Source organism: Tsukamurella sp. PLM1 (assembly GCF_023168325.1).
Classification (GTDB): domain Bacteria; phylum Actinomycetota; class Actinomycetes; order Mycobacteriales; family Mycobacteriaceae; genus Tsukamurella.
The window spans coordinates 2,104,203-2,160,130 of the sequence record NZ_AP025688.1 but is presented as its reverse complement, the minus strand read 5'-3'; the positions used below and the strand labels follow the sequence as shown (position 1 = coordinate 2,160,130).

Genomic DNA, 55,928 nt, shown 5'->3' with positions numbered 1-55,928 from the left:
ATCGGTCACCGCGTCGTAATCCGCGTGGAAGGCCTCGTACAGCTCTCGCCCCGTGAACGTATCCATGCCTCCATGGTGCTCCCGTTCCGCACCGAGTGCGACCGAATCCGGGGCGTCCCGGACATTCGGAACAGTTCCCGCGAACGTGTCCGCGCCCCGCCGGAGCGGAGCGCGACGGCGCACCGTCTGGCACGCTGACGATGTGCCCCAGTCGATCGAGCCCGCCCGCCTCCGCAAGCTGCGCGACATCACGCCGGTCAGCCGGTTCGGTGTGGGCGGTACCGACCTCGATCCCGTGCCGCGTGGGCGACGAGGTGCTGTACGTCTTCGGCGACACCTTCGAGGGCCTCACGATCGGCGCCGGCGACTGGCGCTCCCCCGTCGGCCTGTTCGGCGACCGTGCCGGCGTGATGACCCGGCCGGCGGGCCCCGATCCGACACGCGCGCGGCAACTGCTCGATTACTCGCACGACACCGGCCGATTCACCACCATCCTGCCCACCACCTGCATCGAGGTCGACGGCACGCTCTACCTGCACACGATGACCATGCAGAGCCTCGACACCGTGGTGCAGACGGGCCTGTGGCGCAGTGACGACGGTGCCGCCACGTGGCAGGAGGTGGCGCAGTACAATGCCGGTCACGCCGACGGCGCCTGGTGCATGTGGGCGCTGTGTCCGGCCCCGGACGGCTACACCTACAACGTCTCCACCGGCGGCCTCACCCGCGACAAGGGGCTGCGGTTGCACCGCATGCGCACCGCTACCCTCGGCACCCTCCGCGACGGACTGAACGTCGAGTGGGAGCCCTGGGGCTGGCGGCCGGACACGGGGTGGGCGTGGGGCAACGCACCGACGGATCTGGCGTTGGGACAGGGCTACGGCGAGCTCAGCCTGTCGCTCGTCGAAGACACGTGGGTGCTGACCTACTTCGACGCCGCGGGGTACCGGATCGCCGCACGCTTCGCCGACCGGATCGACGGTGTCTGGTCGGACCCCGTCACGCTGCTGCAGGGCAGTTCCTGGCAGGACGAGGACCACGCGGCCGGGCGGGTGGCCCAGCTCTACGGCGGCTACCTGGTGCCCGGCTCGACGCTCGCGTCCGCCCGGCTGGTGGTCTCGCAGTGGAACACCGCGGTCGGCCACCCGTACAAGTCGATGATGTTCACCGGCGCGCTGCGTCGCCCGTGACTGTCACCCCTGTTCGGCCAGGCGCTCCTCGATGAACCGGACCGTCTGCTCGATCAGTGGTCGCAGCGCCTCCTGCACTTCGTCGTCGGAGAGCGGACGGCCGAGGATGACGGTGCCGAGCTGCGGGATCATGAACGGCGCGGCCTGGAGGCCGATCGCGACGTAGAGCGCGATCGCGGCGCGCAGGTCATCGGTGCCACCCGTCACCGCGCGCAGCCGCTCCACCTTGCGCCGGTAGAACTCGCGCCGGCCCTCGCTGAACGGGGGGACCTCCCTGATCGGCGTCGTAGTGCAGCGATTCCCACATGAGCAGGCGCACGAGCTCGGGGTCGCGGCGATGGTGGTCGTAGGCCGCCATGACGTGCTCGGTGAGGGTCTGCCCCTCGAGGAACGGGCTGTGCTCGACGTGCTCGGTGAGCGCCTTCGCCATGACGATCTCGAACAGCCCCTCCTTGCTCCCGAAGTAGCCGTAGATCCGCTCCTTGTTGACGCCGGCCTCGGCGGCGATCCTGGCGACGCGCGCACCGTCGAAACCGCGGCGGGTGAACTCGGTGCGGGCGGCGGCGATGAGCGCCTCACTGGTGGGCGTCGATTCGTATCCGGCGGCTTCGGTCACGCACGACAGACTACCGCCAACCGTTCGGTTGACGGTCCAACCGTTCGGTTGGTAGCGTCGCGGCATGACGACGACCCGCTCCGACACCGATCGTCCCGCCCTGGTCCGCACCGGTGCGCTCACCGCCCTCGGCGCTCTGCCGGTCGTCGGACAGCTCTACGTGGTGCTGCCACTGGGCGCTGCGATCGAGGCGCTGCCCGGCGCCGCCGGATCCACGACGACTCTCGCCAGCACCGTGTTCGCCGTGGCCTACGCGCTGGGCATCCTCACGCTCGGCCCTCTGGCCGACAGCCTGGGGGCCCGTCGCCTCATGGTCGCGAGCGCCGGCGCGACCGCGGTCGTCACGGCCCTCACCGCGTTCGCGCCGTCGGCGTCGTGGTTCCTCCTTGGCCGCGCCGCGCAGGGCCTCGCTGCCGCGGCGTTCACCCCGGCCACGCTCGCCTACATCGCCCGGACGGCACCGCCCTCGGCACGCGTGCCGCTCAACACGGCCGCGATCGGCGCGGGCCTCGCGTCCGCGGTCGTGAGCCAGGTAGCGGCGCAGCTCATCGCGCCGGTGGCCGGCATCGCCGGCGTCCTCCTGGCCTTCGCGGGCGCCGCGGCGGCCGTGGCCCTCGCCGTCCGGACACTGCTCCCGGGGGACGCGGTACCGCACGGCGAGCGACCGTCGCCCGCCGCCGTGCATCGCGCTATTCCCGGCCTGCTCGCCCGGCCCCGGCTGGTGCTGCTCTACTGCACCGGCCTCACGTTCCTCAGCGTTCTGGTGGCGCTGTACACCGCCCTCGGCGCCGACGACCGATGGTCGCCCAGCACCCTGTTGGTGCTGCGCGCGAGCTCGCTCCCGGCGGTGGTCGTCGCGGGCGTGCTCACGCTGCGCCTGGGTGGCGTGGCGGCCCGCACCCGAATCCTCTCCGCCGTCGCTCTCGCGGTGGCCGGGGCGGTGTTGTGCGCGGCGGGCGCGACGGTCGCCGTCGGTGCGGGCCTGTTCCTCCTCGTCGGTGCGGTCGCACTCGCCGCCCCGTCCGTCGTGGCGGAAGTGACCAGGCTCGGCGCACCGGCGATCGGCGCCGCGGCCTCGCTGTACACCGTGGCCATCTTCGGCGGCGCGAGCCTGGGCGCGCCGCTGGACGCGCTGCTGGGCGGCGGGCTGACCGTCGTCGCGCTCGGGGGCGCCGCGGTCCTCGCGTTCGGCGGCCTGACCGCCGCGATCGCCACCCGCACCTGACCAGAACATGTTCTAATCCGGGTATGGAGGACGCCTTCGCCCCCGCCCGCCTCGGCCCCGTCGACCTGCGCAACCGGATCGTCAAGGCCGCGACGTTCGAAGGGCGCACGCCCGACGCCCTCGTGACCGACGACCTGATCGACTTCCACACCGAGTTCGCCCGGGGCGGCGTCGGCATGACCACCGTGGCGTACTGCGCGGTCGCGCCGGAGGGCGCACGGAGCGCCGCCAACTGTGGATGCGACCCGAGGCGTTGCCCGGCCTGCGCCGCCTCACCGACGCCGTCCACGCCGAGGGCGCCGCGATCTCCGCCCAGCTCGGTCACGCGGGCCCCGTCGCGGACGGCGCCCAGCACCGGCGGCCGGTCACGCCCAGCCGGATGATCAGCCCGCTGGCGCTGCGGCCGACCCTCCGTCCGGACGCCGTGCACATCGGCACGCTGGTGCGGGCGCATGCCGACGCCGCCCTTCTCGCGGAGGACGCAGGCTTCGATGCGGTCGAGCTGCATTTCGGGCACAACTACCTGATCAGCGCCTTCCTCAGCCCGCTCCTCAATCGCCGGCGCGACGCGTACGGCGGCGCGCTCGCGGGCCGCGCGCGACTGGCCCGCGAGGTCGCCGAGGCGGTCTACGACGCGGTCGGCGGCAGGCTCGCCGTCACCGCCAAGCTCAACATGACCGACGGGGTTCCGGGCGGCCTCCGACCCGACGACGCCCTGCGCACCACCCGCTGGCTCGAGGCCGACGGGACACTCGACGCGCTCGAACTCACCGCGGGCAGCTCCCTGCTCAACCCGATGTACCTGTTCCACGGCACGCCGCCGCGGCGCGAGTTCGCCGCCGCCTTCCCCACCTCGGCACTGCGGGCCGGCCTCCGCGCGGCCGGGCCGATGTTCCTGCGCGAGTACCCCTATCGCCCCACGTACCTGCTCGGCCTGGCCCGACGGTTCCGGGCGGCGCTGACGATGCCGCTCATCCTGCTGGGCGGGGTCGCGGAACGCGACGCCGTCGACCGCGCCATGGCCGAGGGGTTCGACTTCGTCGCCGTCGGGCGCGGACTGCTCCGCACGCCCGATCTCGTCCACCGGATGCAACAGCGCCCCGATGAGGCCGATCGCTGCACCCACTGCAACCTCTGCATGCCCACGATCTACACGCGCACACGCTGCCCCGTGCGGGACGCCGAGGAAACCGCCGGGTGACGCTCAGGCGATTCCCGGGACCTCGGTGGCGGCGAAATCGGCGAGGGCCTCGGTGATGATCTGCGGCACGTCGCCGGTCACGTTCACCGTCACCCCGAACTCGTCGTCGTCGAGGGGCTCGAGGATCGCGAGCTGTGAGGCGAGCATGCCCGCCTTCATGAAATGCCCCTCGCGGCCCTGCATGCGACGTTCGAGCAGTTCCTCGTTGCCGGTGAGGAACACGAAGTAGACGCTGGCACCGGCCGCGCGGATCCGGTCCCGGTACACCCGCTTGAGCGCCGAGCACGCGACCACGGTGGGCCGCCCGGCGATCATCTCGTCGCGCAGGTAGGCACCGATCGTGCCCAGCCAGGCCACCGGTCCTCGTCCGTGAGCGGTTGCCCCGCACTCATCTTCGCCCGGTTGGCCTCGCTGTGGAAGTCGTCGCCGTCGGCGAAGCTCCGCCCCAGGTGGGCGGCCAGCTCGGCCCCGACGGTGGACTTCCCGGAGCCGGACACTCCCATCACGCAAATCTGGATAGTGGACACTCTTCGAGTACACCACGAAGGCGCCGACGCCCGAGTGCAAAGCCGAGGAGGTCGCATGACGATGATCGTGCTGGCCGTCGTCGTGCTGGTCGTGGGCGCCGCGGTGCTGGTGTGCGCCGCCGAGCTCGTCGCCCGCGAACGCCTGCGTGCGTACCTGGTGCGCATGTGTGCCGGCGTGCTCGGCACCGACCCCGCCGTTACGATCGATCACCGCAGTCCGGTCCTGGTCCAACTGGCGCGGCGGCGCCTCTCGCGGATGGACCTCGACACCGGCCGCGAGGGCGTCGGACCGCACGCCATTCTGGTGAGCGGACACGCGCTGGGAGTGGCGCCCGTCCCGGACGGCCTGCACGTCGACGCGCTCGCGGCGACCGCGACGCTGCGCCTGTCGTGGATCCGGCACGCCGTCGACGCGGCACAGGCCGGCGCGGACACGGGCGGCATGACCGTCCGGTCCGTCGGCCTGCTGCCCAAGAAGCGTTCCGTGGTGATGACGGTGGGCCTGCCGGTCGCGTTCGGCCTCGGCGTCGACATCCGGGTGGTGATCGCCGTCAGCCTCAAGCACGGGCGCCTCGCGTTCCGCGCGACCGACCTGTCGATGCCGGTCAGCGTCGTCCCGGTGCCGCTGCCGATCGCGTGGGCGATCGACTCCTGGATCGCCCAACTGCGCCCGCAGGTCATCCCCGAGGCGCTCGACGCGCTGACGATCCGGGCCCTTCGCTGGGAGAAGAAGGCCGTCACCCTCGACCTCACGGCCGAGGAGACGACGGTGCCGCTCACCGCATGAGGGACAATCTTCTCCATGCCCGACCCCAGCACCCCGATCTCCCCGGATGACCTCGCCGCGTTCCACCGCGTGCTCGAGGCCGCCGCGCAGCTCGACGACGGCGATCCGCAGTCGATCGAGGTGCAGCGCGCAGTCGGCCACATGTTCAAGCTGCTCAAGCGCGAGCGGCGCAAGTCCGCCCGCGCCAAGGTCAAGGCCGCCGACCGGGACGTGCTCGAGCGCACCGCCACCGGCAACGCCGAGCGCATCGACGACGAGACCGCCGGCATCCTGCTGACCACGCCCACCGCCGGGGACTCCGCGGGCGAACTCCTCCGCCCGCAGGGCTGCTACATCTGCAAGCAGCCCTACACCCGGATCGATGCGTTCTACCACCAGCTCTGCCCCGACTGCGCCGCGTTCAGCCACGCCAAGCGGGACGCGACGACCGACCTCACCGGCCGCCGCGCGCTGCTCACCGGCGGCCGCGCCAAGATCGGGATGTACATCGCGCTCCGGCTACTGCGGGACGGTGCCGATCTCACCATCACCACCCGCTTCCCCACGGACGCCGCCCGCCGCTTCGCCGAGCTCGCCGACAGCGCGGAGTGGCTGGACCGCCTACACATCGTGGGCATCGACCTGCGCGACCCGTCCCAGGTCAGCGCCCTCGCCGACGCGGTCGCCGCCCGCGGCCCGCTGGACATCATCATCAACAACGCCGCGCAGACGGTGCGCCGCTCCCCGGCGCGTACTCGGCCCTCGTCGACGCCGAGTCCGGCGACGTGCCGCCCGAGCTCGCGAGCCGGATCATCCGGTTCGGCCGCGCCAGCTCCGCGCACCCAGCCGCGCTCACGGAGGCGCTCGACGGGCACACCGGCGGCGTCTCCGGCGACCTCGCGGCCCTGGATCCGGCGGCGCTCACCGCGCTCGCACTGCGCGGCGGATCGTCGTCCGCGGCCCGCATCGAGGACGGCACCGCCATCGACGCCGGCGGCCTCCTCCCGGACCTCGTGCACACCAACTCCTGGGTGCAGACCGTCGAGGAGGTCGAGCCCCTGGAACTGCTCGAGGTGCAGCTGTGCAACTCCGTGGCGCCGTTCATCCTCATCTCGAAGCTGCGGCCCGCGCTGGCCGCCTCGCCCGCGCGCCGCAAGTACGTGGTGAACGTCTCCGCGATGGAGGGCCAGTTCGGCCGCGGCTACAAGGGCCCCGGTCACCCGCACACCAACATGGCGAAGGCCGCCCTGAACATGCTCACCCGCACCTCCAGCGCGGAGATGCTGGAGCAGGACGGCATCCTGATGACCGCCGTCGACACCGGCTGGATCACCGACGAGCGGCCGCACCACACCAAGATGCGCCTCGCCGACGAGGGCTTCCGGGCCCCGCTCGATCTGGTCGACGGTGCCGCCCGCGTCTACGACCCGATCGTCCAGGGCGAGAACGGTGTCGACCTCTACGGCTGCTTCCTCAAGGACTACAAGTCCTCGCCGTGGTGATGGGCGGCCCGCCGCCGTGGTGATGGGCGGCCCGCCGCCGTCGTGATGGGCGGATAGGGTTGTCCTCGTGGCGGAAACGAAGGTCCTGTTCGACTGCGACACCGGCGTCGACGACTCGCTGGCCCTGCTCTACCTGCTGAGCAAGCCGGAGGTGAACCTGCTCGGCATCGTCTCGACCGCCGGGAACGTGCCCGGGCCACAGGTCGTGGAGAACAACCTCGGCTGGCTGGAACTGCTGGGCCGCACCGATATCCCCGTCTTCGCGGGTTCGGACGCGCCGCTGTCCACGCCGCTCATGACCACGGAGGAGACGCACGGGCCGTTCGGCGTCGGCTACGCGGAGCTGCCGACGCCGGGCAGCGCACCGTCGGACGTGCCGGGGCCGCAGGCCTGGTCCGACCTGACCCGGGCCCATCCCGGCGAGGTCGTCGCGCTGGTCACCGGCCCGAGCACCAATCTGGCGCTGGCGCTGCGCGATGATCCGGGCATCCTCACCCGGCTGCGCCGCCTCGTCATCATGGGCGGCGTGTTCTGGCACCCCGGCAACACGACGCCCACCTCCGAGTGGAACGTGGCCGTCGATCCCGAATCGCTGTGGGAGGTGCTGCGCGCCTACGGCGAACTCGACGGCACCGGCACCCCGCTGCCGATCCTCTGCCCGCTCGACCTCACCGAGACCATCGAACTGACGCCGGATCACGTCCTGCGCCTCGCGGACGCCGCCGGCAGCAGCCCGGCCGAATGCCTCGCCCCGGAGGACGCCGACGGTACGCGGTCGGCCGCGAGCAATCCCGTGGTCCGGGCGCTGTCCGACGCGGTGCGGTTCTACTTCGAGTTCCACCGCGATCACGACCAGGGCTACATCGCCCACATGCACGACCCGTTCGCCGCAGCCGTCGCGCTCGATCCCACCATCGCCGAGACCCGCTCGTACCCGGTGGATGTGGAACTCACCGGTTCGCTCACCCGGGGGACGACGATCGCCGACGTGCACGGCGCGTGGAACCGTCCCGAGACCGCTCAGATCGCGGTCGCCACTGACCAGGCGGCCTTCTTCGACGACCTGCTCGATTCGATCGCGAGGCTCGCGCGTGGCCGCGACTGAAGGCCAGGTCACGGCGTTCCTCGCCGTCGCCGCGGAGACCCTGGACACGATCGACGCCGTGCTGGGCGATCTCGACGACGACACCGTCAACCTGGCCACGCCCGGCGGGAACTCGGTCTTCGCGCTGGTCACCCACACGGCCGGTGCGCTGGGCTTCTGGGGCGGCTCGCTCATGGCCGGCGAGGACATCCCCCGCGACCGGTCGGCCGAGTTCCGCGCGCGCGGCACCGTCGACGCCGCACACGCGATCGTCGCGCGCCTGCGCACCGACCTGCCGCGGTGGGCGGCCATGGCCGCCACCGGGATCCGCAATCCCGGCGCCACCGGGACCACCCGACGCGATGCCGCGGCCGCGACGCCCGAGTGGGTGCTCACTCACATGCTGCGGGAGCTCACCCAGCACACCGGGCACATGGAGATCTGCCGCGACATCGTGAAGGAAGCCGGGCGCAGCGGGCAGAATTGACGCCATGATGATCCCCAGGGCGATCGCCGAGGGCGTGCGCGCCGGCACCGTCACCACGCAGTACCGCCGCTGGGACGTCCCGCGGGTGAAGGTCGGCGGCACGCAGGTGACGCCGGCGGGCGTCCTCCGATTCACGCGGGTGACCCGGGTCCCGGACATCGACCGGATCAGCGACCGCGCCGCGCGGGCCGCGGGTATGAAGGACGCGGCCGCGCTGCGGCGCGCTGACGCCGCGCGACCCCGACGCCCCGCGCCGCGAGCGCTCCGCGAAGGGCGGCGAACACGTCTACCGCATCCACCTCGAGTGGGCGGGCGAGGACCCGCGCCTCACCCTGCGGGAGGAGCTGCCCGACGGTGCCGAACTCGCCACAATCGCGCAGCGCCTGGCCCGCCTCGACGCGCGGCCGTCGGGACCGTGGACCCGCGACATCCTCGTCTGGATCCGCGACCACCCGCGCGTCGTGTCCAAGGAGCTCGCGGCGGAACGCGGCGTGGAGCTACTGCCGATGAAGGTCGACATCCGCAAGCTCAAGGGCATGGGCCTGACCATCAGCCACGACGTCGGATACGAGCTCTCGCCCCGCGGCGCCGCGTACCTGGACTGGCTCGATTCCGATTCGCCGTAACGCCCCGTCCTCGCCGCGACGGCGATCATCCACGGCCTGACCCTGGTCACCCGGAACACCAGGCATTTCGAGCGCACAAGCGTGACGCTGGTGAACCCGTGGGAGTTCGAGGGCTGATCCCTGTCAGGCCGGCTGCTCCTCGCCCGCCTTCTCCGCGGCGGTCTCGGCCGCCGTCTTGGCCCACCGGTAGTCGGCCTTGCCCGCGGGGGTGCGCTTGACCTGATCGACGAAGACGATGGTGCGCGGCACCTTGTAGCCCGCGAGCTCGGCGCGCGCGAACGTCTGGATGTCCTCGATCGTCGGCTTCTCCCGCCCCTCGGACACCTCCACCACCGCGGCCACGCGCTGCCCGTACCGGGCGTCGGGCACCGGTACGACCAGGGCGTCGGCGATCGCCGGATGCCCGTGCAGGGTCGCCTCGACCTCCTCGGCGTACACCTTCTCGCCGCCCGTGTTGATGCACTGGCTGCCGCGACCCAGGAACACGATGCCGCCGTCCTCGTGCGGATACCCCATGTCGCCCAACACCGAGATGCGCCGGCCGTCGGCCGGGGTGGGGAATGTCCGGGCGGTCTTCTCCGGATCGTTGTAGTAGCCCAGCGGGACGTTGCCGACCCGGGCGATGTACCCCACCTGACCGACCTCGGTGATCTGCTCGAAGGACTCGTCGACCACCATCATCTTGTCGGTGGGCGGCGCGTGCAGGTTGCCGTTCTCGTCGAGTGCCATCACCCCGTCGTTACCGGACTCCGAGGCACCGAAGTTGTCCCGCAGGATCAGCTCGGGCTTGATCGCGGCCATCCGGTCGCGCACGTGCTTCGACCAGATCGCGCCACCGGAGGTGATGGAGAACAGCGTCGAAAAGTCGGCCGTGTCCTTCTGCTTCTCCATCTCCTCGACCAGCGGGATGCCCATCGCGTCGCCCACGATGAGGATCGTCTGCGTGCCGTCCCGCTCGATGTTCCGCACGATCTCGGCGGGCTTGAAATCGCGCTCCAGAATGATCCGCGAGCCGAGCACGAAGAAGGTGAACAGCGAGTAGGCGGCGGCGCCGTGCATGAGCGGGGCGGCCACGAGGAACGCCAGCGAGGGGAACTGCTTGGCGCCCTCCCCCACCTCCTCGAGGTTCTGCCGCGGTTCGCCGCCGTACGGCACGCCGGCCGAGAGCGGCTTGCGGAAGAAGTCGTCGTGCTGCCACACCACGCCCTTCGGGTACCCGGTGGTGCCGCCGGTGTAGATGATGTAGTGCTCCTCGCCGGTGCGCGGCTCGAAATCCGTTCCGCGGGCCGGCTCTCGGCGTCGTCGAAGGGTACGAGCGCGACGTCGGGGGCACCGTCGACGGCGGCGGCGAGCGCGGGGTCGATCTCCCCGACCACGAACACCGTGCGCAGTTCGGGGAGCTCGCCGATCAGCGTGGCGAGCGTGCGCTGGTGCTCCGGCAGCTCGACGATGATGCCGCGCGCGTCCGAGTTGCTGAAGATGTACTGCAGCTCGGGCGCGGTGTACCGGTAGTTCACGTTCACGGGAACGGCGCGGATCTTGATCAGCCCGAGCAGCGACTGCACGTGCTCGACGCTGTTCTTGAGGAACAGCGCCACGTGGTCGTACGCCCCGATCCCGTTCGCGGCGAACATGTGTGCCACCCGGTTGGCTTGCGCGTCCATCTCCGCGTACGAGGTCTGCTCGCCCTCGAAGCTCAAGAGGATCCGTTCCGGAACCGCGTCGACGACCGCCTCGAAGACATCGGCGAGGTTGAACTTCATGCACGACTCCTGTCCCTGACCTGCGCGGCCGTCCGGCTCGGCAGAACGTGTTCTAGTTGTAACAGGTTCTAGCACGCCGCGGGGCGGAATCGGACGTGTTTCCCGTCCGAGTCTGGCCGAATAACGTTCATGACGCGGCGAATCCTGGTCGGAGGATCGTTCGCACGCCACAGTTGTCGCCCATGACCACTTCGATCACGCGCCCCCAGTCCGACGCCCAACTCGACGCGAGGTTCGGCCCCGTCTACGCCCGGATCGCCGAGGGTGCGCTCGCTCGCGAGCGGGACCGGGTGCTCGTCCACGAGCCGATCGCCGAGCTCACGGCGGCGGGCTTCACCGCACTGCGCGTCCCGGTCGAGCTGGGCGGCTCGGGCGTCACGCTGCGCCAGTTCTTCCGCCAGCTGATCAACCTGGCCGCGGCGGACTCGAACATCCCGCAGGCCCTGCGCGTGCATGCCAACTTCGTCGAGGACCAGCGGCTCGCGGACACCCCGGCCGGCGACGCGTGGCTGCGCTCGGCCGTGGACGGCGTCGTCGTGGGGAACGCGATCACCGAGCCGGGCGCGGGATCCGTCGGCGGTTACGCCACGAGACTCACCGCGAACCCCGCCGGCGGGTACCTGCTGAACGGCACCAAGTTCTACTCCACCGGCACCCTCTACGCCGACCAGATCCTCGTGGCCGCCGATCTCGACGGTGAGCGCGTGGGGATCCTGGTGGACGCGGACGCGCCGGGAGTCGAGAAGGTCGACGACTGGAACGGCTTCGGGCAGCGCCTCACCGCCAGCGGGACCACGGTGTTCACAGACGTCGCGGTGCCCGCGGACCGCCTGCTGGGCCCCGGCTACGGCAACCCCGGCGCCACCTACGCGACCTCGTACCTGCAGCTGGTGCAGCTCGCGGGCCTCGCCGGCATCGCGCAGCGCGCCACGGACGACACGATCGCCTGGGTGCGGGCCCGCACCCGCACCTTCTCGCACGCCGCCGCCGACCTGCAGCGCCACGACCCGCTCGTGCAACAGGTGATCGGCCGCCTCTCGGCGGCCGCGTGGGCCGCGAAGCATGCTGTGCTCGCCGTCGCCGACGTGCTCGATCAGGCCCTGGCGGACCGTCGGCTGCACGAGGACCTGCTGCCGGAGGCCGAGCTGGCCGCCGCGCACGCCCAGCTCACCGTCATCGACCTCGTCCTCACCGCGACGAACGACCTGTTCGAGGTCGGCGGCGCCTCCATCGTCGACGCCGACACCCGGCTCGACCGGCACTGGCGCAACGCCCGCACCCTCGCCGTGCACAACCCCGCGATCCAGAAGGCCCGCGCCGTCGGCGACCTGTTGCTCAACGGTGCCGAGCTCCCCTACGCGTGGAACGCGGGTTCCCGCACCCCGTCCCCGTCCGCCTGACCCACCTGAAGGAGAAGACTATGTCCCAGGCACGTATCGCCGTCATCGGCGCGGGAGTGGTGGGAGCCACCGCCGCGCTCGTCCTCGCCCGCAACGGGCATGCCGTCGACCTCTACAGCGACCGCACCGCGCGGCAGCTGCGCGACGACGTCCCCGCCACCGGTACCGCCGTCCTGTTCGGGCACTCCCGCGACGTCGACCACACCCTCGTCGAGGAGCTCTACCCGGACGCGCCGCTCTCGACCGGCATGAACACCCGCCTCAACACCGGCGCGCCGGGTTCCCTCGAGCAGGTCCTCGCGTTCGACCCCGACTTCACCTACACCGCCGCCGGAATCGACGTGCGGCTGCGCGCGTACGACCGGATCCGGCTGTTCGAGCAGGCCGGCGGCGCCTTCCACGTCGCGACGGTGACCCCCGACGACCTGGACGCGATCGCCGCCGCGCACGACCTCACGCTGGTCTCCACCGGCAAGGGCGGCCTCGCCGGACTGTTCCCCGTCGATGAGTCGCGCACCGTCTACCGCGCCCCGCAGCGCGAACTGCTCGCGGCGGCCTTCACCGGACTCGGGCACGGGGACGACGTGTTCACCGCACGCGGCACGGGCGCCGGCAAGCACAACGTGTTCAACCTGCACACCGATCAGGGCGAGATCTGGATCGGCCCGTACTGGCACAAGGACGCGGGCGCGTCGTGGAGCGTGCTCGGGTTCGCCAAGCCCGACGGTGCCTGGGTCGAGCGATTCGACTCCGTGACCGACGCGCAGAGCGCGCTCGACGTGGTGGTGGGCATCTACCGCGACTACTTCCCCGACGACCTGCCCGACATCGAGAAGCTGCGCGTGATCGAGCAGGACCCGAAGTCCTGGCTCCGCGGCGCCGTGACCCCGACCGTGCGCCGGGCGTCGGCTACACCCGCGGCGGGCATCCGGTCGCCGCGCTCGGCGACACCTCGATCGCCTTCGATCCGATCGCCGGACAGGGCGCGCAGACCGGACTGATCCAGGTCGCCGCCCTGGTGGAGGCCATCGAAGCCCGCGGCTCGGATTTCACGGCCGAGTGGATCACCGACCAGTTCGACCGGCACTGGGAGGAGCGCGGCCGCGCCGCGGCCGAGGTCACGCGCCTGTTCCTGGGCGATCCTGACTACGCGTTCGCCGCGGGCCCGCTGTTCGCGGGCGCGGTCGCCGACGACGCGGTGGGCGCGGCGCTGTTCGGCCTGCTGTCGGTGCCGGATCCGATCCTCGAACTCCGCACCGAGGCCGACGTGCAGCGGTTCATCGACGAGGCCGGGGCGGCGCTCGTCCGGAACTGACGGCAGCGGCACCGTCGGGCCACCTGACCGATAGCCGTGCGAACGGCTGAGGACGCGGGTAGCGTCCCGCGGAATGGACATCCTGCGGACCAAACCCCTCGCCAGGATCAAGGCCGACGGCGCCGCCGAGGGCGGCCTGCGCCGCGACCTGGGCCTGAAGGACCTCGTCGGATTCGGCGTCGGCATCGTGATCGGGACCGGCATCTTCACTCTCACCGGCATCCAGGCCAAGGTGAACGCCGGTCCCGGTATCGCGGTCTCGTTCGTGGTCGCTGGCGTCGTCAGCCTGTTCGCGGCCCTCTGCTACGCCGAACTCGCGGCGGCCGTGCCCACAGCGGGAAGCGCCTACACGTACGCCTACGCCACGATCGGCGAGATCTTCGCGTGGATCATCGGCTGGGACCTGTTGCTGGAGTTCGGGCTGGGCGCGGCGGTGGTCTCGCGCAGTTGGTCCGGGTACCTCGCGGACCTGTTCGGGCTGCCGCCGGAGCTGTTCACCGAGGAGGCGCCGGTGAACGTCGGCGCGATCGCAATCATCGTCGTCCTCGGCGTGATCGCCATCGTCGGGATCCGGGAGTCGGCACGAGCGACCAACATCCTGGTCGTGGTCAAGGTCGCGATCTCGGTCTTCGTGGTGGTGATCGGCGCGTTCTTCGTCACCCGCTCCAACCTCGTGCCGTTCATCCCCGAATCGACCCCGGCGGAGGCCGGGCTCCGCCCTCGACCGGCCCCTGATCGAGACCTTCCTCGGCGGCGCACCGTCGCACTTCGGCGTCGCGGGGATCCTCACGGCCGCGGCGGTGGTGTTCTTCGCGTACACGGGATTCGAGGCGGTGGCCAACCTCGGCGAGGAGTCCAAGCGGCCCGAGCGCGACATGCCCCGGGCACTGATCGGCACACTGCTCGCCTGCACACTGCTGTACGTCCTGGTCTCGGTCGTGCTCACCGGGATGGTGAAGTACACCGACATCGACTCCAGTGCACCCCTGTCCAAGGCGTTCGAGGTCGTCGGCGCGGGCTGGGCCGGGAACCTCGTCGCCGTCGCGGCGGTCGCGGGCCTCACCTCGGTCATCCTGGTGGAGCTGGTGACGATGGGCCGCATCGGCTACGCGATGGGCCGCGACGGGCTGATCCCACCGGCCGTCGCGAAGGTCTCGCCGAAGTACGGGACGCCGGCCCGGTTCACGGTGATCGTGGTGGTGGTCTGCGCACTCATGGGCGGGTTCATCCCGATCGAGAAGCTCGCGGAGATGGTGAGCATCGGGGCCCTGTTCGCCTTCCTGCTCGTCTCGCTCGCCGTGCCGATCCTGCGGCGGACGAAGCCCGACCTGGCGCGCCCGTTCCGCGTGCCGTTCTCGCCACTGATCCCGATCCTTTCGGGTCTGGCCTGCGTGTACCTGATGGCCAACCTGGCCGTCGCCACCTGGCTCCGCTTCCTGCTCTGGTTCGCCGTCGGGGTCGCCGTCTACCTCGTGTACGGTCGGCGGCATTCGGTGGTCGGCCGCGAGACGGGAACACAGTCGTGACGATGCGGATCGGGTTGGTCGGTGCGGGCCCGTGGGCGCGCACGACCCACGCCGTCGCGCTCACCGGTCACCCCGGCGTGGACTTCGTGGGCGGCTGGGCGCGGCGGCCGGAGGCGGCCGCGGCCCTGTTCCCGCACACGTTCGCGACGCCCCAGGAGTTGTTCGACGCGGTGGACACGGTGGCGTTCGCAGTGCCGCCGGACGTGCAGGCGCCGCTCGCGACCGAGGCCGCCCGCGCCGGGAAGCACCTCATCCTGGACAAGCCGATCGCCCTGGATCTCGGGGAGGCGACGGCGCTCGCGGATGCCGTCGCCGCAGCGGGCGTCCGGTCGATCGTCGCGTTCACCCGCCGGTTCGCCCCCGAAACGCGGGAGTTCCTGGCCCGGGCGCGGGGGCTCACGCCGGTCGCGGTCGAGGCTCAGTGGCTCTCCGGCGCCGCGCTGAGCGGTGACTTCGCCGCGTCCGCCTGGCGGCATTCCGAGGGCGCGCTCCTCGATGTGGGTCCGCATGTCCTCGACCTCGTGGACGCGGCGGCGGGCACCGTCGAATCCGTGGCGGCCGCGGCGTACGACCCGGGTTCGGACACCTGGACGGCCCAGCTGCGGCACGCCGACGGTGCCGCCTCGAGCGTCTCGCTGTCGCTTCGCACCCCGGTCCGGCCGACGGTGATGCGATTCGTGGCCCACTCCGCGGCCGGGACCGCGGTGCTGGAGGGCCGCGAGACCCCGTCGACGGAATGCTTCCGGGTGCTGCTCGACGAGTTCCTCGACGCCGTTGCCTCCGGATCGGACCACCCGCTCGGGGTCCGGCGCGGCCTGCACGTCCAGCGCCTGATCGCGCAGATCGAGACAGTGCCCCGGCGACTCGGGGTGAGCGCCGCCCGCGGTCCCGGGGTGCCGAGCGCCGGGCCGTGGACCTGCCCGAGCTCGTCCGGTGGCGCTCCGCTCGCGGATCGTCGGGCTACCCTGAGGTATGAGCAGTCCCGATCCGGTCGACGCGGAGATCGTCGAGTCCACCGCCGCCGCACCGTCGGCCCCGGCACCGTCGTTCGCGGACGTGACGGGCTACACCGAGTCCGGCGTGCCCACCTTCGATCACGTCCGCGACAAGATCGAACGGCGCACCACCACGGCCCTCGGGGCCGAGGAGCTCGCGCACGAGACACCCGCCGGACAGGACGCCGAGCGCGCCTTCGCCGAGCGCGAGAAGGCGGCGAAGGCGAAACTCGACGAGATCCGCAAGTCCCTCGGCGGGTAGCTCCGGGCGGGCGCAGTCAGGCGAGGTTGCCGGACAGGTACTCCGCGTACGCGGGGAGGTCGAGCTGGCCGTGGCCGGACAGGCCGATGACGAGCACCTCGTCGGAGTGCTCGCGCGCGTAGTCGGCGGCCGCGGCGATGGCGTGAGTCGATTCCGGCGCGGGGACGATGCCCTGGGTGCGCGCGAACTGCACGCCCGCGGCGAAGGCGTCGTTCTGGCCGATCGCGATGCCGTCGACGAGCCCGAGCTCCACCGTGTGGCTGAGCGCCGGCGACATGCCGTGGTAGCGGAGGCCGCCGGCGTGGATCGGGTCGGGAACGAAGTCCATGCCGAGCGTGTGCATCTTCAGCAGCGGGGTCAGGCCGGCGACGTCGCCGTGATCATAGCGGTACTCGCCCCGCGTGATGGACGGGCACGCCACGGGCTCGGCGGCCACGATCCGCGGGTGCTGGCGGCCGTGGATCTTCTCCCGCAGGAACGGGAAGGCCAGGCCTGCGAGGTTGGAACCGCCTCCGGCGCAGCCGAACACGACGTCGGCGCCCTTCTCGTGCCGGGCCAGCTGTTCGACTGCCTCGAGGCCGATCACCGACTGGTGCAACACCACGTGGTTGAGCACGCTGCCCAGTGCATAGCGGGCCGCCGGGTCCTTCGCCGCGACCTCGACGGCCTCGGAGACGGCCATGCCCAGGCTCCCGGTGGTGTCCGGATCCTTGGCGAGCATCGCGCGGCCCGATTCCGTCAGGTCCGACGGGCTCGGGTGGACGGTGCCGCCGTACGTCTGCATGAGGTAGCCGCGGTAGGGCTTTGAGTCGTAGGAGGCGCGCACCTGCCACACCTCGACGTCGATGCCGAACTGAGCCCCGGCGAACGAGAGGGCACTGCCCCACTGTCCGGCGCCGGTCTCGGTGGTGAGCTTCTTCACGCCGTCGACCGCATTGTAGTAGGCCTGCGCCACAGCGGAATTCGTCTTGTGCGAGCCGACGGGGCTGACGCCCTCGTACTTGACGTAGATGCGGCAGGAAGTGCCGAGCGCCGCCTCGAACTTCCGGGCACGGATCAGCGGGGACGGCCGCCACATGGCCAGGATCTCGCGGACGGGCCGGGGGATCTCGTGGTAGGTCTCGGTGGACGCCTCCTGCGCGATCAGGCCGCTCGCGAACAGCGGCGCCAGATCCTCCGGCTGCACCGGCTCCCTGGTGCCCGGGTGCAGGTGGGACGGGATCGGGGTGTCGAGCTCAGCTGCGAGGTTGTACCAGTGGGTGGGAACGTCGACGGTCGTGATGTCGTCGTGCGCTGCGGCGTCCGAGAGTGTCATGGATCACAGACTAGAACGCCGGGGATCCGCCGCCTCGGCACAGGTCCGTCTTGCCGAGGGCGCTCCCGACCGCCGGACGCGCAGCCCGCGAATCCGGCCGCGCGATGCGCACTCTCGGCGTTCGCCGACGCACAATGAGTCATTCTGCTGAAATGATGCACACGCGGGACCGGTCCAGCAGCGTCGGCCCCACCGAGGAGGTCCGATCATGGCCAGGTTCTCGATACGGGGTCTGTACGACGAGGTCGAGCGGAGGATCACACCGCCGGTGGAGACGATCGTCCATTCCGACGAGTTCGCCGCCACCATGAAGGTCGTCGGACGGACACGCTCCGCCATCGGCAGCCGGATCGACGCCGTGGGCGCCGCCGTCCTGCACGCGGTGAACCTCCCGGCGGGCTCCGACATCCGCAAGCTGCGCCGCCAGGTCGGCGATCTGGACTACGAGATCCGCCGCCTGCGAAGGAACTCACTGAGCGGAACCATAGCGACCGCGCACCCGGCGGGGAGGACTGACGTGGGCGTGACCGACGGTCCGCGGGGCGCACTCGACCGGGTCCGCCAGGAGATCGAGCGCAACGCTCTGCGCGCCCGCAACGGCATCAAGATGGCGGCGGGCCTGACCGCGCCACGCATCGGCGCGTCCCCGCGCGACGAGGTGTGGCGGGACGGCCGCGCGCGGCTGTTCCGCTACCGCAACGACGAGGTCCGGCACCGGCCGCCGCTGCTCATCGTCTTCAGCCTGGTGAGCCGCAGCTACATCCTCGACCTCACCCCGGGCAACAGCTTCATCGAGCACCTCCTCGGCGCGGGATTCGACGTCTATCTCCTCGACTGGGGCGTGCCCGACGAACGCGACTCGGCGAACGGCCTGGAGTACTACGCGGACGCCGCGATCCCCGCGGCGATCCGCGAGACCTGCCGCAGGTCGGGCACCGACGAGGTGAACCTGCTCGGCTACTGCTTCGGCGGGAACCTGACGCTGTTGCACGCCGCGCACCACCCCGACTCCCCGATCCGCAGCCATACGGTCGTCGCGTGCCCGGTCGACTACAGCGAGATGCCCTTCAAGTCGGTGCTGACCAGCAGCCCGGACGATCTCGAACGCGCGCTCGGCGACGACGGCAACGTCCCCGCCGACGTCGTGTACGGGGCGTTCCGGTCGCTCAAACCGGTCGCCGAACTGACCGGCTACGTCGATCTGCTCGAACGGATGTGGAGCGACGAGTACGTCGCCGCCTACCAGGCCATGAACGGTTGGGGCACCGACCACGTCCCGCTTCCGGGCGGCGTCGCGCGCCAGATGGGCACGATGCTCAGCGGGAACAACGGTTTCATGACCGACCGGCTGTACCTCGGCGGCGACCGGGTGCACCTGTCGGACATCAGGACCCCGTTCCTCGCGGTGGTCGGCGAGAAGGACCACATCGTGCCCATCGCCGCGGCGAGCCCCGTCATGGACCTGGTCGGCGCCGATGACAAGACCGAACTGCGTCTGAAGGGCGGGCACATCGGTCTCGTCGTCGGGCGCACCGCCGCGAAGACCACCATTCCGACCATCATCGAGTTCCTGATCGACAAGAGCGAGGCCGTCCGATGATCGACACCATCATCCGCGCAGTCACCCCCGGCGACGAGGCCGCGCTCGCGGCGATGTTCGCGGGCCTGTCGGAACGAGATCTCACCGTCATCCGGGAGGACTTGACGGGCCCCACCGCCGGCATCGCCGACGGGCCGGGCTCCGGTGGGTCGCGACCGCGGAGGACGGAACCGTCGACGGATACGCAGCGCTGACCCGCTTACCCGGGTGGTCCGACCACGTCGGCGAGCTCCGGCTCGTCGTCGGGGCCGCCCGGCGCGGTAGCGGTATCGGCCGACGCCTGGTCCAAGAGGCGCTGCGCGCCGGGATCGCGGCGGGTCTGACCAAGGTGGTGATCGAGCTCGCGACCGACGAGGAGCGCGTCCTCACGATGTTCAGCGAGCTCGGTTTCACCGGCGAGGCGCTCCTGCGCGACCACATCCGCGGCCGCGACGGCGAGCTGCGCGACCTGATCGTCCTGGCCCACCACGCCCTTGAGTCCGCAGAGGCCATCGGCCTCGTCGGCGTCGCCGACGACCTCCCTGACCACCCGCATCCCTCAGCACACGTCCCGAAGGAGAACGATGACGAACCCCTGGACCTGTTCCGACTCGACGGTCGGGTGGCGGTGGTCACCGGCGCGTCGAGCGGCCTCGGCGTCGGCTTCGCGCGCGCCCTCGCGAGCGCCGGCGCCGACGTCGTGCTGGCCGCCCGGCGCACGGACAAGCTCGCGGACACCGCGCGGCTCGTCGAGGACGTCGGCCGCCGCGCACTCCCGGTGGCCTGCGACGTGGCAGATCCCGACGCGTGCACCGCCGTCGCGGACGCCGCGATGGCCGAGTTCGGCCGCGTGGACGTGCTGGTGAACAACGCCGGCGTCGCCACCGCGGTACCCGCGCTCCGGGAGAACCCGGATGAGTTCCGTCGGGTCGTCGACGTGAACCTGAACGGCACGTACTGGATGGCGCAGGCCGCGGCGCGGGTGATGGAACCGGGCAGCTCGATCATCAACATCGCCAGCGTCCTGGGCCTGACCAGTGTCCTCATGCCCCAGGCCGCGTACTCGGCGTCGAAGGCGGCGGTCGTCGGCCTCACTCGCGACCTCGCGCAGCAGTGGGGCGCGCGCCGCGGCATCCGCGTCAACGCTCTCGCTCCGGGGTACTTCTCCTCCGAGATGACCGACGAGTTCGAGGACGGCGTGCTCGAGAAGTTCGTCCTGCCCCGTACCGTGCTGGGCCGGCTCGGCGCCGAGGGCGAACTCGACCCCGCGCTGCTCTTCCTGGCGAGCGACGCGTCCACCTACGTCACCGGCGTCACCCTGCCGGTCGACGGCGGAATGCTGACGAACTGAGGCGAGATGACCACGATCGACGCGGTACCGGCCCCCGGACCGGCTCTCCTCACCACCGACTACGCCCGTGCGCTCGGGGAGGGCGGGGCGCTCGCCTGGACGTGGCCCGTGCTGCTTCGTGCCCCCGGCGGGGACGGTCGGCCGGTCCTCGTCCTCCCCGGGCTCGGCACCTCGGACCTGAGCACCACCACCCTGCGGCGCACCCTGCGGCGCCTCGGGTACCGGGTCCACGGATGGCGGCTCGGGACGAACATCGGGCCGTCGGAGAAGATCCTGCGCGGCATGCCCGAGCGGCTGCGCTCCATCGCCGAGGCTGAGGGCCGTCACGCTCATCGGGTGGAGCCTGGGCGGCATCTACGCCCGCCGCCTTGCCCGCGAGCACCCCGATCTCGTACGCCAGGTGTTCACGCTGGGCAGTCCGTTCCGGCTCACGAATCATCGACAGAGCAACGCCCGCCTCGTCTACGAGTTGTTCGGGCGGTGGCACGCGGAGGAACTGGGGCTCCCCCTCGAACCCGACGGTGCGCCGCTGCCCGTTCCCGCGGTGGCGATCTACAGCCGCCTCGACGGGATCGTTCCGTGGCGCCTGTGCCGGGACCCGGCACCGTCGGCGGAGAACATCGAGGTGTTGGGCTCGCACCTGGGCATGGGCGCCAACCTCGCGGTGCTGTGGGCCCTGGCCGATCGGCTCGCGGCCCCGCCCGGCGGCGCGCCGTTCCGGCCACCGCCGGCGCTGCGGTTCGCCTTCCCCGTCCGGCCGCGTCGGGGTCGTGACGCCCTCCGGCGGAACGGAACCCGGCCGCGCCACGCGCGAGCGCCGAGGCGGTGATCGCGCGGGCCGCGGAGATGTTCCTCGCCGGCGAGCGGATCGAGATGAACGAGCTGGCGGCGTACGCGGGGGTCAACCGCAACACCCTGTTCCGGTGGTTCGGCGGCCGGGACCGGATCATGGGCGAGGTCGTCTGGTCCATCACCGCGCCGGCCTTCGACCACGTCGTGCGCACCGCCGCGGGCGAAGGCGCCGTGCGGATCGCGAACGTCCTGGGCGACTTCTCGTCCGTCGCGAACCGCGGGTCCGCGTTCGCGCCCTTCGTCCGCCGCGAGCCCGAACGGGCCTTCCGTGTGATGACCACACGAGCGGGCGGGGTGCAGCACCGGATCGTCGAGCGGATCGTCGCCGTGATCGACGCCGAGGTCGCCGCGGGCCGCTACACCCCCGGACTGCCCGTCGACCTGCTCGCGTACGTCCTCCTGCGGACCGCCGAGGCGTTCGTCTACTCCCCGATCATCACCGGCGAGGAGCCCGACTCCGAGAAGGTCCGCCTGTCCTGCGCCGCGCTGCTCGGCGTCGCGTCGCACTTCCTGCCGGCCGCTGTCGTCGACGGGGCGTGACCCGCGCTCAGGTCCCGACGAGCGCGGCCGCCGCGAAGTCCCGGCGTGCGCGAAGGCGGCGAGCACCACGTCCTCGCCGGCCCCGATGCGGCCGTCCTCGCAGGCCGTGGCGAAGGTGTGCGGGACGCCCACCGCGAACAGGTTGCCGCACTCGTCGAAGGTGTCCGGGTGTCGCTCGGGCGGGAGCTCGAGGGCCTCGCGCCAGTTCCGCAGGAAGGTGCGGTTGGGCTGATTGGTGACGAGGTGCCCGACGTCGGGCCCGCGCAGCCCACCCGCCGCCGCGGCGGCGAGCGCGACCTCCGGGACGAGCCTGTTGCCGCGGGCGAGGACCTTGGCGATCTTGGCCTCGGTGAAGCCGACGTGCAGCTGCCCCTCGCCCGCCTCCCAGTACTTGCGCGGCGGCTCGACCGCCGCGGTCATGTCGCCGGCGTACTCGCTGTGCTGCGCGCACACCACCTCGCGGACCTCGAGCCCGCCCGCCTCCGGGTCGGCGACGACGAGGGCGGCCGCGGCACCGTCGCCGGGTATGGCGGCCTGAGGCAGGTTCCGTACCCGGTCCTGGGTGAAGACGTTCCCGGCCGCGTTCGTCGCCGTGAGCAGCAGCGCCGAGCGGACGGTGCCCGCGGTGAACATGGTGCGGGCGAGGTGCAGCATCAGCAGGAACGCGGCGCAGCCGCCGTTGTGGATGTCGAGTACCAGCGACGGCCGGGTGCCGAGCCGGCGCACGACGTCGCCGCCGCAGCCGACGACCGGCAGGTCGGGCAGCTGGGAGTGGCTGAGCACCACGTCGGCCTGCAGCGCCTCGTCGCCGACCTGCTCCCGGAGGCGGTCGATCGCGGCGCACATGAGGTCGACGTTGGACTCCCCCGCCGCCGCGTGGTGCCGGAAGGCGGGCGGCGCGAACATCGGGTTCGAGGTGAGTGTGCGGCTGTCGGCGTCGGCGAACTGGCGGAAGTACGCGGCGGGAACCCGGTTCTCGGGGAGGTGCGAGGCGAGCCCCACGATCCGCGGCGTCGCGGCGGGGGCGCTCGACGTCATCCATTCGGGCTTGACCGGCTCACCGTGCGCGTGCCGGTACTCGGCGATCGCCTTGAGGTTCTCGAGCTCCATCTGGTGCCCCGCTCGAAGGTGTCCCACAGGTCGCCGACCCACACCGGGCGGCCGGGCGGCGCCGTCTCGGGGTACGGGTTCTCGTCGTAGAAGGGGTGGTGGCAGTTGACCCAGAGCACCACCGAACCGGGCCGGTTCAGCACCAGCTGCGCGTCGACGACCCGCATCAGGTAGATCATCCAGAGGTGTTTCCCCTGGTCCCAGGCGCAGTGGTAGTCGACGGTCCGTGCGTCCGGGTGCGCGACGGTGCGGGTGTAGATCTCGGTGTCGGCACCGAGCATGTCCCGCGCCACCCAGAGGCCTGCCTCGTCGGTCTCCCGGAAGCCGCGCAGGCTGTACGTCCACTCCTCCAGGGAGCGGGTGTCGGCGAGCCAGGCGTACAACTCGTCGGGCGGGGCGTCCACGTACGACTGCACGGGGCAGAAGTCGCCGTAGATCTGCTGGTGCGGGTACACCGAGCGCATGCGGTCGACGAGGATCGGCTGCGCGACCGGGCGCGGGTGACTCTCGATCCGGATGGTTCCCTCGATATCGATGATGGGGATCACGAATGCTCCTTCGCGGTGTCGGGCAGCAGGGCGGCGAACGGCGGTACCTCGAGCGGGTCGGTCGCGATCTCCAGACACGACGGTCCGCCGGCGGCCCGGCCACGAGCTCGGCGAAGGCGGACCGCGCACCGTCGGGCGTGGTGGCCGAGCGGACGGGCAGGTCCGGGAACATGGCGGCGAGGCCGGCGGCGATGTGGCTGGGACGGAACCGGTTGATGCTGGGCAGATCCGGGAAGAACGCGTCCTCCCGCGCGACGCACATGCCGTGCGCGTCGTTGTTGAGCACCACGAGCACGACGGGTGCCCCGGCCTCGATGGCGGTGTGGATCTCCATGCCGTGCATGAAGAAGGCGCCGTCGCCGGCGAGGATCACCGTGGGCCTGCCGGTGGCGATCGCCGCGCCGACGCCCGCCGCGATGCCGTGGCCCATACCGCCCATCCCCAGGGCGACCAGGAAGCGCTCGCCGGTGCCGAGGGGCAGGCGGTGCACCGCGGCGGCCCCGGCGTTGCCGGCGTCCGCGAAGACGAGGGCGTCGGCGGGGATGGCGGCGGCTAGCGCATCGACGGCGTCCGCGCAGGTCATCAGCCCGGAGTCGTTCCTCGGCACGGTGATCGGAACAGGTGCGGCGTCCGTCCAGGGCACGCGGACGCGGGAGCCGAGGGCGGCCGTCAGGGACCGGGTGTACGCGGCGAGGTCGCGGGCGGGCTCGTGGATCGTGACCTCGCGCAACGGCTGCTCGACCGCGACGTGCACCGTGCAGGTGACGTCCATCGCCTCGTCGAGCCCGGTGCGGTCCATGAGATCGAGGTCGGTGCCGATCGCGAGTACGAGGTCGGCCTCGGCGGCGACCTGCGGGACGGACGGGTGCCCCATCACACCCGCGACGCCCACGACGGCGGTCGGCGGCGCGGCGTCCCGGCCGTTGGGCCCGACGGCGATCACGGCACCCGTGGCGGAGGCCAGTTCCGCGACCGGCCCGGCGAGCCGGGCCGGGAAGCCGCCTCGCCGAGCAGGATGAGCGGCCTGCGGGCCGCGCGGACGAGTCGGATCACCTCGTCCGACGGTGCCTCCGGCCGTCCCGGCACGGGCGGGCGCCCCACTCGCCCCGGACAGTCGGCGACCTGGACGTCCTTCGGCACCGGGCGCCGCCGGTAGCCCCTGCTCCAGTGCGGCGAAGGCACCGTCGAGCGCTGGAGCGAGGTCCCGCGGCCCGGAGACCTTGGCGGCGAAGCCCGTCACCCCGCGCAGGACGGCGAGCACATCGACTGTGCGGGGCGCTGCGCACATGTCCTGGAACGCGCCGCGCCCTCGGCGACGGTCGGCGGGCTGCCGATCAGGGCGAGGACCGGCACCCGCGACTGGTAGGCCTCCGCGAGGGCCGGCACGCAGTTCATGGCGGCGCCACCCGAGGTCGCGATGAGGCAGGCGGGCCGTCCCGTCATCCTCGTCGAACCGTCCGCCATCGCCCCGGCTCCGAACTCGTGTTTAGCGATGGTCACCACCAGCCGCCGGTGCGCCGGAGCCCGGAGCAACGCGGCGAACAGGTCCTCCGAATTGGCACCATGAATGCCATATGCGTGACGAAACCCGAACGCATACAAAGCATTTACAATGTTGTCAGCGACCCTTGAAGGCACAAGCCTCACACTAGGCCGGTGTGATCTACATCACAACCGAGCAGGCGAACGCCGTCCACTTACCCCTCTTGAGCCAGCAGGCGGCGCGCGAAGGCGTCGGCCGCGGCGAGGTCCGTCGCACTGGGACGCCCCTTGTTCATGCCGCCGACCAGTCCGAACGGACCCATCGTGTCGAGCCCACGACAGTGGAAGACTTCCGGCACCACCTGAAATCCCGCGTCCGTCAGCAGGCCGGCCAGGTCCCGCGTGTACCGACGCAGCGGCGTCTCGGGCAGACCGCTCGTGGCGTAGACGAACGCGGTGCCGCGCGGCTTCGCCGTCAGGCCGCGAACGAGGCGGACGAGGTCGGGTTCGAAGGCCATCCAGTAGACGCCCGAGCCGAAACCGACCACGTCGGCCGCGTCGATCCGGTCCGGCGTCACCTCTGAGGGGGTGAGCACCGAGGCGTTCAGGACGTCACCGATCCGATCGGCCACCTTCCGCGTGTTGCCGTGATGCTTGGACGCGCAGATCACCAGTGCCGACATGTCCCCATCGTGACACGGAAGCGTCGTCGCCGCTCCCGACCCGTCGCTGCGGAGCTCAGCGACCGTCGAAGGCGTCCAGGATGCGCTGCGCGGCGAGAGCGGGGTGAGCGAGCCGTCCTGTACGGACGCTTCGACGCCGGACCGAACGGACCGGACACCGTCGGAGTGCTCGACCCGCCCGAGGATCGCGTCCCGGACCATCGTCCAGGTCCAGTCGACTTGCTGCTGCCGGCGGCGGCGATCGAACTCCCCCGCCTCCTGCAGCGTGCTGCGGTGCCGGAGGACGGCGTCCCAGAACTCGGGAATGCCGGTGCCCTCGACGGCGCTCTGCGTGAGCACCGGCGGGCGCCACAGGGAGCCGCGCGGGTGGATCAGGCGCAGCGCGCTCGACAGCTCGCGGGCCGCGACGCGGGCCTCGACGACGTGGTCCCCGTCGGCCTTGTTGACCGCCACCACGTCGGCGAGCTCGAGCACGCCCTTCTTGATGCCCTGCAGCTGGTCGCCGGTGCGAGCCAGCGTGAGGAAGGTGAACGTGTCCACCATGTTCGCGACGGTGACCTCGGACTGTCCCACGCCGACGGTCTCGACCAGGATCACGTCGAAGCCGGCGGCCTCCATGAGCACCATGGTCTCGCGGGTGGCCTTCGCGACGCCGCCGAGCGTGCCCGAGGTGGGCGACGGCCGGATGTACGCGCGCGGGTTCACGGCGAGAGTGCCCATGCGCGTCTTGTCGCCCAGGATGGATCCGCCGCTCCGCGTGGACGACGGGTCCACGGCGAGCACGGCGACCTTGTGCCCCAACGAGATCAGGTGGTTGCCCAGGGCCTCGATGGTGGTCGACTTCCACCCCGGGCACGCCGGTGATCCCCACGCGGGTGGCGATCGGCGCGTCCGGTCCCGGCGTCACCTCGAGCAGCAGCTCCTGCGCGAGGGCCTGATGGTCGGGGCGCCGGGACTCGACGAGGGTGATGGCGCGCGCCAGCACGGCGCGCTTGTCGGCCCGGACCCCGTCCGCGAGTTCGGCGACGGTGATCACGCCAGCTGGTACCCCAGCTTGTTCCCCAGCTCGTGCAGCAGGTTCACCGCCGCGTCGGCGATGACGGTGCCGGGCGGGTAGATCGCCGAGGCGCCGGCCGCGTACAGCTCGTCGAAGTCGCCCGGCGGGATGACGCCGCCCACCACGATCGTGATGTCGGGGCGGCCGACCTCCGCGAGCGCGTCGCGCAGCGCGGGCACCAGCGTGAGGTGCCCCGCGGCGAGCGACGAGACACCGACGACGTGCACGTCGTTGTCGGCGGCCTGCTGCGCGACCTCCTCCGGGGTGGAGAACAGCGGGCCAACGTCGACGTCGAAGCCGAGGTCGGCGAACGCGGTGGCGATCACCTTCTGGCCGCGGTCGTGGCCGTCCTGGCCCATCTTGGCGATGAGCACGCGGGACGGCGGCCGTCGGCCTCCTCGAACTTCTCGACCAGCTCGGTGGCCGTCTGGATGTTGCCGGCCGCGCCGGCCTCGTCGCGGTACACGCCACTGAGCGTACGGATCTCGGCCTGATGGCGGCCGTAGACCTGCTCGAGTGCGTCCGAGATCTCGCCGACGGTGGCCTTCGCCCGCGCCGCGTCGATCGCCAGCGCCAGGAGGTTGTTCTCCATACCGCCCTCAGCGGAGCCCGCGGCGCGCGTCAGGTTCGCCAGGGCGGCCTTGACTGCCTCGGGGTCGCGCTCGGCCCGCAGCTGCTCGAGCTTCGCGAGCTGCTCGGCGCGGACCTTCGTGTTGTCCACCTTGAGCAGCTCGATCGCCGTGTCCTCGGCCACCTGGTACTTGTTGACGCCGATCACGGGCTGGCGGCCCGAGTCGATGCGGGCCTGGGTGCGGGCCGCGGCCTCCTCGATGCGCAGCTTCGGGATGCCCTCGCTGATGGCCTTCGCCATGCCGCCGGCCTCCTGCACCTCCCGGATGTGGGCCCGGGCGCGCTCGGCCAGCTCGTGGGTGAGCGTCTCGACGTAGTACGAGCCGCCCCACGGGTCGATCGGCCGGGTGGTGCCGGACTCCTGCTGCAGCACCAGCTGCGTGTTGCGGGCGATGCGGGCGGAGAAGTCCGTCGGCAGCGCGATCGCCTCGTCGAGGGCGTTGGTGTGCAGCGACTGGGTGTGCCCCTGCGTGGCCGCCATCGCCTCGACACAGGTGCGCGCCACGTTGTTGAACACGTCCTGCGCGGTAAGCGACCAACCCGAGGTCTGCGAGTGCGTGCGCAGCGACAGCGACTTGCTGTTCTTGGCGTCGAACTCGGCGACCAGTTCGCTCCACAGCAGGCGCGCGGCGCGGAGCTTGGCGACCTCCATGAAGAAGTTCATGCCGATGCCCCAGAAGAACGACAGGCGGGGCGCGAACTTGTCCACGTCGAGGCCCGCCTCGATGCCGGCCTTGATGTACTCGACACCGTCGGCCAGCGTGTACGCGAGCTCCAGATCGGCCGTCGCCCCGGCCTCCTGGATGTGGTAGCCGGAGATGGAGATCGAGTTGAACTTCGGCATCATCTGCGAGGTGTACCCGAAGATGTCCGAGATGATCCGCATCGAGGGCGCGGGCGGATAGATGTAAGTGTTCCGCACCATGAACTCTTTGAGGATGTCGTTCTGGATGGTGCCCGCGAGCTTCTCCGGGCCCACGCCCTGCTCCTCGGCCGCCACCACGTAGAGCGCGAGGATCGGCAGCACCGCGCCGTTCATCGTCATCGAGACGGAGACCCCGCCCAGGTCGATGCCGTCGAACAGCTGCCGCATGTCGAGGATCGAGTCGATCGCCACGCCGGCCATGCCCACGTCGCCGGTGACGCGCGGGTGGTCGGAGTCGTACCCGCGGTGAGTCGCGAGGTCGAAGGCGACCGAAAGGCCCTTCTGGCCGGCGGCGAGGTTGCGCCGGTAGAAGGCGTTGGACTCGGCGGCGGTGGAGAAGCCGGCGTACTGCCGGATCGTCCACGGCTGGTTGACGTACATCGTCGGATACGGGCCGCGGATGAACGGCACCGCGCCCGGGTACGAGTCGACGGGGTAACCGGCCTCGGCGACGGCGTCGCGGTCCGCGCGGGTGTAGACCGGCTTGACGTCGATGCCCTCCGGGGTGGTCCAGGTGAGCTGGTCCGGGGTGTAGGCGTACGCGGCCGCCGAGGCGTCGACGAAGGCGTCCACGTCCGCGCTCGACGGCGCGGCGGCGGGCAGCTCCTCGAAGGGGACGTCGGCGAAACTGCCGATGGTGGTGTCGGTCATCTCATGCCCCCAGCCGGGTCAGCAGATCGTCGAGCGCGGCGGCCGCATCGATCTTCGCGTGCAGGTAGATGTCGATGAGGCCGTCGTCGACGGTGCCCGGCGCACCCGCGAGCAGGACCAGGTTCCCCTCATCGCGCAGGCTCCGGGCCGGCCTCACCCTCCTCGGCGTAGCCGGCGTCGGCACCCGCGAGCGCCGCGATCCGCGCGCCCGGCGAGCCGTCGAGCGTGGCGGCGCCGGCGGCCTGCTCGGCCGCGTCCAGCACCGTCTCGATGCCGCCGGAGGCGAGCAGGTTCGTCAGGAAGGTCGACCGGCCGTTGTGCTGCGCGACGGTGCCGATGGTCACCATCCGGATCCGTGGGCGGACGCCGTGCTCGCGCAGGAAGGCGTCGGAGCGGGCGCGCAGGGCCTCGAAGGGCGCGGCGTACGACCGTACGACGGGGCCGTTCGTCGCCGCCGTCGGTGCGATGGCCGGCTCCGCGAGGTTCGGGAACTCGTTGACGCCGGTCAGCTTGCGCGCGCGCGTGCCACCGCCGAATCCCGACGGTCCGCGGCCTCGCCGAGGCGGGCACCGATGGTCTCGTCGGCGACGCCGCGGGCGAATCCGCCGGCGCGCTCGGTCGCCTGCAGCTGCCCCCAGGCGGCGCGGGCCAGGTCGTCGGTGAGCGATTCCACGTGCCACGAGCCGGCGCCGGGGTCGACGACCCGGCCGAGGTTCGACTCCTCCAGCAGCAGCAACTGCGTGTTGCGGGCGATGCGCCGCGAGAAAGCGGCCGAATAGCCCTCGACACCGCCCGGCAGGGCCGCGTCGTAGCCGAGCGTGGTGACGTAGTCGGCGCCACCGACGCCCGCACCGAACGCGGCGACGGTGGTCCGGAGCAGGTTCACCCACGGATCGCGCTGGGTGGTGGCCGCGAGCGACGTCACGACGTGCACGGGCGCATTGCCGGCCTCGGGAGCCCCTAGGTGCTGTGCGACCCGCGCCCAGACCGAGCGCCACGCGCGCACCTTCGCGAGCGTGAGGAACTGGTCGTCCGTGGCGGCCAGCCGGATCGTGAGCTGGTTCAGCGCGGCGGCGACGCCGAGACCGGCGGTGGTCAGGGCGCGCACGTGGTCGAGCGCAGCGGCCGCGGCGAGACCCAGCTCCTGGGCGGCGGTCGCGCCGGCGTTGTGCAGGTCGGCACCGTCGACGACGACGGCCCGGACGTCCTCGCGCCGGGCGTCGGCCGCGCGGGACAGATCAGTCGCCTCGTCGACGGAGATGTCCGCGCGTCCAACGACCTGTGAGGTCAACGGCGCCGCGCCGAGGCTGACGCGCACGAGGTCGGGGCGGTACGCGTCGGACTCCGCCGCCCGGCCGAGCGCGGCGTACACCTGGGCGGCGGCGTCGGCGACGTCCGAGCCGGCCGTCAGCAGGATCGGCGCCATGTCCGGGTACACGCCGTCGAGCAGCGGCGCGGGATCGGGACGGGTGATCCACAGCGCGCTCGCGCCGGACTCCAGCGCGCCGAGCACGTCGGCCGAGTCCGCATCGGCGTCGAAGCGCTCCGCGACCTTCCAGCCCAGACGGACGTCCGGGGTGGCGTTGCCGCCGCGGACGTAGGGGAAGACGCCGGGCAACGGTGCCTCCGGAAGCTCGTCGCGTTGCGAGTACAGCGGCGCGATCTGGACCCCGTCGTCCTCGGTCGGCGTGGTGAGTGCGGCGATCGGATCCTCGGGCGGCGTTCCGCCGCGCGACTTCGCGAGCACGGCACCGACGGACCCGCGCCATGCTTCGTAGGGACTGTCCGCCACGAGACCTCCTCACCTGTGTCCCAGCACACGCCGGGTCGATGAGAACCCACGTTAACCGATGGATATATCTACGCCCCAGTAGGGTCACGGCACTCCGCGCGGCCACCGCGTATGTTGGCTCGACGTGAGCGACAACGAATCCCGGCTCCGGCCCGGCGACCGCGGCCTGGTGATCCGCGCGGCCGTGGGGTGCGGCGTCGTCCTGGCGCTCGTGGCGCTCGGCATGCTGCTCCCGACGCCCGCCGTGTCGACGGTGCGCGCGTGGGCCGACGCCACGGGCTCCTGGTTCGTGGTGCTGTTCGTGCTCACGCACATCGCGGTGACGGTGTTCCCCATCCCTCGGACTGTGTTCACCGTGTCGTCCGGGGTGCTGTTCGGCCCGATCGGCATCCTGCTGTGCATGGTGTCGTCGACGGCCGCGGCGGTGATCGCGTTCGTCGTGGTCCGTGAGATCGACCGCCGGCATCCGTCGGTACTCATCGCGCGGGTTCGCGAGCACCGCGCCTACTTTCCCGTCGCGGCGCGGCTGCGGGCCCGCGGGTGGCTGGCGGTGGGGTCACTGCGGTTGATCGCGGCGGCGCCCTTCTCCTCGTCAACTACGCCTCGGCGCTCTCCCCGGTGCCGTTGTGGCCGTACTTCGGAGCGACGGTGGCGGGCCTCGCACCCGGCACCATCGCCGTGGTGCTGCTCGGCGACGCCCTGACAGGCGACTCCTCGCCCTGGCTCGTGGTGGTCAGCGGCGCGCTCATGGCGATCGGGATCACGGGCCTATTCATCGACGCCCGCGTGCCCGCAAGCCATCAGGCTTGACAAGCTGGAAAGCAAGCCCTCTGGCTTGCGGATGGTGTGCGCGGCTACACTCCGCCGACGATCGCGGCTGTCACCGGCCGAGCAGCGCCGGGATGTCGACGACGCCGCCGAGCACGTGGTCTGCGCCGGCATCGGCGAGCACGTGCCGGGCGGCCTTGCCGGTGAGGACGCCCACGGACACGGCGCCCGCATTGTTCGCGGCCTGCACGTCGACGGCCGTGTCACCCGCGGCGAGCACGCGGCGGACGTCGTGGACGCCGGTGCGCTCCATCGCGCGGTGGATCATGTACGGCGCCGGGCGACCCGCGGCCACGTCGGAGGTGGTGACCACCGCGTCGACGGCCGCGTCGGCACCGTCGCCGATCTTCCAGCCGAGCGCGGCGAGCAGCGGGAGGGCCACGGCATCGTCGAACCCAGTGGTGAGGGCCACCTTGATCCCCCGCTCCCGGAGCTCGGCGAGCGCGGCGGGTACGCCGGCGATCGCTGTGGGCGGGGTCGCGGCGTAGGCGTGAAGCAGGCGCTCACGGAAACGGGCGAAGCCCGCCTCGACGCGCTCGGCCGTCGGCGCAACGCCGCCGAGGCGCAACAGGTTGGTGATCGCCTCCACCTTGTCGGTCCCCATCCAGGTCTGCAGGTCCGCCTGGGCGACCGACGCACCGGCGTCCTCGACGGCACCGCGGAGAGCCTCGTAGACGGCGCCGCCGTCGTCGATCGTGGTGCCGGCCATGTCCAGCGCGACGAGTTCGATGGTGCGGGCCGGTGCAGTCATGCGTCTCTCCTGACGGGTACGGATCGCAGCGCGGGCGGATTCGCCGAGGGCGCCGCGAAGAGTCGGTTCTCCACGATCACGGTGGTGAGGCCGGGCGCGTAGCGATCCTCGGCGTATTCGACGACGTCGCCGGCGGCGTCGGTGGTGGTACGCCGCACCCGCAGCAACGGCGCCCCCTCGGCCAGGCCCAGCCGGTCGGCCTCGTCAGCGGTGGCGGCGACGGCGTCGAGCTGGTGCGTGGAGGCATAGAGGTCGGCGCCGTGATCCAGCAGGAACCGATTCACCGACCCGGAGTCCGGATCGAACTCCATGAGACGGCATCCCAGCGACCACACGAAGTACATCGTCTCGAGCAGCGCGGGCGCGCCGTCGAGCGTGCGCAGCCGATGAAGTTCGAGCACCGGCTCGCCCTCGGCCACCTGGAGGCGTTCGGCGATCTCGGCGCTCGCCGGCACCCGCGCCTGGAGCACGGTCCGCTGCCCCGGTTCGCGTCCGTGCTCGCGTGCCCAACCCGTGAAGGACCCGAGCGCGCTGGCCGCGTGGCTCGGCACGTTACGGCGCACCAGCGGCGATCGGCCCCGCCCACCGACGATCAGCCCTTCCGCCCGCAACGAGGCCAGCGCCTGGCGGACCGGACCTCGGGACGTGCCGAACTCCTCGCACAGCGCGGCCTCGCTCGGCGCCTGCTCGCCCTCCGGCCAGCGGCCGGACTCGATCCGGGCGCGGAACTCGTCCGCGAGGCGTCGATGAAGAGGAGCAGCAGCCACATTCTTGATCATACAAGTGAATCCCCGCCGAGCCACGACACACTCTGAACACCAGATGAACAGCACGTTTACCTGGATGCACATCTCCCAACTTGTATAGACATCGGACTTCCGGCCTTGCCAACGGCATGGCCGTGCCGCCACGCTTCATGCCATGAACAACGCAACGGACGTCCTCGTCGTCGGCGCCGGAGTCGTCGGCCTCGCGCACGCCGTCGAGGCCCTCGAACGGGGCCTGACGGTGACCGTCGTCGAGCGCGACGGCCGGGCCGTGGGCGCGTCGATCCGCAACTTCGGGCACGCGTGCGTGACCGGGCAGTCGGGCGATCTCGCCGAGCTCGCGCACCTCGCCCGCGAACGCTGGCTCGACCTGGACGGCCGCGCCGGCCTCGGCGCCCGCGCGACCGGGGGCCTCGCGGTCGCGCGCCACGCCACCGAGCTCGCCGTCCTCGAGGAACTCGCCGCGGCGCGACCCGACGATGTCGTCCTCCGCACCGCCGGCCAGGTGCGCGCCGAACTCCCGGCGGCGGCGCCGACGACGTGGTGGGCGGCGCCGCCCTCCTGAAGGACCTGCGCGTGGACCCGCGGGTGACCGTCGCGCGGCTCGCCGCCTGGGTCGGCGCACAGCCGGGCGGCACCGTCGTCTTCGGCACCGCCTACCTCGGCTTCGACGGGAACCGCGCCCACACCAGCCGCGGCCCGATCGACGCCCAGCGCGTGATCGTCTGCGTCGGGCACGATCTCGACCACCTGTACCCCGCCCTCGCCGAGGAGCACGAAGTGCAGCGATGCGCGCTGCAGATGGCCCGTACCGCGGACCCCGGCGCCGTTGTGACGCCCGCGGTGCTCACCGCCACCTCACTCCTGCGCTACCCCGCCTTCGCCGAGACCACCGCCGCGGCCGCGCTCCGCACCCGGATGGAAGAAGACCGGCCCGACCTGCTCGACATCGACGCGAACGTCATGTTCACCCAGCGTCCCGACGGCACGCTGCTGATCGGCGACTCGCACCACACAGGGCGCACCGTCGACCCGTTCCTCGACGAGGCCGTCACCGAGACCCTGCGCGCCGAAACCGCCCGGGTCCTGGGCGTCGACGGGCTGCGGATCATCGAGCGCTGGCAGGGCGTCTACGCCTCGAGTCCCCTGCGTCCGTACCTCGTCGCCGATCCGGAGGAGCGCCTCAGCGTGCGCGTCGTGACCTCCGGCGTCGGCATGACCATCGCCCACGGCCTCGCCCGCCGGCACTTCCCGTCCTGACCCGTCCACCACCCCGTCACACCCCTCCACCCCCTCCGCTCCACCGACAACGAAGGGCAATCCCCCATGCGCGTCTCCCGTTCCCTGACCGCCGTCGCGGTCGCCGCCGCGATGTACTCCGTCGCCGCGTGCGGCGGCACCGGCGGCGGCACCGCCTCGGCGGATACCGTCACCGTCTACAGCGCCGACGGCCTCGGCGACTGGTACAAGGCAGAGTTCGAGAGCTTCACCCGGGCCACCGGCATCAAGGTGGCGCTGGTCGAGGCCGGATCGGGCGAGGTCGTCTCCCGCGCCCAGAAGGAGAAGGCGAACCCGCAGGTCGATGTGCTCGTCACGCTGCCGCCCTTCATCCAGCAGGCACAGCAGCAGGGCTCGCTGGCGAAGTCGCAGATCGACACGTCCGCCGTGCCCGCCGAGCTGAAGGCCGCCGACGGCTCGTACGTGGCCGTCGTCAACAACTACTTCGCGATGATCCGCAACACGGCGGCGCAGCCGAAGCCCGCCGACTGGACCGAGTTCACCGGCCCCGCCTACAAGCAGAAGATCCAGTACTCCACGCCGGGCAAGGCCGGCGACGGCACCGCGCTGCTGCTGCTCCTGCAGCACGTGATGGGCAAGGAGGCCGCCCTGAAGTACCTCGCCGAGGTCCAGCCCAACAACGTCGGCCCGTCGACCTCCACCGGCAAGCTGGGCCCCAAGACCTCGAAGGGCGAGCTCACCGTCGCGAACTCCGACGTCCAGATGGCGCTCGCCGCGATCGCTGCCGACAAGGTCGCCTACGAGGTCTTCTACCCGACCTGGAACGGTAAGCGCACCACCGTCGCGCTGCCGTACTACATGGGACTCGCCGACAAGGCGCCGCACGCGGCCAACGGCACGAAGCTGATGGAGCACCTGCTCTCGAACGACGTCCAGCAGAACGTGCCCGCCCGCGCCTGGGGCGCGCCGGTCCGCTCCGATGTCACCGCGTCCGGCCCCGAGGCCGACGCGTTCCGCAAGGCCCTCGACGGCGTCGAGATCTGGTACCCGAACTGGGACGAGGTCCTCACCGGTCTGGATGCCGACATCAAGGCCTACGAGAAGGCCACGGGACAGTGAGCGGGCAGGACCGGCGCGCCGAGCGCACCGTCGTCTCCCCGAAGGGCCTCGACGACGACGCCGTGGACCGGACGGTGCGCCGCCGCGTCGCGGTGGGTCTGGAGAACGTGAGCGTCACGTACGGCGACACCGTTGCGCTGCGGGACTGCAGCTTCGAGGTGGCCCGCGGCGAGACCGTTGCGCTGCTCGGACCGTCGGGCTCGGGCAAGTCGACCGCGCTCAAGGCGATCGCCGGGTTCGAGCAGGTCTCCTCGGGCACCGTCACCATCGACGGGCGCGACGTGACTCGCCTGTCCCCCGCCAAGCGCGGGATCGGCATCGTCGTGCAGAGCTATGCGCTGTTCCCGCACATGAGCGTCGCGAGGAACGTGGCGTTCGGCCTGCGCTCGCGCGGCGCCGACCGGGCCACGATCGCGCCGCGCGTCGCCGAGGTGCTCGGCATGGTGGGCATGACCGAGTACGTGGACCGGCTGCCGCGGCAGCTGTCCGGCGGCCAGCAGCAGCGCGTCGCGATCGCCCGCGCGCTGGCGACCCGCCCCGGCGTGGTGCTGCTCGACGAGCCGCTCTCGGCGCTCGACGCCGGGATGCGCAAGGACATGCTCGGCGAGCTGCAGCGGCTGCGCTCCGAGCTGCCCGACGTGGCGATGGTGTACGTGACGCACGACCAGAGCGAGGCCCTCGCCACGGCGGACCGCGTCGCGATCATGCGGGACGCGAAGCTCGAGGCGCTCGGCCGCACCGACGATCTGTTCCACCGCCCGCCCACCGAGTTCACGGCCACCTTCCTCGGCGGCGCGGACGTCCTCCCGGCCGGATCGCTCGCGTCATCCCGCCCAGTGCCCGACGGTGACCACGGCCTCGCCGTGCGGCCGTGGGCCTGGCGGTTCACGCGGACGGCACCGTCGAACGGGCTGCGCGTGACGGTCGAACAGGAGCAGTGGCGCGGCGCCGTCCGGCACGTGACCGCGCGCGCCGTCGACACCGGCGAGCGGATCGGCGTCGACGTGCCGGTCCTCGTGGACCCGCCGCTCAAGGCGGAGACGCTGTGGATCGAGGTCGACCCGGCCGACGTCATGGTGGTGCCGCGATGACCGCCGTCGTCGATACCCCGCCCGCGCCGCCCGCGCCGCAGGAACCGTCGGCCGGTCCCGGTTTCGCAGCCCCGGGCTGGGTGTGGGTGCTCCCGCCCGTCGCGTTCATCCTGGTGGCGGTCGTGTACCCGCTCACCGGCATCGTGGCCCGCACGTTCACGGACAAGGCCGAGCGGCCCGCCGGGCTCGCGACCTGGCGGGAGACCCTCACCGACGGTGCCGTGCTGAGGGCCCTGGGCACCACCGTCCAGGTCGCGGCCCTGTCCACGCTCGGTTGCCTGATCGCTGGGACGTTCCTCGCCCGGTGCTCGCGTTCGTGCCGTTCCGCGGGTCGGGGGCGGTGGTGCGGCTGATCGAGGTCGTGGTGTCGTTCCCCAGCTTCCTGATCCCCCTCGCCCTGGGCGTGCTGCTCGGCCCGGTGGGCGTGGCCCAGGCGTTGGGCGTACCGACGGGATCCTTCACCAGCTCGCTGTGGGGCGTCGTGCTGGCCGAGATCGCGTTCTACACGCCGTTCGTGGTGCGGCCGATGCTCGCCGCGTTCGGCCAGTTCCCGACGGTGCAGATCGACGTCGCGTCGTCGCTCGGCGCGGGTCCGCTGCGGATCATCGGCCGGGTGATCCTGCCGGCGGCGCTGCCGTCGCTCGCGGCGGCGGGTTCGCTCACCTTCCTGCTCACGCTCAACGAGTTCGGCATCGTGCTGTTCACCGGCGCCAAGGACGTGATCACGCTCCCGATGCTGATCTACACCCGCTCCATCGTCGGGCAGGACTTCGCCTCGGCGGCCGTCCTGGCCACGATGCAGTTGCTCATCTCGATCGGCGTGTACGTCCTGTACCGCCTCCTCATGCGGAAGGAGCCCGGTGATGCTGGTACGCAATCCGGTGGCGCGAGTCGTCGTGCAGGCGGTGTTCGTCGTCGTCCTGCTGGGCCTCGTGGTGACCCCCATCGCGGTCACGGTGATCACCGCGTTCAGCGCGAGCTGGACCTCCGTGCTGCCGTCCGCGCTCACGACCGATCACGTGGCAGGTGTGTTCACGCCGGAGAACGCCGCGAGCATCAGCGTCTCGGTCCAGACCGCGGTCCTCGCGTCGGCGCTCGCCGTGGTCGCGGGCACCTGGGCCGCGCTGGCGGTCCCGGGGCTGCCGCGCCGGGTCCGCGGCCCGGCGGACGCGTTCTTCCACCTTCCGGTCGCCGTGCCGTCCGTGGTGGTGGGCCTCGGCGTGCTGGTGGCGTTCTCGGCGCCGCCGCTGGTCCTCGGCGGGACGCCCGCGATCGTGATCCTGGTGCAGGCGGTCCTCGTGTTCGCGTTCGCCTACTCGATGGTGTCGGCGGCGGTCTCGCAGCTGGACCCGATGCTGGACAAGGTGGGCGGCTCGCTCGGCGCGTCGTCCCTGCGACTGTTGCTGACGGTGCGCCTGCCGCTGCTGCTGCCGTCCATCGCCGCGGCCGCGGGCCTGTCTGTGGCGCTGTGCATGGGCGAGTTGGGCGCCACGATCATGGTCTACCCCGCGTCGTGGCGGACGCTGCCGGTCACGGTGTTCACGCAGTCCGACCGCGGGGATCTGTTCGGGGCGGCCGCCAACACGATGTTCCTCGTGCTGGTCACCGTGGTCATCCTCGGCGTGCTGTCCGCATTCCGGCGGCGCGCCCGCTAGCGACGGCGAGCAGCGTCTCGACCACATCGCGCGGTGCGGCGTCCTTGCGCCGCACCGCGCGCAGGCGCCGATGCAGGTCGATTCCGTCGGTGGGGACCTCCACCAGTCGGCCGTCGTGCAGTTCGGCGGCGACGGCGAGCTCGCTGAGCACCGCCGCCCGGTCCCCCGCGGCGACCATGATCTTCACCGCGGCGTTGGTCCCCAGCGCCACCGAGTCCGCGGGCGGCCGCAGGCCCGCCCTGGCCAGTGCCCCCTCGAACGCGTCCCGGGTGCCGGCGCCGGGCTCGCGGGTCACGAGCGGCAGGGCGGCGAGCTCCTCCGCCGTCACGGGCCGGTCCTCGCGCCTGCGGGTCAGACGGTGCCCCGGGGCCACGACCAGCAGCATCCGGTCGGTCCGGACGGTGCGCGCGGCGAGGTCGGACGGCACCGTCGGGCCCTCCACGAAGCCCAGGTCCGCGACGTGGCCACGGACCTCCGCGAACACTGCGGCGGTGTTGCCGACGGACAGGTGCACCGGCTCGTCAGTGTGGTCGCGCAGCCGCGCCAGCCACGCCGGCATGAGGTACTCGGCGATGGTCTGGCTGCAGGCGATCCGCACCGTGTGATCGCTGCGCAGCGCGTCCGCGCCGGTCTGCAGCGCCGACATCGCGTTCACCACCGTCCGCGCCCATTCGGTGACGGCGGCGCCCTCGGGCGTGAGCTCGGCTCCTCGCGTGCGGCGGTCGAGCAGGTCCAGTCGCAGCTGGCGCTCGAGGTGGCGCATCCGTGAGCTGGCGCTGGGCTGGGAGATCCGGCACCCCGCGCGGCAGCGGAGATCGATCCGAGGTCGGCCACCGCCACCAGCAGCCGCAGCGATTCCACCGACGGAGTTCCCATAGTTCGAGTCTATGGGTAGATAGCGCAGCTGTGGCTAGTTCCGCGCGCTCGGCCGCGCGATGGTGGTTGTCATGAGCACAGCCACCGCACCGTCGAAGCCCCGCACCGCGCCATCGCGCCTGCGCCGCGCCGTCCCGGGCGCGGCCCTGGCCCTCGCGGTCGCGGCGGTCGCCACCGTCGTGGGGCGCGCGATCCCGATCCTGGGAGCCCCGGTGGCCGCCGTGCTACTGGGCGCGGTCATCGCGAGCACGGTGCGCCCGGCGCGACGTTGGCACGGCACCACCGTCGGCTTCAGGCTCACCGGCGGACTGGCGCTGCAGGTGGCCGTCGTACTACTCGGCGCGCAGCCTCGCTGGCGCAGGCCTGGGACGTGGGCTCGTCGGCGTTGCCGGTGATGGCCGGCACGCTGGCGGTGTGCTTCACGGCCGCGACGCTGCTCGGTCGCCGACTCGGGGTCGAGCCGACGCTGCGCACCCTGCTGGGCGTCGGCACCGCGATCTGCGGCGCCTCGGCCATCGCGGCGGTGACGCCCGTGCTCAAGCCCAAGCCCGCGACGGTCGCGTACGCCCTCTCGACGGTGTTCGTGTTCAACGTGGCCGCGGTGCTCACCTTCCCGTGGCTCGGCCACGCGCTGGACATGGGGCAGCACGCGTTCGGCGTGTTCGCCGGCACCGCGGTCAACGACACCTCGTCGGTCGTCGCAGTCGCAGTCACCTACGGCGACGAGGCCACCCGTACGGCGGTCGTGGTCAAGCTGACCCGCGCTCTGATGATCATCCCCGTGGTCCTCGTCCTCGCCTACGTCGTGGCCCGGCGCCGGCCCGAGGCCGCCGATCGGCCGCGGCCGAGCGCGATCAAGCTCGTCCCCTGGTTCCTGGTCGGCTTCGTCGCGCTGGCCGGCCTGAACTCGGCGTTCGAATTCACCGCCGGCCTGCAGTCCGCCTGCGCCCTCGCCTCGGGCCTGCTGATCACCTGGGCGCTCGCCGCCATCGGCCTGTCGACCGATCTCGGTGCACTGCGGCGCACCGGATGGACCCCGCTCGTGTTCGGCGGGCTGCTGTGGATCGCGGTCTCCGCGTCGAGCCTGGGAATCCAGGCCCTGACCACCGGCCTGGGATCCTGAGTGCAAGCCTCATCCCCGCCTCCCCAAATCGCAAGCCTCCATCCTTGCGCTGATCAATCGCAAGGTTGTAGACTTGCTAAATGATAGTGATCACCGTCGACCAGCAAGGTAGTCGTCACGACGACGATCGCGTCGAGTCCGCACGCCGCCTGCTCAGCGGTGGATTCCACCGGCTCCGCGCCCCGGAACGCACTGCAGGCGACGAGCTGCAGGCCGTCACCGACGACGCGGCCGTCGCGGTGGGCGCCGCCCTCGCCCTCCTCGCCGACGGCCACTGGAGCGTGGGAATCGGCGTCGGCACCGTCGAACTGCCCCTGCCGCAGGAGACCCGCGCGGGCCGCGGCCGGGCGTTCGAGGCAGCGCGCACGGCGGTCGAGGCCGCGAAGAACACCCCGGTACCCGTCCAGGTCCGCGGAGCCGACGAGGCGGCGGCGGCGCGCGCCGAGGCGATCCTGTCGGTGCTCGGGCATATCGTGACCCGCAGGAGTCGGGAGGGTCAGGAGGTGGCGGCGTTGCTCAACGCGGGATCGACGATCACGGCGGCGGCGGAGGTACTCGGGGTGTCGCGGCAGGCCGCGTCGCAGCGCGCGGCGGCGGCCGGCTGGTCGGTGGAACCGGCCGGCCGGCGGCTGGCGGAGGATCTGCTGCGCGAGGCGGACGCCGCGGCGGGGGCGGAGCGATGATCGCCGTCGTCGTGGTGCTGCTCGGCGCGGCCGCGCTCACCGGGATCATCGCGGCGCGGTGCAGCCCCGGATGGTCCGCCGTCCCCGCCGCGCTGCTGGGCGCCGCGGCACTGGTCGCGCTCGCCGCGCCCGCCGCGCAGGGCCTGGAGCTCGGCATGGTGCGCGTCGCGGCGGTCGTCGCGGCGATGGCGGGCGGCAGCGCGCTCGTCACCGCGACGTTCGCCCTGGCAGGTGCCACGGGCCAGGACGATCCCCCGCCCGTGGACGACGACGGCGCCCAGCTCCCACCGTCCCCGCTCCGCGGCGGCCTCGCGATCGGGGTCCTCGAGCGCGCCGCGATCGCGGTCTGCGTGCTGGCGAACTTCTCCGCGGGCCTCGCGGTGATCGTGGCCGCGAAGGGGCTCGCTCGCTACCCGGAGCTGCGGCACCCCGGCGCGGCGGAGCAGTTCATCATCGGCACGTTCGTCTCCGTGCTGTGGGCGGCCGCCTGCGCCGGGGTCGCCGTCGGCGTCGGTAGGTAGCGGTCAGGCCTCGTGCTGCGGCGCGAAGCCGGGCTGCTGCACCTGGTAGGGCGACGGTGCCGGCTTCGCCATCGGGAGCTGGGCCGTCGCGTCCGCCGCGGGGGCGGCACCCGCCGGCGGATTCTGCGGGGGCGTGTTCTGCGGCGCGTCGGCATCCGGCCGGGCTGCGCGTCGAGTGGGCGCGTCGGGCACCTCGTCTTCGGTGACGACGACCGGAGCCACCGGCTCCGGGTTGGTGAACCAGCCGTCGGTGTCGATGTCGGGCGCCGCTGCCTGTCCCTCCTCGCTCGGCTCGAACCGGAAAACCCCGTCGGATCCCTGCGTCCCGAGGTTGCGCATGAAGCCCTGCAGTGCGGCGTTGAAGTCGCTGGGCACCACCCACACCTTGTTCGCGTCGCCCTGCGCCATCTCGGGCAGGGTCTGCAGGTACTGGTAGGCGAGCAGTTCCGGCGTGGGCCGGCCCGACTTGATCGCCGCGAACGTGGTCTCGATGGCCTTCGCCTCGCCCTGCGCCTCCAGGTACGACGCGGCGCGGCGCCCTCGGCGCGCAGGATCTCGGACTGCCGGTCGGCCTCGGCGGCGAGGATCGCGGCCTGCCGTTCGCCCTCCGCAAGCAGGATCCGGCTCGCCTTGTCGCCCTCGGCGGACTTGATGGCCGCCTCACGGTGCCCCTCCGCCGCAAGAATCGTGGCGCGCTTCTCGCGGTCCGCCTTCATCTGCTTCTCCATCGATTCCTGGATCGACGGGGGCGGGAAGATGGACTTGAGCTCGACCCGCGCGACGCGCAGGCCCCACCGCGAGGTGGCCTCGTCGAGCACCCCTCGGAGCTGGCCGTTGATGATCTCGCGGGAGGTGAGCGTCTCCTCCAGTGTCATGCCGCCGACCACGTTGCGCAGCGTGGTGGTGGTGATCTGCTCCACGCCCACCACGTAGTTGTTGATCTCGTAGACCGCTGCCTCGGGGCGCGTCACCTGGAAGTAGACCACCGTGTCGATGTTCACCGTGAGGTTGTCCTCCGTGATCACCGGCTGCGGCGGGAACGAGACGACCTGCTCGCGCAGGTCCACCCGGGCGCGCACGGTGTCGATGAAGGGGATCAGCAGGGCGAGCTGACCGGAGACGGTGCGCGTGTACCGGCCCAGCCGCTCGATCACCGCGGCCTGCGCCTGGGGCACCAGTACCAGCGCCTTCACCAGCACGACCACCGCCGCGAGGATCAGGACCAGCAGTACCACCAATCCGATTCCGATGCCGTCCATCAGATCTCCCTTCGCTGTACGTTTCTCAGTTCGTCACGTCGTCCACGACCACGGCCACGGCACCGTCGATCTCGACGACCGTGACCTGGGTACCCACCGGGATGGGGGCACCGTCGTACGGGGTGCGGGCCGTCCACTCCTCGCCCCCGAGCCGGATCCGTCCGCCGCCGGCGGTGATCTCGCCGGTGACCACGGCCGTGCTGCCGGGGAGCGTTTCCAGGTACGACGGTGCCTCGCCCCGCCTGCTCTCCACGTACCGTCGCAGCGGCGGCCGCGCGAGCAGCAGCAGGAGCACCGAGGACACCGAGAACACGACGCCCTGCCCCCAGAGCGGGAGACCGAAAAGTCCGGTGGCCCCGGCGGTCACGAGCGCGCCGCCGCCCAGCATCAGCAGCGTGAACTCGCCGGCCGCGACCTCCGCCACGGTCAGCACGATCGCCCCGATCACCCACAGCGCCGCTGCCATACCCCGATCCTGCCAGAATCGGACACGCCCGGCGAGGACCCGCCGTGTAAGGTCGGCCTAAGTCACGACGAACGGGGTTCGATGCACACGCAGGGCGAGAGCAGGTACGTCGAGACGCCGGACGGAAGGCGACTGCACACCGCGGTGCTGGACGGTCCGCCGGACGCTCCGACGGTCGTCTTCGAGGCCGGCGCGGCGGCGAGCCGGCTGTCGTGGGCCGCGGTCCAGCCGGCGGTCGCAGGATTCGCGACCGCGGTCGCGTACGACCGGTCGGGACTTGGCCGCAGCGCCCCGGATCCGGTGTCCCGCACACTCGATCACATGGCCGACGACCTGAACGACCTCCTCGACGGCCTGGGCGCCGACCGCTACATCCTGGTGGGCCACAGCGCGGGCGGCCCGATCGTCCGCCTGGCCGCGTCGCGGCGCCCACAGCGGATCGCGGGCCTCGTACTGGTGGACGCCACGGACGAGGCCGCCGACGTGCTGTTCGGCCGCGGCTTCCGCGCCTTGGAGATCGGGATGATCACGGCGGGAAGGGTTCTCGCGCGACTCGGGTTGCTCGAGCGGGTGTTCGCGGCGCAGTTCGCGAACGCCCCCGCCGACGTCCGGGACGACGCGCACCGCGAGGCGTTCACGCCGGGCGTGATCGAAACCCAAGCCCGCCAGGCGAAGACCTTCCTCGCGGAGCTCAAGACCTGGCGCGAGGCCGCGCCCGAACTCGGCGACATCCCCGTCACCGTGATCTCCGGGGCGCTGCCCGGCGGCGGCATGAGCGAATCAATGCGCGCGGCCGCCACCGCGTCACACCGCACTCGAGCCACCGCGTCCCCCCACGGTCGCCACGTGATCGCCGAGAACTCCGGCCACGACGTCCCGCTGACCGACCCGGAGATGATCGTCGCGGAGATCCGGCGCCTGGTGTCCGGGCCAACTCAGACGGACTGACTCAGAGCGGGAACGGCGGTGCGCCGACGCCGACGAGTCGATAGGTGCCCCAGACGGTCTTGTCGGTGACGAGCGCGGGCGAGCCCGCTCCCCCGCCGACCGAGACCGTCACGCTGCCGCGCGGCATCTTCTTCAGCGCCGCCCCCACGTCCAGATCGTCGACGGTGCCGTACCAGTGGTAGTTGCCATCGAGCGGCTCCAGGTGCCCGGACAGCCGGACCCGGGACCGCGCCTCGAACTCGCCGGAGCGCAGCACGGCGTCGCCGGCGTACACACCCTCGTCGCGGACGTGATCGTTGGACAGATCGATCGCGTCACGGTCCGGCCGGCGGGGCGGCTTACGTCCCTTCGCGATCCACCGGGCCGTCACGGGCGGCCTCGACATCAGGCGCGTCGCGGCCTCGGTGTACATCCACTCCAGCCACGCGGCCAGGGTCTTCTGCTGCAGCGGGGAACCGTCGAGAACCACCAGGTTCGGCACACCGTCGACCAGCATGCCGAGGTAGCCGTCCTGAGCCTCCACCGGCCCGACGGTGACCGGCGGCTCGACCCTCGGGTCGAGCACCGGCAGGTCCACCAGCGCAGTGGTACCCGGCAGGACGATCAGGTCGTAATCCGTCTCGCCCTCGGGTCCGGCAACGGTCCATGCGTCCCGGTCGGGACGGAACCGCAGGCCCTGCACGTCCGACGGTGCCAACACCCGCCCATCGACCCCGGGGACGGCGGCGCCGATGACGGCGATGCGGAGCGCGTCCGAGCCCGTCACGCCAGGAACCCTGCCTTCTTCCAGGACCACCGGGCGAACGACCCCATGAGCCCGACCGACTCGAGGAACCGGCCCAGGTCGCGGAAGCCGTCCTGCTTCGCCTTGAGGTGGTGCGGGTTGGTGATCGCGGCGCGGTACGCGGCCCTGGCGTCCAGGCCGACGCGGGCGTACATGCGCGGGTTCGCGAACAGCATGCGGAAGCCGAAGGCCGCGCCGGCATGCAGGTTCCCCACGAGGAAGGTCTGGGTGCGACTCCGGGACGCCTGCCCGCGGCGCGCGCCGTCCCGGGCGTACCCGATGTGCCGGGCCTCCTCGGTGACGTGGATCTGCATGAGCCGCGCGACGATGGGCTGCAGCTCCGGATCATCCTTGATCTGCCGCTGCTGCGCGTCGAAGATCTCCTCGCCCACCAGCGCGGCGATCCACACGGCCTGGCCGCGGATCACGGGCGCCAGAACGAATTTCACCACCGCGAGCTGCCAGCCCCGCAGGCGGAAGGGGCGGGCGCCGATGCGGTCGATCACCTTGCCGAACATCACCATGTGGCGACACTCGTCGCCCATCTCGGTGAGCGAGTAGAAGGAATCGCGGGAGGTGGGATCCTTGGCCAGCAGCTCGCGCAGCAGCAGGCGGTTGAGCAGGTTCTCGAACCAGATGCCCATCGACAGCAGGTTCACCATCTCCTGCTTGGACAGCTCGATCTGCTGCTCTCGCGTCAGCCCGTTCCAGATGTCGGTGCCGTACAGGGTGCACATGTGCGGCGGCAGGAAGAACTTGTCCGGGTCGATCGGAGCGTCCCAGTCGATGTCGACGACGGGCGCGTACGAGCGCTTCACAGAACCGCCGAGAAGGCGGTCGGCCACACTGTCGCGAGAGCGATCGATGGCAGAGCCCCGAGTGCGTTCGGGCAGAGTCGTATCGGTCATGTGGCGAACGTAACACCATTGCCGGACAGTTCGCAATGAACTGTCTATCTCCCCAGTTGAAGTGCGTGTCAGGGAGCGATGGTCGCGCGCACCGGAAGAACGAAGGCCTCGGCGTACCGTCGGCCCGCCTCGAGGTGAGCCGAGCTCGGGCCCCGGTGGTCGGGCCCGTCGACGACGCCCTCGACGGCCGGCAGCGGCGTCAGCAACAGCGAGTGCAACTGGCGCACGAAATAGTCGGCGAAGGCGTGGACGTCGGCGCCGTCGCGGTACTCGCCGCGCCGGATCTCCCCGAGGAAGAAGCGCCGGCCCTGCTGGATCTGTGGCGAATCGCCCGTGATGTACGGCAGGAGCAACGCGGGATTCGACGCGAGCACGTGTTGCAGCGCTCGGTGTTCGCGCAGGTAGGCGTAGGCGTAGCCGAATCCGGAGGCGAGTCGCTCGTCGTTGTCGGTGATCTCGTCGGCGAAGTCGTGAACCCGGCGGTAGAACTTGTCCAGTTCGCTGGCGACGAGTGCTTCGACCAGCGCGTCCTTGCCGGTGAAGTGCTGGTAGAGCGTGGCCCGCGCGAGGCGGGCCCGCTTGGCGAGCGCGCCCATCGAGATGCGGGTCAGGCCGGCCTCGTCGACCCAGTCGAGCGCCGCGCGCAGGATCTGCTGCCGGGTGTCGGGTTTCGTCGTCGGGGTCGATGCCACCTGCGGATTCTACAACTGCGACCGCGAGGTCCGGGGTCAGGAATCGGGTTCGGTGACGAAGTCCACGAGCCGCTCGACGGCGCCGATGAGCGAGGCGTCGAGGTCCCGGAACGAGGTCACGGCGCCCTGCACGCGGCGCCAGCCGTCCTGCGGGGTACCCCAGCCGAGGCGCGCGCAGGTGCCGGTCTTCCAGTCTTCGCCGCGCGGCACGTCGGGCCAGGCGGCGATGCCCACGGACGCGGGCTTCACGGCGGCCCAGATGTCGATGAACGGGTGGCCGGTGACCATGACGTACTTGCCGAGCGACTGCGTCATCCGCGACTCCTTCGAGCCGTCCACCAGGTGGTCGGCGAGCACGCCGACCTTGCGTCCCGGACCCGGCTGGAACTCCGCGAGGCGCGCCCCAGGTGGTCGAGTCCCTCCAACTGCTCGACGACGACGCCCTCGACCCGCAGGTCGTGGCCCCACACTCGCTCGACGATGGCCGCGTCGTGGATGCCCTCCACCCAGATCCGGCTCGGCAGCGCGACACGCGCCTTCACGCCCTCCACGCGCGTCGAGCCCGACGCGCTGCGGGCCGGGCCCGACGGGGCCTTCGCCCGGGGCTTGATCAGGGTGACGGGCTTCCCGTCGATGAGGAACGCTGCCTTGCGCATCGCGAACACGCGCACCCGACCGCGGCCGTCCTCGAGCTTGACGAAGTCGCCGTCGTAGCTCTTGTCGAAGCCGACCACCGCGCCGCAGTAGCCGGTCGCCGCGTCCTCGACCACCAGATCGCGCTCGGCCGCGACCTCGGGGACGACACGTGCCCGCTTGGTCGCGTGCCCGGCGTAGATGTCTCCATAGCTGTTCGCCACGGCGGCTGAGTCTACGGTGCGGGATCGACGTAGTGCGCGAAGCCGTACCGCTCGTGCGGGCCGATGGCGCCGAACTCGAACAGGCCCTCGCCCTCGGTGACCGCGCCGTCGGGGCTGGTCACGGTGCACGTCGCGAGATACTCGACGGGTACGAGCATGGTGAGGTTCACGTCCAGTTCCGACACGCGGTAGCGGCGGCCCTCGACCTTCTCCGCACCCTGCCACATGCCGTGCCGCCAGTCCTGGTCGAGTCCGTAGCCCGTGCCGAAACCGAAGTGGTTGGCGGTGAGGATCCGCACGTCGACGCGGGTGGCGGCACCGTCGGACCCGGCGAAGGTGAGGCTCGCACCGGACGCCTGACGGGTCCCCGGCACGAAGTCGATGTCGTGCGCGACGTGCCCCAGCCAACGCGGCTCGCCACCGTCGTGCGGGATCCAGGTGGCGTCCTCGACGACGGGACGACCGCGGACGTCCTCCTGCAGGACCACGCAGATCGTGGCCTCGGGCAGCCGCAGCACCGAGTAGATCCAGAAGAAGTTGCCGGCCTCCGTCACGCGTCGGCCGGGCGGTTCGGCCTCGCCGACGGGACGCACGCCCCACGACCGGTCGCGGTTGCCGCGCCACGTGTCCGCGTCGAACGTCTCACCGTCGACGGTGACCGTGCCCGAGAAGTCCCCGACCTGCACGAACCGCTGCGTGTCGAACGTGACCCGCTCGAGCTGACGGTGGAAGTGACGGGGCTCGAGATGCGCGGGACCGGCGCCGGTGAACGTGAGGTCGAAGGCGAGGTCGTACTCCGGTCCCGGCTCGAGGACCACTCGCAGGCGTCGCAGCCCCTCCAGGACCTCGATCCGCAGCGGTCCCACATGCAGATCCGCGCGGTCCGCGCCGAGCGCCTTCGACGCCCGGAACACGATCTGATCGTCCCCGTGCCGCGCGACGGCGAAGCAGTCGACGACGCCCAGGTTGGGATACACACCGAGGCCGAGCACCAGGAACGGCTCGGCGGCGGTGCCGTGGTGCGCGTTGAAGTAGTAGCGGTCGTAGAAGTTGCGGTCCGAGGTCGCGGGGTGGCGGATCACCTCCGCGACCTGATGGATCGGGTAGTCGTCGAACGGCGACAGCGGCGAGCCGCCGGAACACGGCGTCATGCGACGTCGTCCCAATAAGTGCCGTCGAGCATCTTCTCGATGCTCGCGCGGTGCAGGATCATGTCGTCGGCGTTCTCGGGCGCCACGGACGCGCCGAAATCGACGGCGCGGGTAGCGATCCGGTACATGATGACGCCGTGCACGATCGCCGCGTACGCGGTGTAGAAGTCCATCTCGCGCGGGACGTGCCCCGTCCGTTCTGTGTACCGTCGCTCGACGTCCTGGCGGCGCAGAAAGCCCGGGAGCCCGGGCAGCCCCGCGAGCTCGGCCAGGTCCTGGAAGAACCGATGCAAGTAGACGAACCAACCGAGGTCCAGCTCAGCGGGCCCCACGGTCGCCATCTCCCAGTCGAGCACGGCCACGGGAGTGTTCCCGGCGTACATGAGGTTCCCGATGCGGGCGTCGCCCCAGCTCAGCACCTGGTCGGCGTGCGGGGGCAGGTGAGCTTCGGCCCAGTCGAGCGCCCGGTCCAGCACGGGAGCCCGACGGTGCCGCGCGCGGCCCAGTCGTAGAACTCGCGGAGGCGCCGCAGGTGCGCGGCCAGCGCCGTCTCCCCCGCTTCGGGCCGCGGCACCGGCAGGTCGTCCGGCACGGGCACGGCGTGGATCACGGTCAGCACGTCGACGGACGCGTCGGTCACCGCCCGCAGGTCGGCGTCGGTGGACTCGGGGCGCCGGCGCCGAACGTGTAGGGCATCAGGTCGGGCGGGACGTCGCCGTCCACGCGGTCCATCACCAGGAACGGCGCGCCGAGCACGCCGGCATCCGGCTCCACCCAGGGACAGGACGGCGCGGGCACGCCGTGCGCGGCCGCGTGGCGCATGACGGCGAACTGCGCGGGGAGGTCGTAGGCCGGGAACACCGGATCCGACTCCGGCCGCGGCGCCACCCGGATCACGAGCCGGCGCGGCTCGTCGTCGATCCGCGCCTCGGCGAGCAGCGTCTCGCTGGACATCCCGTTGCCCTCGGGATGCTGCAGGTCCGTCAGCTCGGCGCCCGGGGCGCGGGCGGCGAGCCAGTCCTGCAGCCGGTCGCGCACCTGCTCCGGTGCCAGCTGCGACGAGGCCGGGCGGGCCTGCTCGGCGAAGGTGTCCGATTCGGTCATGCTGGTCAGGGTAGATCCGCAGCACCATTGCTAGAACATGTTTCAGAAATGTGGTGGATACCGTACGACGACTACGCTGGATCACCATGAGCTCCCCGTCGCCACCCTTGCTCGTCGTGCCACCGCGGGGCCCGCCCAAGGCTTCGCGATGTGGTCGGCGGCGTGGCTCGCGGGCTCGGCCGGTACTGACGAGCTGCTGGTCGCGCTCGGCGAGTGGGCGCCGGTGCAGTCCGTCGTCGACGGCGACCTCCCCGACCTGCTGGCCGAGATCCGGACGCTGGAGCCGCACACCGTCCGGCTGCTGCTGCCGGCGCCCGGCGACGCGCGGGGTTGCCGGCCGGCACGGATCTCGAGGACGCCGCGATGGCGCGCGGCGAGGCCGTGGTGTTCGACGGGGAGCACTCCTCAATCGCGCTCGTCCCCACGCCCGAGGCCGGCGACGTGATGCGCTGGCAGGCGTTCCTGCACGAACCGGCGCTCGTCGACCCCGATCCGCTGCCGCTGGGCGCCGCCGAACAGGAGCTGCGCGGCGCGGTGAAGGCGGCACCGTCGGCGCTGGCGGGCCTGCCCCGGCGCCGGACGCGAGCGAAGACCCGCGCCGGCTGGTGGTGGAGCTGACCCGCTACCTCGGCGCGCACCGGCTTCCGCTGGGCGCGTCGGAGCGGGCGCACCGCGTGCTCGACAGCGCCGGCATGGTGGAGGCCATCCTGCTGGTCGCGGGCTCACAGGCTCCGTACGCCGGGCTCACCCTCGCCTCTGCGCAAGGCGGCGACGCCGCCTACCGCGACCTGTGGCGCACCGTCCGCGCCGCCCGAGTAGCCGCCGTCAACGCCGTCTGCCGCGACGAGCTCAGGGCCTGACTCGGCTCACGAATTCGGGTTCTGCGGCGCCGGACGTACTACACGTCTGGTCTGGCGCCGCGGAACCCGACATCGTGAAGTCAGGCGCGAACGGGCCGCCGCACTGCGGGGCAGCATCCCTCGACGCACGCGGCACCGTCGACGCTGACGCCGAGACCACTCGACCTACCCGCGTCCGCATCGTCGACGAGGTCAGCCACCATCGCGGCGAACCGCGGGTCGAGGCCGGGCGTGGCGGCGCGGGCGAAGGGCATGCCCAACTCGTCTGCCAGGTCCTTCGCCTCGGTGTCCAGGTCCCAGATCACCTCGAGGTGGTCGGAGACGAAGCCGATGGGCACGACCGCGACGCCGGGCACCCGCTCATCCCATAGCGCCCGGATGTGATCGCAGACGTCCGGCTCCAGCCACGGCACCTGCGGCGGGCCGGAACGCGACTGCCAGACCACGTCGTGGTCGAGGCCGAGGCGCGCGGCGACGTTCGCGGCCGCGTCGCGGACCTGGCGCGAATACAGGTTCGACGTCCCGGGCGGCCCGGCGTTGACATCCGCCGCCTCCGGGATCGAGTGTGCCGTGAACACCAATCGGGACCCGGCCGGCACCGAGGCCAACGCGGCGGCAGCCGCGTCGGCGAAGCAGTCCAGGAACAGCTCGTGGTCGTGGAACTGCGGCAGCTTGGTCAGCCGCGGCGCCCCGGCGCCCACCGCGGCGAGCGCGCGGGCGATGTCCTCGTCGTACTGGCGGCAGCCGGAGAAGCCGCCCCACGCCGACGTGGCGAAGACCAGCGCGTCGCGCACGCCGTCGTCCTTCATCCGCGCGACGGTGTCCTCGGCCATCGGGTGCCAGTTCCGGTTCCCGAAGTACACCGGCAGCTCCCGGCCCCGCCGGGAGAGCTCGGCCTCGATGTGCGCGATCAGCGTCCGGTTCTGCGCGTTGATCGGCGAGACGCCGCCGAACCGCAGGTAGTGCTGTTCGACGGCGTCCAGCCGCTCCGGTGGTACCCCGCGCCCGCGCACGACGTTCTCCAGGAACGGCCGCACGTGATCGGGATGCTCGGGCCCTCCGAAGGAGAGCACGAGCAGCGCATCGTGGGTCACGACTGCGCGTTGATCATTTCCTCGGGGAACCAGGTGTTGTGGCTGGCGCCGCCGTCGACGTAGACGATGGAGCCGGTGGTGCCGGGCAGCCAATCCGAGAGCAGCGCGCAGATGCTCTTGCCCACGACCTCGGGGTCGTCCACGTTCCAGCCGATGGGCGAAGCGCCGTCCCAGTAGGTGTTGAGCATGTTGAGCTTCTTCGCGTCGTCGGTCGCGGTGCCCGAGATCGCCTTGGCGGCCAGGGTCTTGATGGGGCCGGCGGCCACCAGGTTCGAGCGGATCTTCTTGGCGTACCCCACCTCACGGGCGACGTACCGGTTGACCGACTCGAGGGCCGCCTTCTGCACGCCCATCCAGTTGTAGTCGGGCAGTGCGGTGCGGGGATCGAAATCCATGCCCACGATGGAGCCGCCCTCGTTCATGACGGGCAGCACGGCTCGGGCCAGCGAGGCGTAGCTCCACGCGGAGATCTCGAAGGACTTGGCCACATCGGGGCCGGGCCCCTCGAGGAAGGGCAGCGCGTCCGGGCCCATGAGGGTGCGGGGCGCGAAGGCGATGGAGTGCAGCACGCCGTCGACGCCCTCGGGCGCGAGCTCGCGCACCTTGTCCGCGAGGCCGCCGAGGTACTCCTCGTCGGTGATGTCGAGCGGGATCGCGGGCGGCACCTCCTGCGGCAGGCGCTTGGCGATGCGGTCGATCAGGCGCAGCCGCTCCGGGATGCCGGTGATGATCACCTTGGCGCCCTGCTCCTGGGCCACCTTGGCGGCCGAGAAGGCGATGGACGCATCGGTGATGATGCCGGTGATGAGGATGGTCTTGCCTTCGAGCAGTCCGGTCACGGACGTGCCTCCTTCAGATGTTCGGGTTGCGCTTGGCTGGTTCGACGGTGCTGTTCGCTCGCGGGATGCGCGGGCCTAGTGGCCCATGCCGAGGCCGCCGTCGACGTTGATGACGTTGCCGGTGACGTACGACGAGTCGTCGGAGGCGAGGAACGAGACCACGGCGGCCACGTCCTCGGGCTGGCCCATCCGCTTGGCCGGGATCGCCTGCTTGACGGCGGTCTCGACGTACTCCTTGGGGAGCTCCGCCGTCATATCGGTGTCGATGAGGCCGGGCGCGATCACGTTCGCGGTGATGTTGCGGGCGCCGACCTCGCGGGTGACGGAGCGGGCGAGGCCGATGACGCCGGCCTTCGACGAGGCGTAGTTGGCCTGGCCGGGCGTGCCCATGAGGCCGACGACGGAGCCGAGGTAGATGAAGCGGCCCCAGCGGTTCTTGAGCATGTCGCGGGTGGCGGCCTTGGTCACGCGGAACGCGCCGGTGAGGTTGGCGTTGATGACCTTCTCGAAGCTCTCGACGCTCATGCGCATGAGCAGGGTGTCCTCGGTGACGCCGGCGTTGGCGACGACCACCTCGACCGGGCCCTGGTGCTCGGCGACAGTCTTGAACGCGGCCTCGACCGAGTCGTTGTCGGTGACGTCGCACTGCACGCCGAACAGGCCCTCGGGGGCGCCCGAACCGCGGTGCGTCACGGCCACCTTGTGGCCGTCGGCGGCGAGGCGCTGCGCGATCGCCAGCCCGATGCCACGGTTGCCGCCCGTGACGAGAACGGAACGGGGTACGAATTCTGCGTTCGACATGGCAGCCAACTTATCAGGGCAGGCGCCGGTTGAACGCGATCGCTCCCGCCGCGCCCAGCACGAGCAGCGCTGTGCCCCACAGCACCCACACCCGCGAGTTGTCGCCCTTCTGCATCTCCCAGCCGATCTCGTCGCGCAGGGTGCCGTAGGCCTCATTGAGGTCGCTCAGCGACGAGGCGGAGAAGAACTGGCCGTCCGAGAGTTCGGCGATCCGCTTCAGCGAGGCGTCGTCCACCGGGACCGGGATGTTCTGTCCCTGGATGTTGACGCTGCCGTTCGGCGTGCCGAAGGAGATCGTCGAGATCGGGATCCCCTCCTCCTTGGCCTTGCGCGCGGCGGTGAAGCCGCCCCGGGGATCGTCGAGGTCGGTCGGCACCGTCTGCTTGCCGTCGGACTCCAGGATGATTCGCGCGGGCGGCGCGTTGTCCTTGCCACCCAGCACGTCCCGGATGTTCTTGATCGACTGGATCGCGGCGTAGATGCCCTCACCGGTGGCCGTCCGCTGGGCCAGGTCGAGGTGCTCGATCGCGTTCGTCGCGAGCGCGCGATCCGGGGTCGGCGAGACGAGCAGTTGCGCGGTGCCGGCGTAGGAGACGATGCCGAGGTTCATGCCCTGCGGCAGCTCGGTGACGAACTTCTTGGCCGCCTCCTTCGCCGCGTCGAGGCGGTTCGGGCTCACGTCCGTCGCCTGCATCGACAACGAGACGTCGACGACGAGCACCACTGTCGCGCGGCTGCGCGGACCTTCCGCATGGCCTGCGGCCCCGAGAGCGCGACCATGAGCAGGATCAGCCCGATGCTGAGCAGCGCGATCGGCACGTGCCGCCACCGGTTGCGGCCGGCGGCGCCACCGAATCCAGCACCGGCATGTTCGCGAACTTCAGGGTGCGCTTGCTGCGGCGCGTCTCGTTGTAGACGTAACCCGCGACGATCGCGAGCACGACGAGAACGCCGAGCAGCCACACCGGGTCGGCGAGCGAGGTCAATCCGCCCATCTAGGAAGCACCAGCCAATCCGCGCCGCCGGCCGCGACGAACCGCACTATGTCGGCGAGCCAGTCGCGGTCGGTGCGCAATTCGAGCACGGGCGCGCCCACGCCGCGCAGGGTGCGGGCCACGTGCTGACGGTGCGCCTGCGCCGCGGCGGCGAACCGTTCCTGCAGATCCGGGGTGACGGTGAGCTCCCGCACGGCCCCGGTCTCGGCGTCGCGGAGCGCGACCTCGCCGACGGCGGGCAGTTCCACGTCCCGCGGGTCCAGGACCTCGACGGCGAGCACTTCGTGCCGCGCGGCGAGGCCGCGCAGTTCACGGACGTAGTCCACGTCGCCGAGGAAGTCGCTGATCACCACGACCAGGCCGCGCGGCTGTTCCGGCCGACGCAACGCATCGAGGGCGACGCGGAGGTCGCCGCGGGTGCCCTCGACGGCACGGGGGGCGGTGGCGACGGCCTTGAGCACCTTCTGCCGCTGGGCCCGGCCGGATTTCGGCTGCACCCGGACCAGCTGCGAACCGTTCGTGACGAGGCAGCCCACGCGGTTCGCGGAGCCGCTCACCAGATGCACCACGGCAGCCGACGCGGCGACGGCCAGGTCGCGTTTCGTGCCGCCGGTGGAGCCGAAGTCCATCGAGGCCGAGAGGTCCACGACGATCCACGTCTGCAGCTCGCGGTCGGCGATCATCTGCCGCACGTGGGGATGCGTGGTGCGGGCGGTCACGGACCAGTCCATGAGTCGGACGTCGTCGCCGGGCGTGTACGGCCGCGACTCCCCCGGTTCGGATCCGGGACCGGGGAGGAGGCCCTGATGGTCGCCCTTGAGGACGCCGTCGAGCCGGCGTCGCACGAGCAGTTCGAGCGTCTTCAGCGACGCCTGCATGCGGGCCTCGTCGACCGCGCCGCCGGCGAAGCTCGGGAGCGGGGCGTGCGGCATCGTCAGCCCTGTGACTGCTGTGCGGGCGCGAACTGCTGCGAGACCGGCGACTGTGCAGCCTGCGGGGCGGGCGATTGCTGGGCCTGCGGGACCGCCTGGCCGACGACCTGCGGCAGCGCAACCGTCTGCAGCACGCGGCCGATGGCCTGGTCGGGGGTCACCTCGTCGGCGAGGGCGTCGTAACTCATGACCAGACGGTGCCGCAGCACGTCCGGGATGATCTCGACCACGTCCTGCGGGACCACGTAGTCGCGGCCGCGGAGCAGGGCCAGCGCACGGGCGGCTGCGACGATGCCGAGGGTCGCGCGGGGCGACGCGCCGTAGGTGATCCAGGACGCCACGTCGTCGAGGCCGAACTCGCGCGGCGTGCGCGTCGCCGCGATCACCCGGACCACGTAGTCGACGAGCGCGTGGTGGACGAACACCTCGCTCGCGGCGCGCTGCAGCCGCTGGACGGTGGCCGGATCGAGCACCTGCGAGGCGGTGGGCGGCACGGTGCCCATCCGGTAGACGATCTCCCGCTCCTCCTCGATGGAGGGATAGCCGACGACGACCTTGAACAGGAAGCGGTCGCGCTGCGCCTCG

At 71.6% G+C, this 55,928-nt stretch carries 48 protein-coding genes and 19 pseudogenes (2 of these 67 cut by a window edge); 36 read left to right on the top strand and 31 right to left on the bottom strand.

The genetic code is table 11. The features are described from left to right. On the bottom strand, positions 1-66 hold the start of the coding sequence (locus MTP03_RS11210) for a hypothetical protein (protein ID WP_248491966.1). It extends 189 nt beyond the left edge of the window; the window shows 66 of its 255 coding nt (coding positions 1-66); it begins with the start codon at positions 64-66; its stop codon lies beyond the left edge, outside the window. Between the two features lie 236 nt (positions 67-302). On the opposite strand from MTP03_RS11210, the gene MTP03_RS11205 reads away from it, so the two are divergent. Next, complete coding sequence (locus MTP03_RS11205) at positions 303-1,190, top strand: DUF4185 domain-containing protein (protein WP_248491965.1); 888 nt, start codon at positions 303-305, stop codon at positions 1,188-1,190. 3 nt (positions 1,191-1,193) lie between these two features. Here MTP03_RS11205 and MTP03_RS11200 read toward each other — a convergent pair whose 3' ends face one another. Together MTP03_RS11200 and MTP03_RS11195 are read right to left on the bottom strand one after the other, a co-directional pair. Beyond that, positions 1,194-1,397 (bottom strand): hypothetical protein, encoded by a 204-nt coding sequence (locus MTP03_RS11200; protein ID WP_248491964.1) that lies wholly within the window; start codon positions 1,395-1,397, stop codon positions 1,194-1,196. Further along, entirely contained in the window at positions 1,378-1,806 is a 429-nt protein-coding gene (locus tag MTP03_RS11195; RefSeq protein ID WP_248491963.1) for a TetR/AcrR family transcriptional regulator, read from the bottom strand. The genes MTP03_RS11200 and MTP03_RS11195 overlap by 20 nt, the downstream gene beginning before the upstream one ends. A 64-nt stretch (positions 1,807-1,870) precedes the next feature. On the opposite strand from MTP03_RS11195, the gene MTP03_RS11190 reads away from it, so the two are divergent. Both MTP03_RS11190 and MTP03_RS11185 read left to right on the top strand, forming a co-directional pair. Then, positions 1,871-3,031: an MFS transporter gene (locus MTP03_RS11190; RefSeq protein WP_248491957.1), complete on the top strand. Its 1,161-nt coding sequence runs from the start codon at positions 1,871-1,873 to the stop codon at positions 3,029-3,031. 23 nt (positions 3,032-3,054) lie between these two features. Further along, a pseudogene (locus MTP03_RS11185) lies at positions 3,055-4,232 on the top strand (NADH:flavin oxidoreductase). 3 nt (positions 4,233-4,235) lie between these two features. Here the strand turns inward: MTP03_RS11185 and MTP03_RS11180 are convergent. Beyond that, positions 4,236-4,759: pseudogene (locus MTP03_RS11180) on the bottom strand (gluconokinase). Between the two features lie 55 nt (positions 4,760-4,814). On the opposite strand from MTP03_RS11180, the gene MTP03_RS11175 reads away from it, so the two are divergent. The 5 genes and pseudogenes from MTP03_RS11175 (at position 4,815) to MTP03_RS11155 (ending at position 9,224) form a co-directional block, all read left to right on the top strand. Continuing rightward, entirely contained in the window at positions 4,815-5,546 is a 732-nt protein-coding gene (locus MTP03_RS11175; RefSeq protein WP_248491955.1) for a hypothetical protein, read from the top strand. 15 nt (positions 5,547-5,561) lie between these two features. Next, a pseudogene (locus MTP03_RS11170) lies at positions 5,562-7,027 on the top strand (SDR family NAD(P)-dependent oxidoreductase). Between the two features lie 67 nt (positions 7,028-7,094). After that, positions 7,095-8,132 carry a nucleoside hydrolase gene (locus tag MTP03_RS11165; RefSeq protein WP_248491954.1) on the top strand — a complete coding sequence of 346 codons (1,038 nt, stop codon included), beginning with the start codon at positions 7,095-7,097 and terminating at the stop codon, positions 8,130-8,132. After that, on the top strand, positions 8,119-8,598 hold the full coding sequence (locus tag MTP03_RS11160; protein ID WP_248491953.1) for a DUF664 domain-containing protein: 480 nt from the start codon (positions 8,119-8,121) through the stop codon (positions 8,596-8,598). The genes MTP03_RS11165 and MTP03_RS11160 overlap by 14 nt, the downstream gene beginning before the upstream one ends. A 461-nt stretch (positions 8,599-9,059) precedes the next feature. Then, a complete protein-coding gene (locus MTP03_RS11155) occupies positions 9,060-9,224 on the top strand; it encodes a hypothetical protein (protein WP_248491952.1) in 165 nt (54 codons plus the stop codon). 123 nt (positions 9,225-9,347) lie between these two features. On the opposite strand, the pseudogene MTP03_RS11150 reads toward MTP03_RS11155, so the two are convergent. Then, positions 9,348-10,987: pseudogene (locus tag MTP03_RS11150) on the bottom strand (AMP-binding protein). 182 nt (positions 10,988-11,169) lie between these two features. Between MTP03_RS11150 and MTP03_RS11145 the strand changes: the two are divergent. From MTP03_RS11145 to MTP03_RS11115, 7 genes and pseudogenes are all read left to right on the top strand, one after another. Further along, complete coding sequence (locus MTP03_RS11145; protein WP_248491951.1) at positions 11,170-12,387, top strand: acyl-CoA dehydrogenase family protein; 1,218 nt, start codon at positions 11,170-11,172, stop codon at positions 12,385-12,387. 20 nt (positions 12,388-12,407) lie between these two features. Further along, positions 12,408-13,388: a styrene monooxygenase/indole monooxygenase family protein gene (locus MTP03_RS11140; protein WP_248491950.1), complete on the top strand. Its 981-nt coding sequence runs from the start codon at positions 12,408-12,410 to the stop codon at positions 13,386-13,388. A 17-nt stretch (positions 13,389-13,405) separates the two neighbouring features. Then, positions 13,406-13,702: a hypothetical protein gene (locus MTP03_RS11135; protein WP_248491949.1), complete on the top strand. Its 297-nt coding sequence runs from the start codon at positions 13,406-13,408 to the stop codon at positions 13,700-13,702. Between the two features lie 73 nt (positions 13,703-13,775). Further along, positions 13,776-14,306 (top strand): annotated as a pseudogene (locus tag MTP03_RS22775) (amino acid permease); the annotation flags it as partial. Between the two features lie 196 nt (positions 14,307-14,502). Further along, a complete protein-coding gene (locus MTP03_RS22770) occupies positions 14,503-15,228 on the top strand; it encodes an APC family permease (protein WP_256465264.1) in 726 nt (241 codons plus the stop codon). A gap of 2 nt (positions 15,229-15,230) precedes the next feature. Then, a pseudogene (locus MTP03_RS23660) lies at positions 15,231-15,848 on the top strand (Gfo/Idh/MocA family protein); the annotation flags it as partial. A 352-nt stretch (positions 15,849-16,200) separates the two neighbouring features. Beyond that, the gene (locus MTP03_RS11115) at positions 16,201-16,485 is read left to right on the top strand and encodes a hypothetical protein (RefSeq protein WP_248491948.1); all 285 of its coding nucleotides are present in this window, start codon (positions 16,201-16,203) and stop codon (positions 16,483-16,485) included. 16 nt (positions 16,486-16,501) lie between these two features. On the opposite strand, the gene MTP03_RS11110 is transcribed toward MTP03_RS11115, so the two are convergent. Next, entirely contained in the window at positions 16,502-17,800 is a 1,299-nt protein-coding gene (locus MTP03_RS11110; protein WP_248491946.1) for a TrpB-like pyridoxal phosphate-dependent enzyme, read from the bottom strand. 208 nt (positions 17,801-18,008) lie between these two features. On the opposite strand from MTP03_RS11110, the gene MTP03_RS11105 reads away from it, so the two are divergent. The 6 genes and pseudogenes from MTP03_RS11105 to MTP03_RS11090 all read left to right on the top strand — a co-directional run bounded on the left by MTP03_RS11105 (position 18,009) and on the right by MTP03_RS11090 (position 22,122). Next, positions 18,009-19,400: an alpha/beta fold hydrolase gene (locus tag MTP03_RS11105; protein WP_248491944.1), complete on the top strand. Its 1,392-nt coding sequence runs from the start codon at positions 18,009-18,011 to the stop codon at positions 19,398-19,400. Then, a complete protein-coding gene (locus tag MTP03_RS11100; protein ID WP_248491943.1) occupies positions 19,397-19,594 on the top strand; it encodes a hypothetical protein in 198 nt (65 codons plus the stop codon). The genes MTP03_RS11105 and MTP03_RS11100 overlap by 4 nt, the downstream gene beginning before the upstream one ends. Next, positions 19,582-19,734, top strand: a pseudogene (locus MTP03_RS23655) (GNAT family N-acetyltransferase); the annotation flags it as partial. The gene MTP03_RS11100 and the pseudogene MTP03_RS23655, both read left to right, overlap by 13 nt. A gap of 240 nt (positions 19,735-19,974) precedes the next feature. Further along, positions 19,975-20,730 (top strand): SDR family NAD(P)-dependent oxidoreductase, encoded by a 756-nt coding sequence (locus MTP03_RS11095; RefSeq protein ID WP_248492128.1) that lies wholly within the window; start codon positions 19,975-19,977, stop codon positions 20,728-20,730. Between the two features lie 6 nt (positions 20,731-20,736). After that, positions 20,737-21,559: pseudogene (locus MTP03_RS23650) on the top strand (esterase/lipase family protein). A gap of 17 nt (positions 21,560-21,576) precedes the next feature. Then, positions 21,577-22,122 carry a QsdR family transcriptional regulator gene (locus MTP03_RS11090; protein ID WP_371820966.1) on the top strand — a complete coding sequence of 182 codons (546 nt, stop codon included), beginning with the start codon at positions 21,577-21,579 and terminating at the stop codon, positions 22,120-22,122. A 108-nt stretch (positions 22,123-22,230) separates the two neighbouring features. Here MTP03_RS11090 and MTP03_RS23645 read toward each other — a convergent pair. The 8 genes and pseudogenes from MTP03_RS23645 to MTP03_RS11045 all read right to left on the bottom strand — a co-directional run. Beyond that, positions 22,231-22,743 (bottom strand): annotated as a pseudogene (locus tag MTP03_RS23645) (3-oxoacyl-[acyl-carrier-protein] synthase III C-terminal domain-containing protein); the annotation flags it as partial. Positions 22,744-23,151: 408 nt separating this feature from the next. Continuing rightward, positions 23,152-23,780 (bottom strand): annotated as a pseudogene (locus tag MTP03_RS11080) (SRPBCC family protein); the annotation flags it as partial. A gap of 229 nt (positions 23,781-24,009) precedes the next feature. Continuing rightward, a pseudogene (locus tag MTP03_RS23640) lies at positions 24,010-25,068 on the bottom strand (thiamine pyrophosphate-dependent enzyme); the annotation flags it as partial. Further along, on the bottom strand, positions 25,017-25,418 hold the full coding sequence (locus tag MTP03_RS11065; protein WP_248491942.1) for a thiamine pyrophosphate-binding protein: 402 nt from the start codon (positions 25,416-25,418) through the stop codon (positions 25,017-25,019). The gene MTP03_RS11065 and the pseudogene MTP03_RS23640, both read right to left, overlap by 52 nt. A gap of 59 nt (positions 25,419-25,477) precedes the next feature. Next, positions 25,478-25,945: a flavodoxin domain-containing protein gene (locus MTP03_RS11060; RefSeq protein WP_248491941.1), complete on the bottom strand. Its 468-nt coding sequence runs from the start codon at positions 25,943-25,945 to the stop codon at positions 25,478-25,480. Between the two features lie 55 nt (positions 25,946-26,000). Next, positions 26,001-26,978: pseudogene (gene meaB / locus MTP03_RS11055) on the bottom strand (methylmalonyl Co-A mutase-associated GTPase MeaB). After that, positions 26,978-29,208: pseudogene (gene scpA, locus MTP03_RS11050) on the bottom strand (methylmalonyl-CoA mutase). Before scpA ends, meaB begins: the two co-directional pseudogenes overlap by 1 nt. Before the next feature lies 1 nt (position 29,209). After that, positions 29,210-31,000 (bottom strand): annotated as a pseudogene (locus MTP03_RS11045) (methylmalonyl-CoA mutase family protein). Positions 31,001-31,124: 124 nt separating this feature from the next. Here MTP03_RS11045 and MTP03_RS11040 point away from each other — a divergent pair. Together MTP03_RS11040 and MTP03_RS22765 are read left to right on the top strand one after the other, a co-directional pair. After that, a complete protein-coding gene (locus MTP03_RS11040) occupies positions 31,125-31,703 on the top strand; it encodes a TVP38/TMEM64 family protein (RefSeq protein ID WP_248491940.1) in 579 nt (192 codons plus the stop codon). Further along, complete coding sequence (locus MTP03_RS22765) at positions 31,682-31,810, top strand: hypothetical protein (RefSeq protein ID WP_256465263.1); 129 nt, start codon at positions 31,682-31,684, stop codon at positions 31,808-31,810. Before MTP03_RS11040 ends, MTP03_RS22765 begins: the two co-directional genes overlap by 22 nt. 70 nt (positions 31,811-31,880) lie before the next feature. Here MTP03_RS22765 and MTP03_RS11035 read toward each other — a convergent pair whose 3' ends face one another. Together MTP03_RS11035 and MTP03_RS11030 are read right to left on the bottom strand one after the other, a co-directional pair. Continuing rightward, positions 31,881-32,579 (bottom strand): phosphonatase-like hydrolase, encoded by a 699-nt coding sequence (locus tag MTP03_RS11035; protein ID WP_248491939.1) that lies wholly within the window; start codon positions 32,577-32,579, stop codon positions 31,881-31,883. After that, on the bottom strand, positions 32,576-33,490 hold the full coding sequence (locus MTP03_RS11030) for a GntR family transcriptional regulator (protein WP_248491936.1): 915 nt from the start codon (positions 33,488-33,490) through the stop codon (positions 32,576-32,578). The genes MTP03_RS11035 and MTP03_RS11030 overlap by 4 nt, the downstream gene beginning before the upstream one ends. A gap of 10 nt (positions 33,491-33,500) precedes the next feature. Between MTP03_RS11030 and MTP03_RS11025 the strand changes: the two genes are divergently transcribed. The 6 genes and pseudogenes from MTP03_RS11025 (at position 33,501) to MTP03_RS11000 (ending at position 38,450) form a co-directional block, all read left to right on the top strand. After that, positions 33,501-33,911, top strand: a complete 411-nt coding sequence (locus MTP03_RS11025) for an FAD-dependent oxidoreductase (RefSeq protein WP_248491935.1) — start codon at positions 33,501-33,503, stop codon at positions 33,909-33,911. 11 nt (positions 33,912-33,922) lie between these two features. After that, entirely contained in the window at positions 33,923-34,606 is a 684-nt protein-coding gene (locus tag MTP03_RS11020) for an FAD-dependent oxidoreductase (protein WP_248491934.1), read from the top strand. Positions 34,607-34,672: 66 nt separating this feature from the next. Next, complete coding sequence (locus MTP03_RS11015) at positions 34,673-35,704, top strand: 2-aminoethylphosphonate ABC transporter substrate-binding protein (protein WP_248491932.1); 1,032 nt, start codon at positions 34,673-34,675, stop codon at positions 35,702-35,704. Further along, positions 35,701-36,795 (top strand): ABC transporter ATP-binding protein, encoded by a 1,095-nt coding sequence (locus MTP03_RS11010; protein WP_371820944.1) that lies wholly within the window; start codon positions 35,701-35,703, stop codon positions 36,793-36,795. Before MTP03_RS11015 ends, MTP03_RS11010 begins: the two co-directional genes overlap by 4 nt. After that, positions 36,792-37,657: pseudogene (locus MTP03_RS11005) on the top strand (2-aminoethylphosphonate ABC transporter permease subunit); the annotation flags it as partial. The gene MTP03_RS11010 and the pseudogene MTP03_RS11005, both read left to right, overlap by 4 nt. A gap of 1 nt (position 37,658) precedes the next feature. Then, positions 37,659-38,450, top strand: a complete 792-nt coding sequence (locus MTP03_RS11000; RefSeq protein ID WP_248491931.1) for an ABC transporter permease — start codon at positions 37,659-37,661, stop codon at positions 38,448-38,450. Here MTP03_RS11000 and MTP03_RS10995 read toward each other — a convergent pair. Then, complete coding sequence (locus MTP03_RS10995; protein ID WP_248491930.1) at positions 38,407-39,213, bottom strand: LysR substrate-binding domain-containing protein; 807 nt, start codon at positions 39,211-39,213, stop codon at positions 38,407-38,409. The two genes, MTP03_RS11000 and MTP03_RS10995, sit on opposite strands and share 44 nt — an antisense overlap. Positions 39,214-39,397: 184 nt before the next feature. On the opposite strand from MTP03_RS10995, the gene MTP03_RS10990 reads away from it, so the two are divergent. The 4 genes from MTP03_RS10990 (at position 39,398) to MTP03_RS10975 (ending at position 41,653) form a co-directional block, all read left to right on the top strand. Continuing rightward, positions 39,398-39,721 carry a hypothetical protein gene (locus tag MTP03_RS10990; RefSeq protein ID WP_248491929.1) on the top strand — a complete coding sequence of 108 codons (324 nt, stop codon included), beginning with the start codon at positions 39,398-39,400 and terminating at the stop codon, positions 39,719-39,721. Beyond that, a complete protein-coding gene (locus MTP03_RS10985) occupies positions 39,697-40,449 on the top strand; it encodes a YeiH family protein (protein WP_248491928.1) in 753 nt (250 codons plus the stop codon). Before MTP03_RS10990 ends, MTP03_RS10985 begins: the two co-directional genes overlap by 25 nt. An 80-nt stretch (positions 40,450-40,529) precedes the next feature. After that, on the top strand, positions 40,530-41,132 hold the full coding sequence (locus MTP03_RS10980) for a hypothetical protein (protein WP_248491927.1): 603 nt from the start codon (positions 40,530-40,532) through the stop codon (positions 41,130-41,132). Then, positions 41,129-41,653, top strand: a complete 525-nt coding sequence (locus MTP03_RS10975; RefSeq protein WP_248491926.1) for a hypothetical protein — start codon at positions 41,129-41,131, stop codon at positions 41,651-41,653. The genes MTP03_RS10980 and MTP03_RS10975 overlap by 4 nt, the downstream gene beginning before the upstream one ends. Before the next feature lie 3 nt (positions 41,654-41,656). Here the strand turns inward: MTP03_RS10975 and MTP03_RS10970 are convergent. Continuing rightward, positions 41,657-42,912, bottom strand: a pseudogene (locus MTP03_RS10970) (SPFH domain-containing protein). A 25-nt stretch (positions 42,913-42,937) separates the two neighbouring features. After that, on the bottom strand, positions 42,938-43,378 hold the full coding sequence (locus tag MTP03_RS10965) for an NfeD family protein (RefSeq protein WP_248491925.1): 441 nt from the start codon (positions 43,376-43,378) through the stop codon (positions 42,938-42,940). Positions 43,379-43,459: 81 nt separating this feature from the next. On the opposite strand from MTP03_RS10965, the gene MTP03_RS10960 reads away from it, so the two are divergent. Continuing rightward, complete coding sequence (locus MTP03_RS10960; protein WP_248491924.1) at positions 43,460-44,326, top strand: alpha/beta fold hydrolase; 867 nt, start codon at positions 43,460-43,462, stop codon at positions 44,324-44,326. Position 44,327: 1 nt separating this feature from the next. Here MTP03_RS10960 and MTP03_RS10955 read toward each other — a convergent pair whose 3' ends face one another. The 6 genes and pseudogenes from MTP03_RS10955 to MTP03_RS10930 all read right to left on the bottom strand — a co-directional run bounded on the left by MTP03_RS10955 (position 44,328) and on the right by MTP03_RS10930 (position 49,822). Further along, positions 44,328-45,092 carry a DUF4873 domain-containing protein gene (locus MTP03_RS10955; protein ID WP_248491923.1) on the bottom strand — a complete coding sequence of 255 codons (765 nt, stop codon included), beginning with the start codon at positions 45,090-45,092 and terminating at the stop codon, positions 44,328-44,330. After that, a complete protein-coding gene (locus MTP03_RS10950) occupies positions 45,089-46,018 on the bottom strand; it encodes a diiron oxygenase (protein ID WP_248491922.1) in 930 nt (309 codons plus the stop codon). The genes MTP03_RS10955 and MTP03_RS10950 overlap by 4 nt, the downstream gene beginning before the upstream one ends. 68 nt (positions 46,019-46,086) lie before the next feature. After that, a complete protein-coding gene (locus tag MTP03_RS10945; protein WP_248491921.1) occupies positions 46,087-46,710 on the bottom strand; it encodes a TetR/AcrR family transcriptional regulator in 624 nt (207 codons plus the stop codon). 36 nt (positions 46,711-46,746) lie between these two features. Continuing rightward, positions 46,747-47,567, bottom strand: a pseudogene (locus MTP03_RS10940) (DUF3097 domain-containing protein). Between the two features lie 11 nt (positions 47,568-47,578). Beyond that, positions 47,579-48,718: a hypothetical protein gene (locus MTP03_RS10935; protein ID WP_248491920.1), complete on the bottom strand. Its 1,140-nt coding sequence runs from the start codon at positions 48,716-48,718 to the stop codon at positions 47,579-47,581. Next, positions 48,715-49,822 (bottom strand): annotated as a pseudogene (locus MTP03_RS10930) (phosphotransferase family protein). Before MTP03_RS10930 ends, MTP03_RS10935 begins: the two are co-directional and overlap by 4 nt. A 363-nt stretch (positions 49,823-50,185) precedes the next feature. On the opposite strand from MTP03_RS10930, the gene MTP03_RS10925 reads away from it, so the two are divergent. Further along, complete coding sequence (locus MTP03_RS10925; protein WP_248491919.1) at positions 50,186-50,440, top strand: hypothetical protein; 255 nt, start codon at positions 50,186-50,188, stop codon at positions 50,438-50,440. After that, positions 50,428-50,682: a hypothetical protein gene (locus MTP03_RS10920; protein ID WP_248491918.1), complete on the top strand. Its 255-nt coding sequence runs from the start codon at positions 50,428-50,430 to the stop codon at positions 50,680-50,682. Before MTP03_RS10925 ends, MTP03_RS10920 begins: the two co-directional genes overlap by 13 nt. 80 nt (positions 50,683-50,762) lie before the next feature. Here MTP03_RS10920 and MTP03_RS10915 read toward each other — a convergent pair whose 3' ends face one another. The 6 genes and pseudogenes from MTP03_RS10915 to MTP03_RS10890 all read right to left on the bottom strand — a co-directional run. After that, on the bottom strand, positions 50,763-51,776 hold the full coding sequence (locus tag MTP03_RS10915) for a ferrochelatase (protein WP_248491917.1): 1,014 nt from the start codon (positions 51,774-51,776) through the stop codon (positions 50,763-50,765). After that, positions 51,773-52,615 carry an NADH-dependent enoyl-ACP reductase InhA gene (gene inhA / locus MTP03_RS10910; RefSeq protein ID WP_248491916.1) on the bottom strand — a complete coding sequence of 281 codons (843 nt, stop codon included), beginning with the start codon at positions 52,613-52,615 and terminating at the stop codon, positions 51,773-51,775. The genes MTP03_RS10915 and inhA overlap by 4 nt, the downstream gene beginning before the upstream one ends. Positions 52,616-52,690: 75 nt before the next feature. Further along, complete coding sequence (gene fabG1, locus MTP03_RS10905) at positions 52,691-53,416, bottom strand: 3-oxoacyl-ACP reductase FabG1 (protein WP_248491915.1); 726 nt, start codon at positions 53,414-53,416, stop codon at positions 52,691-52,693. A gap of 13 nt (positions 53,417-53,429) precedes the next feature. Next, positions 53,430-54,411 (bottom strand): annotated as a pseudogene (locus tag MTP03_RS10900) (VWA domain-containing protein). After that, complete coding sequence (locus MTP03_RS10895) at positions 54,399-55,343, bottom strand: DUF58 domain-containing protein (RefSeq protein ID WP_248491914.1); 945 nt, start codon at positions 55,341-55,343, stop codon at positions 54,399-54,401. The pseudogene MTP03_RS10900 and the gene MTP03_RS10895 overlap by 13 nt, the downstream one beginning before the upstream one ends. A gap of 2 nt (positions 55,344-55,345) precedes the next feature. Next, positions 55,346-55,928: the 3' portion of a MoxR family ATPase gene (locus MTP03_RS10890; RefSeq protein WP_248491913.1), read on the bottom strand. Its footprint extends 506 nt past the window's final position; the window shows 583 of its 1,089 coding nt (coding positions 507-1,089); its start codon lies off the right edge, out of view — the gene reads right to left on this strand; it ends in the stop codon at positions 55,346-55,348.

What these genes read in the sequence shown, in the direction of transcription:
- MTP03_RS11190 (WP_248491957.1), top strand. Translation starts at nt 1,871, where the DNA reads ATGACGACGACCCGCTCCGACACCGATCGTCCCGCCCTGGTCCGCACC.
- MTP03_RS11175 (WP_248491955.1), top strand. Translation starts at nt 4,815, where the DNA reads ATGACGATGATCGTGCTGGCCGTCGTCGTGCTGGTCGTGGGCGCCGCG.
- MTP03_RS11145 (WP_248491951.1), top strand. Translation starts at nt 11,170, where the DNA reads ATGACCACTTCGATCACGCGCCCCCAGTCCGACGCCCAACTCGACGCG.
- MTP03_RS11140 (WP_248491950.1), top strand. Translation starts at nt 12,408, where the DNA reads ATGTCCCAGGCACGTATCGCCGTCATCGGCGCGGGAGTGGTGGGAGCC.
- MTP03_RS11115 (WP_248491948.1), top strand. Translation starts at nt 16,201, where the DNA reads ATGAGCAGTCCCGATCCGGTCGACGCGGAGATCGTCGAGTCCACCGCC.
- MTP03_RS11110 (WP_248491946.1), bottom strand. Translation starts at nt 17,800, where the DNA reads ATGACACTCTCGGACGCCGCAGCGCACGACGACATCACGACCGTCGAC.
- MTP03_RS11105 (WP_248491944.1), top strand. Translation starts at nt 18,009, where the DNA reads ATGGCCAGGTTCTCGATACGGGGTCTGTACGACGAGGTCGAGCGGAGG.
- MTP03_RS11100 (WP_248491943.1), top strand. Translation starts at nt 19,397, where the DNA reads ATGATCGACACCATCATCCGCGCAGTCACCCCCGGCGACGAGGCCGCG.
- MTP03_RS11090 (WP_371820966.1), top strand. Translation starts at nt 21,577, where the DNA reads ATGTTCCTCGCCGGCGAGCGGATCGAGATGAACGAGCTGGCGGCGTAC.
- MTP03_RS11060 (WP_248491941.1), bottom strand. Translation starts at nt 25,945, where the DNA reads ATGTCGGCACTGGTGATCTGCGCGTCCAAGCATCACGGCAACACGCGG.
- MTP03_RS11035 (WP_248491939.1), bottom strand. Translation starts at nt 32,579, where the DNA reads ATGACTGCACCGGCCCGCACCATCGAACTCGTCGCGCTGGACATGGCC.
- MTP03_RS11025 (WP_248491935.1), top strand. Translation starts at nt 33,501, where the DNA reads ATGAACAACGCAACGGACGTCCTCGTCGTCGGCGCCGGAGTCGTCGGC.
- MTP03_RS11015 (WP_248491932.1), top strand. Translation starts at nt 34,673, where the DNA reads ATGCGCGTCTCCCGTTCCCTGACCGCCGTCGCGGTCGCCGCCGCGATG.
- MTP03_RS11000 (WP_248491931.1), top strand. Translation starts at nt 37,659, where the DNA reads ATGCTGGTACGCAATCCGGTGGCGCGAGTCGTCGTGCAGGCGGTGTTC.
- MTP03_RS10995 (WP_248491930.1), bottom strand. Translation starts at nt 39,213, where the DNA reads ATGCGCCACCTCGAGCGCCAGCTGCGACTGGACCTGCTCGACCGCCGC.
- MTP03_RS10990 (WP_248491929.1), top strand. Translation starts at nt 39,398, where the DNA reads ATGAGCACAGCCACCGCACCGTCGAAGCCCCGCACCGCGCCATCGCGC.
- MTP03_RS10980 (WP_248491927.1), top strand. Translation starts at nt 40,530, where the DNA reads ATGATAGTGATCACCGTCGACCAGCAAGGTAGTCGTCACGACGACGAT.
- MTP03_RS10975 (WP_248491926.1), top strand. Translation starts at nt 41,129, where the DNA reads ATGATCGCCGTCGTCGTGGTGCTGCTCGGCGCGGCCGCGCTCACCGGG.
- MTP03_RS10965 (WP_248491925.1), bottom strand. Translation starts at nt 43,378, where the DNA reads ATGGCAGCGGCGCTGTGGGTGATCGGGGCGATCGTGCTGACCGTGGCG.
- MTP03_RS10960 (WP_248491924.1), top strand. Translation starts at nt 43,460, where the DNA reads ATGCACACGCAGGGCGAGAGCAGGTACGTCGAGACGCCGGACGGAAGG.
- MTP03_RS10950 (WP_248491922.1), bottom strand. Translation starts at nt 46,018, where the DNA reads ATGACCGATACGACTCTGCCCGAACGCACTCGGGGCTCTGCCATCGAT.
- MTP03_RS10935 (WP_248491920.1), bottom strand. Translation starts at nt 48,718, where the DNA reads ATGACGCCGTGTTCCGGCGGCTCGCCGCTGTCGCCGTTCGACGACTAC.
- MTP03_RS10925 (WP_248491919.1), top strand. Translation starts at nt 50,186, where the DNA reads ATGGCGCGCGGCGAGGCCGTGGTGTTCGACGGGGAGCACTCCTCAATC.
- fabG1 (WP_248491915.1), bottom strand. Translation starts at nt 53,416, where the DNA reads ATGTCGAACGCAGAATTCGTACCCCGTTCCGTTCTCGTCACGGGCGGC.
- MTP03_RS10895 (WP_248491914.1), bottom strand. Translation starts at nt 55,343, where the DNA reads ATGCCGCACGCCCCGCTCCCGAGCTTCGCCGGCGGCGCGGTCGACGAG.